Raw genomic sequence first — 44,572 nt, forward strand, 5'->3', positions numbered from 1 at the left:
AAAAAACAGGAAAGAAACGTCCGGGCCGTTCTTCGTGATCAGCAGGTTGGCGAGGATCGGCAACGTGTGGCGGCGCTCGACGATGCCGCTGACCGTTTGCAGCGGCCTGAGGAGGGTGTCTCGTTCGGTCTTGACCAGTTGCATAGAGTTCCTTCGTTGAGATGACGGCCTGCAGCGCGGCAGCCTCGCAGCGCCCCGCGGCCGGACGTATTGCCCGCCGACGCCGGGGCGGTCAAACCTGTATTGTGCCTCAAAACCGAACCGCCCCTCCTAAATTGGGGCGGACTCATGATTCTCAAGTGCGCGACGCGCTCAACCCTTCAGCGTCTGCTCCAGCACGTGCAGTTCGTGGTTCAGCTGCGCGTCCTTGCTGCGTTCGTCGGCGATCTTGCGCACCGCGTGCAGCACGGTCGTGTGATCGCGTCCGCCGAACAGCTCGCCGATCTCGGGCAGGCTCTTCTGCGTCAGTTCTTTCGCCAGATACATCGCGATCTGCCGCGGCCGCGCGATGTTCGCCGGACGCTTCTTCGAATACATGTCGGCGACCTTGATGTTGTAGAAGTCGGCGACGGTCTTCTGGATGTTCTCGACCGAAATCTGCCGGTTCTGCACGGTCAGCAGATCCTTCAGCGCTTCCTTGGTCAGCTCGATCGAGATCTCGCGGCCGTGGAATTTCGAGTACGCGAGGATCTTGCGCAGCGCGCCCTCGAGCTCGCGCACGTTCGAGCGCAGATGCTTCGCGACGAAGAACGCGACGTCCTCCGACAGGTTCACGCCTTCGGACTGCGCCTTGCGCATCAGGATCGCGACGCGCATCTCGAGCTCGGGCGGCTCGATCGCGACGGTCAGCCCGGAATCGAAGCGCGAGATCAGGCGATCGTCGATTCCCGAAATCTCCTTCGGATACGTATCGCTGGTGATGATGACCTGCGCCTTGTTCGCGACGAGCGCCTCGAACGCGTAGAAGAATTCCTCCTGCGTGCGCGACTTGCCCGAGAAGAACTGGATGTCGTCGATCAGCAGCAGGTCGAGCGAATGGTAGTAGCGCTTGAAATCGTCGAACGCCTTGCGCTGGTACGCCTTCACGACGTCCGACACGTATTGCTCCGCGTGGATGTAGCGGATTCGCGCGCCCGGCTTGTCGATCAGCAGCTGGTTGCCGATCGCGTGGATCAGGTGCGTCTTGCCGAGGCCGACGCCGCCGTACAGGAACAGCGGGTTGTACGAGATGCCGGGATTGTCCGCGACCTGGATCGCGGCCGCGCGCGCGAGCTGGTTCGCCTTGCCGGTCACGAAGTTGTCGAACGTGAGCACCGGGTTCAGCTTCGAGCGCTCGTACATCGAATCGGCCTCGCCGCCTGCCGCGGGCGCGGCGCCGGGGCCCGGGCGCCACGTGCGGCGGCCGGCCGCTGCCTCGTGGGCGGGCAGGCTCGGCAGGTCGATGTCGGCGTCGTCGTTGTTCAGATGATGCGCGGCGGCGGCCGACGGCGTCATCGGCACGTCGGCCGGCGCGGCGGGCGTGGCCGACTGGTTCGCGGTCAGGTTCGCCGCGATCGCGGCCACCGTCGCGGCCGGGCCGCTCGCGAGCGGCGCGCGTGGCGCAGCGGGCGCCGCGCCGGCCGCCGGGCTGCGCATGCCGGCCTTCGGATCGAGGACGAACTGGACTTCGATCGGCGCGTTCCAGAAATCGCGGGCCAGATCGGCGATCCGACCCGAAAACTGGCTCTTGACCCAGTCCAGCTTGAAGCGGTTCGGCGCAGCGATGGACAGCGTGTTCGCCGACGCATCGAAGGCCACCGGGGCCAAGGGTTTGATCCACGTCACGTACTGCTGGGGCGTCAATTCGCGCTCCAGCAGTGCGGAACAGTGTTGCCAGAAATCGTTCATCAAATGACTGTCGTTTTATGCGTGCACAGCGACTCGCCGGCGCCCTTGTCGCGGTCGCGCAACAAGGCCCGAAGCGGCGTGCGAGCGTGCTTCGGGCGCCTGCGTCACGGTCTGGGGCGAGGCAGGCGCGGGCCGAAGCGGCGTGCGGGATTCTTGGAGATAAGGCGAGATTCTAACGCCAAACGCGGTCACAGCGGGACTTATCCACAGGGTGCGATTGTGGGTCGCGGGGCCGGATCGGCGAGGGCCGGCACAGGCGCAAGCACCGTAAAGTATTGACCGTCAAGAGAAAAACGGTTTAAATAGCGGGTTCCGCGAAAACCAATCCTGTATTTCCGGCGATTGCGTTCGCCCGAAGGCGTCCGGTAAGGGCACGCGGTCCCCTGAATTTCGACATTCTCGAACAAGTGAGAGCATCATGAAACGTACTTACCAACCGTCCGTGACGCGCCGCAAGCGCACCCATGGCTTCCGTGTCCGCATGAAGACGGCAGGCGGCCGCAAGGTCATCAACGCTCGCCGCGCGAAGGGCCGCAAGCGCCTCGCCATCTAAGGCGGGTTGCGCGCTGTGTCCGCCGTCCGCAGCCCTGCGGAGGGTGCCGTCGAACCGGGTGCGAATCCGTTGCAGACGAAAGCCGCCTTCCCGAAAGCTGCGCGACTTCTGAAAACGGATGAATTTTCATCCGTTTTTCGTTTGCGCCCGTGGCGGCGCTCCGCGCATTTCGTGATCTACGGCAAGCCGACCGGCCAGCCCGCGCGACTGGGGCTCGTCGTCGGCAAGAAGTACGCGCCGCGTGCCGTGACGCGCAATCTCGTGAAGCGGCTCGCGCGCGAAGCGTTTCGCGTGCGCCGGGCCGAATTCGCGGGGTACGACCTGCTGCTGCGGCAGCACACGCGCTTCGACAAGAAAGCGCTGCCGAGCGCGGCTTCCGCTCCGCTCGCGGCGATGTGCGCGGCCGAAATCCGCGAGCTGCTCGACAGAGCGGCCCGGGAAATCGCCCGCCGCGCGTCGAAGCCCGCGTCCGAGTGACGCATCCGTGCCGAAGCGCGGCGTTCGCGCCCGCGCGGCCGGTTTTGACGCGGCGCCGAACGGCGTCGCCCCAGGTATGAAAACGGTATTGACCGCCTTGCTGCGCTTCTACAAGGTTGCCGTGAGTCCGCTGCTCGGCAACCGTTGCCGTTTTTATCCTTCCTGTTCGGATTACGCGCGCGAGGCAATCCAGTATCATGGCGCCGCGCGCGGCACGTATCTCGCCGTCAGGCGCGTGTGCCGATGCCATCCGTTTTCCGCGGGCGGCATCGACCTCGTCCCGCCGCCCAACTCCGACACTCGCGCGCGCGGCGACGCCGACGCGCAGTCCCATCGACTCTGAGACAACGCATGGATATCAAACGCACCGTCCTATGGGTGATCTTCTTCATGTCAGCTGTCATGCTGTACGACAACTGGCAGCGGTCCCATGGACGCCCGTCGATGTTCTTCCCGAGCGCCACGCAGACGGCCCCCGCGGCTGCCGGCGGCGCGTCCGGCACCGGCGCGACGACGACGGCCGGCAACGTGCCGGCGCCCGCTGCCGGCACCGCGCCCGCGACGACGGCGCCCGCCGCACAGGCGCAGCTCGTGAAGTTCTCGACCGACGTGTATGACGGCGAAATCGACACGCGCGGCGGCACGCTCGCGAAGCTCACGCTGAAGAAGCAGGGCGACGGCAAGCAGCCCGATCTGTACATCACGCTGTTCGACCACACGGCCGGCCACACGTACCTCGCGCGCACGGGCCTCGTCGGCGGCGATTTCCCGAATCACACCGACGTCTACACGCAGATCAATGCGGGTCCGACGTCGCTCGAGGGCGGCCAGAACGCACTGAAGCTGTCGTTCGAATCGCCGGTGAAGGGCGGTGTGAAGGTGATCAAGACCTACACGTTCACACGCGGCAGCTACGTGATCGGCGTCGACACCAAGATCGACAACGTCGGTACGGCGCCCGTGACGCCGAAGCTCTATATGGAGCTCGTCCGCGACAACACGCCGGTCGAAACGCCGATGTTCTCGCATACGTTCCTCGGGCCGGCGGTCTATACGGATGCGAAGCACTTTCAGAAGATCGACTTCAGCGATCTCGACAAGAACAAGGCGAACTTCGAGACTTCTGCCGACAATGGCTGGATCGCGATGGTGCAGCACTACTTCGCGTCGGCGTGGATTCCGCAGCAAGGCGCGAAGCGCGACATCTACGCGAAGAAGTTTGACGGGTCGCTCTATCGCATCGGCGTGGAGCAGCCGATCGCCACGATCGCGCCGGGCCAGTCGGCCGACGTGCAGGCGCGCCTGTTCGCCGGTCCGGAAGAAGAGCGCATGCTCGAAGGCATCGCGCCGGGCCTCGAACTCGTGAAGGACTACGGCTGGGTGACGATCATCGCGAAGCCGCTGTTCTGGCTGCTCGAGAAGATCCACAGCTACGTCGGCAACTGGGGCTGGGCGATCGTGCTGCTCACGCTGCTGATCAAGGCCGTGTTCTTCCCGCTGTCGGCCGCGAGCTACAAGTCGATGGCGCGCATGAAGGAAATCACGCCGCGGATGCAGGCGCTGCGCGAACGCTTCAAGAACGATCCGCAGAAGATGAACGCGGCGCTGATGGAGCTGTACAAGACCGAGAAGGTCAATCCGTTCGGCGGCTGTCTGCCGGTCGTGATCCAGATCCCGGTGTTCATCTCGCTGTACTGGGTGCTGCTCGCGTCGGTCGAAATGCGCGGCGCGCCGTGGATTCTCTGGATTCACGATCTGTCGCAGCGCGATCCGTACTTCATCCTGCCGGTGCTGATGGCCGTCTCGATGTACGTGCAGACGAGCCTGAACCCGACGCCGCCGGATCCGGTCCAGGCCAAGATGATGAAGTTCATGCCGATCGCGTTCTCGGTGATGTTCTTCTTCTTCCCGGCCGGCCTCGTGCTGTACTACGTCGTGAACAACGTGCTGTCGATCGCGCAGCAGTACTACATCACGCGCAAGCTCGGCGGCGTCAAGAAGAAGCCCGCATGACGCAACGGCGCGCGCGCGATCTGCCCGCGCGCCGCGCATGCGAAAAAGCCGCATGGTTCCGCCATGCGGCTTTTTGCTTTCAGGCGGCGCTTCGCGCGCCGGTCACGGTTTCTTCGCGTCGCCCTTCGGTTCGCCGTAGAACTGTTCGACGAGTTCCTGCACCAGATAACGCTGATGCGGCGACAGCGCTTCGATCTTCGATGCGAGCTCGATCGTCTCCGGTGTCGGCGGATAACGCTCGTCGCGCGGCAGCGGTTGCGGCGTCGTATGATCGGCCGCGCTCGGCGACGGGCCGTAGTGCAGCCAGTGCAACTCGACGCGCAACCACTCGGCGAGCGTTTCGAGTTTGTCGGGCGTCGGAATGGTGCGGCCCGTCAGCCATTTGTGCGCGGTCTGCGGCGAAACCGGATGCGTTCCGCGATGGCGTAGATTGAAGCGGTTCGCAAGCTCCGTCGCACCGGCGATCTTTTCCGGGCTGCGCCGCAAGGCGAATTTCAGGCGTTCCGAGAACGCCGCTTTTTCTTCGGGTGTCGGCATGGACGGGATTGTGCAATTCCGCCGACCCGTTTCAGACAACCGTACGGGATAAACATATCCTATGCAGACGAATCCCAACCTGTCGACCGGCGGGTGCGGAACGAAACGACCGGGCGCGAATGCGCGCCGGACGGCATACCGGTCCGAAGCGCGACGCGCGACAGTGTACGGGACTGGGACACGGCTTATCCCCGCCGGGATAAATTCGATACTGTCTGAAACGGACAGCGTGCGCCGGCCGTGCAGGTGCGGGCGCGCTACAATGCCGGCGTTCGTTTGCCCGATCTGTTGCGCGGGCGCACCACTGACTGCCTGATTACCGCCTCCGATCCCCATGCTCGCTACCGATTCCGATCCGATCGTCGCCATTGCCACCGCTGCCGGTCGGGGCGGCATCGGCGTCGTCCGCGTATCGTTCGGGCGCGGCGGCGAGGCGGCGGCGCTGCCGATGATCGACGCGCTATGCGGCCAGCGGCTCGCGCCGCGTCATGCGAGCTACGTGCCGTTCCTCGACGCGCAGGGCGCGCCGCTCGATCGCGGCATCGCGCTGTACTTTCCGGCGCCGCACTCATATACGGGCGAGCACGTGCTCGAACTGCAGGGGCACGGCGGCCCGATCGTGATGCAGCTGCTGCTGCAGCGCTGCCTCGACGTCGGTCGCGCGGTCGGGCTGCGGCTCGCGGAGCCCGGCGAATTCACGCGCCGCGCATTTCTGAACGACAAACTCGATCTCGCGCAGGCCGAAGCGGTCGCCGATCTGATCGAGGCGAGCACCGAGGCAGCCGCGCGCTCGGCCGGGCGCTCGCTCGACGGGGCGTTCTCGCGGCAGATTCATGCGCTCGTCGACGACGTGATCAATCTGCGGATGCTGGTCGAGGCGACGCTCGATTTTCCGGAAGAGGAAATCGACTTTCTCGAAGCGGCCGACGCGCGCGGCAAGCTCGCGAAGATCCGCGCGCAGCTCGCGCACGTGCTCGGCGATGCGCGGCAGGGCGCGCTGCTGCGCGAAGGGCTGTCGGTCGTGCTCGCGGGGCAGCCGAACGTCGGCAAGTCGTCGCTGCTGAACGCGCTGGCCGGCGCGGAGCTCGCGATCGTCACGCCGATCGCCGGCACGACGCGCGACAAGGTCGCGCAGACGATCCAGGTCGAAGGCATTCCGCTGCACATCATCGATACGGCCGGCCTGCGCGAGACCGAGGACGAAGTCGAGCGGATCGGGATCGCGCGCACGTGGAGCGAGATCGAGCGCGCGGACGTCGTGCTGCATCTGCTCGATTCGCGGACCGGAATGACCGCGGACGACGACGCGATCGCCGCGCGCTTCCCGGCCGGCGTGCCGGTCGTGCGCGTGCTGAACAAGACGGATCTGACCGGCGTGCCGGCATCGGTCGCGCATCCGGCCGCGGAAGGCGATCTGACCGAAGTGCATCTGTCCGCGAAGCGCGGCGACGGGATCGACCTGCTGCGTGCGGAGCTGCTGCGCATCGCCGGCTGGCAGGCCGGCGCGGAAGGTGTCTATCTCGCGCGCGAGCGGCATCTGATTGCGCTGCGCGCCGCGCAGGATCACCTCGCGCGCGCGGCCGAGCATGCGGAACAGCGTGCGCAGTCGCTCGACCTGTTCGCGGAGGAGCTTCGGCTCGCGCAGGAGCAGCTCAATGCGATTACGGGGGAATTTACTTCGGACGATCTGCTGGGCGTGATCTTCAGCAGGTTCTGTATCGGGAAGTGACGCGGCAATCGCCGCCGTCACTTCACTTTCAACGCCGCGCGCCGAGGCGCGGCAAGCGGGGCGTCATCGCGTTGCCGAAGCGCCCGCGTGCGCGGCATCGGCATCAGTCCCAATGCCGATGATGATGGTGATACCCGCCGTCGTAATAGCCGCCGTCCGGCACGACGATGCAGCCGCTCAGCAACGCGGCTACACCGGCAATCAGCAACAGAGTCTTTTTCATCGCGTTCACCCGCTGGATTCGATATGGAACCCAGCATAGCGAGCGCCCCGAACACCGGCTGTAAGGATTCGTTTCCCCGGCGTCCATTGCGTAACGGCGCATTATTCCGGTCAGAATGACCGTAACAAATCGCCGAAACCGCAGACGTTTCGGAGCGGTCGGGCCGAAAGGACGGGCGGGACGCGCGGCGCGACGGCGTGGGTGCGTGTCGACTCAGGTACCGATGCCGGGCCCGAAATTGCCGGCGACCCAGCGCGTGACGGCATCGACGTCCGGATAGTCCTGCTCCGGCAGGCCGTCGAGCATCGACAGCACTTCGTTGCTCGCGCCGGCGTCGCGCGCGGCGTCCACGATCGCGTCCTTGTTCGCCGGGTAGCGGACGGCGGCGAGCACGTCGGCGATTTGCAGATCGATCGCTTCGTTCGGAATGTCGTGGGCGGGAGTGGGCAGTTTGTCGTTCACGTCGGAGTCTCGCGGTCGGGACAGATGAGGCCGCCGCGCGGCAGCGCGGCCGCGCGCGTTGCCGGGCGGCGGGCGATTCAGTGGCCGCGACGCATGCGGCGCCACGGATGCTTCCAGTCGATATGCGGCGCGTGTTCGTCGCGCGGATGCTGGCGGCGATGTTCCTGCCAGAGTTCGTCGGAAAACAGCGCTGCCACGATGACGAGCGGCAGCACGAGAAAGATGCCGAGAATGACATGCTCGATCACGATAGCCTCCTTGCGGTGGCAGGAACCCTTGCTCCCATTCTAGGCTCTGAACTCCGCCGGCGTTCAACTTCTTACAACGCGCCGCGCATGCAGCCGCGACAGCGGGCGCAGGCGTTCGGCGCACACGCCGGCCTCAAAAAGGACGCGAACATGCAACTTCAGAACGAGACCCATACGCTGGCGCTGCGCCCGCTGGAGCGTCAGGACCTGCGCTTCGTTCACGAGCTGAACAACGACGCGAAGATCATGCGCTACTGGTTCGAGGAACCGTACGAAACGTTCGCCGAGCTGTCGCAGCTGTACGACCGCCACGTGCACGATCAGCGCGAACGCCGCTTCGTCGCGGTCGACACGCAGGGCGAACTGGTCGGTCTCGTCGAGCTGATCGAGCTCGACTACATCCATCGCCGCGGCGAGTTCCAGATCATCATCGCACCGCAATGTCAGGGGCGCGGTTATGCGGGGCAGGCAACGCGGCTCGCGATCGAGTACGCGTTCAAGGTGCTGAACCTGCGCAAGCTGTACCTGATCGTCGATACGTCGAATGCGGCGGCGATTCACATCTACGAAAAGTGCGGTTTCCAGCACGAGGCCGAATTGAAGGAAGAATTCTTCGGCAACGGGACGTATCACAACGCGTACCGGATGTGCATCTTCCAGCGCGACTATTTTGCCAAGCAGCAAGCGGCGTAATCGAACCGCGCCGAATGCCGGGCCGATCCGGATAAATACGGATCGGCTTATTTCTGGCATTTTTCTTGAATGATGTAATTCGGATAGCGCAGCGCAATAATCGGGCAGCGCGCCGCGCGACTTTATGTGCGTTGCATCAAAATGGTCGGGACATCGAAATGGATTATCCAAACCGTTCATGCAGTGCGCTGTAACGGCGTTGAAAGCCTTGTCCCGTAACGCTTTGCGAACTGTCGCCATCAATCCGGCCGCCCTGTAACCGAAACGCGCCGCGCATTTCACACGTCAAAAAACGCCCGCGCGCAGGGTGCGACAATTCGCCGCTATTGCGATCGCACAACAAATGTGCTTGCTATCGTTTGCCGGTCTTCTAAAGTGAAAAACGCGGGTTCACGATCACCTTTAAACGCATAGCTAACCCCAGCCTGGTGCCCGCAAGCCTGGAGACAAAACATGATGAAGCGTACCGGTGTCTTTCTTGCCCTCGTCGGCGCATGTGCGATGGTGTCGATTGCCCAGGCGGGCGGCGATGTAGCCGTTCAGCCGAAGCAGGAAATCCAGTTGACGAAGAATGCCTGGGGCTGCCTGTCGAAAGACAATCTGGATTCCGTACTGAGTCACGAGCGCGACGGCAAGGCGCAGGCGAAGCAGCAGTACTTCGACGACTTCCGTTGCCTGTCGGTACCGGAAGGCCAGCGTTTCCGCGTGGTGTCGGTCGAGCACGGCGACGTGCAGTTCGTCAGCGCGGACAACAGCGACCAGCAAGGTCTCTGGACGGACGCGCGCTTCATCAAGCAGTAACGCGCAGTCGCACGACGACGCGACGCGGCAGGCGCCGCGTGCGCCGGCTCGGCGAGCCGGCGGCGCGGATCGGACGCGGCCCGGCAATGCCGGGCCGTTGTGCTGTGAGCATGCGGCGACACGCGCGGCCGCACGCATTCGGTATCATCACGGCCCGACCGAACCGAATGCCCGCCCGGGCCCCATCCGCATGGCGCTGAAATCCACGATCTACAAAGCCGAACTGCAAATCGCCGACATGGATCGGCATTACTACGCCGATCATGCGTTGACGGTCGCGCGTCATCCGTCCGAGACCGACGAGCGGATGATGGTGCGGATTGCCGCATTCGCGCTGCTCGCGCACGAGCGTCTCGAGTTCGGCAAGGGATTGTCGGACACCGACGAGCCCGATCTGTGGCAGAAGGATCTGACCGGCGCGATCGACGCATGGATCGAGGTCGGCCAGCCCGACGAGCGGCGCATCTCGAAGGCAGCGGGCCGTGCCGCACAGGTCACGGTGATCGCGTACGGCGGGAAGACCTCGGATATCTGGTGGCAGGGTGTGCGCAGCAAGGTCGAACGACTGCGCAACGTGCAGGTGCTGTCGCTCGCGGACGGCGTCGCGGCCGCGCTCGGCCGCCTCGCCGAGCGCACGATGCGCCTGCAGTGCACGGTGCAGGACGGCGCCGCGTGGATCTCGAGCGCCGATCACGATCCGGTCGCGGTCGAATGGACGACGCTGAAGGCGCGCGCCGACGCGTGAGCGCGCCATCCGCAGGCCGCACGCTCAGCCGACGACCGCAGGCGGCCCCTTGAACTCCAGCATGTTCCCTTCGGGATCGAACAGGTAGATCGACGGCCCGTAGCCGCCGGCGCCGTAGCGCTCGATCGGCTCGCCGGGGCGCGCACCGAAAAGGGCGAAGTGCGCGATCAGCGCGTCGGGGTCGAACGGTTCGACGCGCAGGCACACGTGATCGACGTTGCGCCCGGCGCCGGGCGGCCCGCTGTCCGCGCGGTCGATCTTGCTGCCGACGGCGAGCAGGTCGATCAGCGCGTCGCCGGCGCGCAGTTGCACGAGGCCCAGATCGGGCTGCTCTTTCTCGACGTGACAGCCGACGGCATCGCAGTAAAAGCGCGTCATCGCGGCCATGTCGGTGACGCGCAGCACGACGTGGTCGATGCCGCGCAGGGTCGGTTTCATGGACGAACGCTCCTTCGCCAGGCAGGGTTCATCGAGTGTAGACCACGCACGCGCATCGGCCGGAACACGGCACAATCGACGGGCAAAAAAAAGCCCGTTCACGCGGAACGGGCTTAATCCATATCAGGAGGAGACATGGAGGAGACAGGAACCACTATACACATACGAATGGTGCGATGCAATATCGCGTGTGTAAAAAAACGTCAGGACGGCGTTTTGTCGCACCCGCAGTGCAGCAAAATTGTGACGTCGCGATGACAGGCGGCGTCGCTTGCGGCCCCGATTTGCGCTGCGGATGACAGCGCAAGATTCGGCGCGCGACCGGTCGTACCGGCGCCTAAAGTAGGCACCGTCTACACTCGAGAGTGCGAGGTTACGATGAAAACCGCCTATCCGACCGACGATGCCCGCTGGGGCGCCGTGACCGCCCGCGATCCGCACGCGGACGGCGCGTTTTTCTACGCAGTCCGCACGACGGGCGTGTTCTGCCGTCCGAGCTGCGCGTCGCGGCTGCCGCGCCGCGAGCACGTGGCGTTCTTCGACGATCCGGCCGCCGCCCGGGCGGCAGGCTTCCGGCCCTGCAAACGCTGCCAGCCGGAAGGGCTGCCGCGCGAGCTCGAGATCGTCAATCGCGCCTGCGCGGTGCTCGATGCCCACTCGGAGCGGCTGACGCTGCAGCAACTGAGCGACGCCGTGCATGTGAGCCCGTTTCATCTTCAGCGGCTGTTCAAGCGCGTGGTCGGCGTGTCGCCCCGGCAATACCAGGCCGCACAGCGCGGCGCCGCGCTGCGCCAGGCGTTGCAGCGCGGGCAGCCCGTCACGCGCGCCGCGGTCGACGCCGGTTTCAATTCGCCGTCGCGGCTCTACGCGTCGGTGCCGCGCGAGCTCGGGATGGCGCCGTCCGCGTTTCGCCGGCAAGGCGCGGGGCTGCGGATCGACTATGCGACCGCGCCGACGTCGCTCGGCACGGTGCTCGTCGCCGCGACCGACAAAGGCATTTGCCGGATCGCGTTCGGCGACGAACCGGCTGCGCTCGTGCACGAACTGAAGGCGAGCTTCGCGCGTGCCGAGCTCGTCGAATCGCCGGCGCGGCTCGCACCGTTCATTGCGCAGATCGGCGCCTATCTGGACGGCACGCGGCACACCTTCGACTTGCCGCTCGACATCGCGCCGACGGCGTTCCAGCAGCGCGTCTGGGAAGCGCTCACGCATATTCCGTACGGCGAGACGCGCAGCTATTCGGAGATCGCCGCGGCGCTCGGCGCACCGGGCGCGGTGCGCGCGGTGGCGTCCGCGTGCGCGTCGAATCCGGTCGCACTCGCGATTCCGTGTCATCGTGTCGTGCAAAAGGGCGGCGCGCTCGCCGGCTATCGGTGGGGCGTGCGCCGCAAGGCGACGCTGCTCGCATCCGAAGCGCGCCGCGCACGCGACGACGAACCGGCCACGGCCGCCATCGAGGAGGACAGCACAGCTTGAGCATCGAAATCGCAACGATCGCATCGATAGCGGACGGCGGCCACGTGCCGCCGTCCGCGCAACTGGAACTGCGCTTCAAGGCGCCGTACGACTGGCCGCGCGTGCTGCGCTTTTTCAGCGGCCGCGCGATCCCCGGCGTCGAGCAGGTCGCGCACGGCGTCTATCGACGCATCGTCGATCTGCACGGCGAACCGGGCCGCCTCACCGTGACGCGGCATCCGCGTCGGCATTGTCTGATCGCGACCGTCGAAGGCGCGGCGGCGCGCCACGTCGACGATGCATTCGCCGCACGTGTCGCGTCGATGTTCGATCTCGGCGCGGACCCGGCCGCGATCGGCAGCGGGCTCGCGCGCGACCCGTGGTTCGCGCCGCTCGTGGCGGCCGCGCCGGGGCTGCGCGTGCCGGGCGCGTGGTCGGGTTTCGAGCTGGCGGTGCGGGCGATCGTCGGCCAGCAGGTCAGCGTGAAGGCCGCGACGACGATCGTCGGGCGGCTCGTCGAACGTGCGGGCGAACGCGTACTGCACGACGATGCCGATGCGGCCGATGGCGCGCCCGCCTGGCGCTTTCCGACGCCGGACGCGCTCGCCGCGTGCGATCTCGCGAAGATCGGCATGCCGGGCAAGCGCGTGGCCGCGCTGACCGGGATGGCGCGCGCGGTCGCGGCCGGCGACGTGCCGGTCGACACCGCGCAGGCCGATCTCGCGACGCTGCGCGCCGCGTGGCTCGAACTGCCCGGCATCGGCCCGTGGACGGTCGAATACATCGCGATGCGCGCATGGCGCGATCCGGACGCATGGCCCGCGTCCGATCTGGTGCTGATGCAGTCGATCGCCGCGCGCGATCCGTCGCTCGACCGGCTCGCGCGCCAGAAGCAGCGCACCGAGGGCTGGCGGCCGTGGCGCGCGTACGCGGCGCTGCATCTGTGGAACGAGGTCGCGGACCGGATGGGCGCCGCGCGCGGCGGCTAGCCGCTGTTGCATCGAAACCGGCGCTGCGCAGGATGGCCGCGCGCCGCGTTCCGTCGGACGAATCCGCAACCGCCTGCGCAGGCGCCTCGCTGCGTGCTTCACAACGTCGACACAGCGTCGGCGCAACGTCGCACGCCGCGCGGCCCGACCGTCGATTTCGCGCCCGCACGCGTGCCGGCGCACCTCAAGCGCGGCTTTCGGCGAGATGTTAAAGTGCCCGCTACCAACGAAGCGACCAATAATCCAGCCGGCCGCGCGGCATCGTCCTGCGGCCGTCCCGCACTTGCGCATCCATGTCGAACACCATGACTCACCGCCAGTCCGAACTGCTGCTGAATCGCCTCGATGCGCTGAGCACGGGCCCGACGCGGCAGCATCTGCCCGACGGCCTGCGCGGCATCGAAAAGGAAAGCCTGCGCGTGACGCGCGACGGGATGATCGCGTTCACGCCGCATCCGCGCGCGCTCGGTTCGGCACTCACGCATCCGTCGTTGACGACCGATTATTCCGAAGCGCTGCTCGAGCTGATCACACCCGCGGAAGGAGACGCCGCGCTGACGCTCGAACGCCTCGACGAACTGCATCGCTACGTGTACGCGTCGCTCGGCGACGAGCTGTTGTGGAACAACTCGATGCCCGGCCTGCTGCCGGCCGACGACGAGATCCCGATCGCAAACTACGGCACGTCGAACATCGGTCGCCTGAAGACGGTGTATCGCCGCGGCCTCGCGTATCGCTACGGCCGCACGATGCAGTGCATCGCGGGCATCCACTACAACTACTCGCTGCACGAGGAAGTGTGGCGGCGGCTGCATGCGGACGAAGGATCGACCGCGACGCTCGTCGACTATCAGTCCGAGCGCTATCTCGCGCTGATCCGCAACTTCCGGCGCCGCAGCTGGCTGCTGATGTATCTGTTCGGCGCATCGCCCGCGCTCGACACGAGGTTCCTGCGCGGCAAGCCGAACACGCTCGAAGCGTTCGACGCCGATACGCTGTACCGCCCGTATGCGACGAGCCTGCGCATGAGCGATCTCGGCTACTCGAACACGACCGCACAGGCTGCGCTGCACGTCGACTACAACACGCTGCCCGGCTATCTCGACGCGCTGTCGAAGGCCGTGAGCGAGCCGTATCCGCCGTACGAGGCGATCGGCACGCATCGCGACGGCGAGTGGATCCAGATCAACACGAACGTGCTGCAGATCGAGAACGAGTTTTACTCGACGATCCGGCCGAAGCGCGTCACGTATTCGGGCGAGCGTCCGCTGCATGCGCTCGCGTCGCGCGGCGTGCAGTACATCGAAGTGCGCTGCCTCGACATCGATCCGTTCGAGCCGACCGGCATCGCGATCGACACCGCGCGCTTTCTCGACGCGTTCCTGCTCGCATGCGCGCTCGACGCGAGCCCCGCGCTCGACTGCGACGCGTACAAGGAAGCAAATGCGAACTTCGCGAGCGTGACGATGGAAGGGCGCAAGCCGGGACTGATGCTGACGCGCGACGGCGAGCCGATCGCGATGCGCGCGTGGGCCGATGCGCTGATGGCCGACATCGAAACGATCGGCCGCCGTCTCGACGAGATTCGCGGCGATGATGCGCATGCGCGCGCGATCGCCGCGCAGCGCGAGAAACTCGCCGATCCGGAACGCACGCCGTCGGCGCGCGTGCTGCGCACGATGCGCGAGAATGGGCAGTCGTTCCTCGCGTTCGCGCGCGCGCAGAGCGAAGCGCATGCCGCGTACTACCGTGCGCATCGGCCGTCGGCGGACGCGATGCGCGCGTCGACCGCACTGGCCGAGCAGTCGCTCGCCGAGCAGGCGGAGCTGGAAGCGAAGGAGGCCGGATCGTTCGACGCGTTCGTCGCGGCCTATCGCGCGTATACGCTGAACCGCTTCAGCGTCTGACCTGCGTCGCGGCGCACTGCGCCGCGCACGTCGGCGCCCGTCGGGCGATCTTGCTGCGAGCGCCTCAGCACGTGCGGCGCGCCATCAATGGTGCGCATACGTCTCGCGATCGGCCGCGCGCGGCAGCGCCGGCTTGCCCGATTCGACATTCGCACGGCCGGTGTCGCCGTATCCGGCGCGTTCGCGCGCAGCGGCCGCGCGCCGCATGATCGTCTGCATCTCGTCCGGAAAGTTCGGGCTGCTCGCGAGGCTCGCGCGATAGCCAACCGCCTGCAGTTCGGCGAGTTCCTGACGAACCTCGGCGCGCGTCAGCGGCCGCGATGCGGTCTGCCCGTGCGCGGCGCACGCCGAGCCGATCAGCAGCGCAGCGCATACGGCCTGTTTCAACGTGTTCATATCGTGTTTCGCTCCATGACATGCCGGCGCGGCGCCGTCGGCGGCGCGGCCGGATTCGATGCAGCGAGTCTAGGCTTCGGATGCCCAACGAAACATCCCGCTCGCAGACAGGCACCTTTGTTCGACACGCAACATTGCGGCGGCGCGGCGCGGCGCGGCGCGCGCGTAGCTGTCGTGCCTGTCAGCGCGCTGCCCGCTGCGCGTCGGCGAACGGCCGCGCGCAGCGGCCGGCCTCGGGCTTGCCCTCCCTTGTACAAGCGGCACGTGGCTCCTAACCTCTTTTAAGCGACCGATCGGTTGGCGACGCAGGCCCTTGCATGCGCAAGCGGCCGATCGGCTCGTCGTCCATCCAGAGGAGACACGATGAATCCCACAGTCGCTCTACCGCCCGGCATCGTCTTCGCGCAGCCGCTGACGCCCGTCGCCGGCTCGCTGCTGCTCTCGTTCCTCGTCGCCGTGATTCCGATCGCCGTCGCGCTGATCGCGCTCGGCGTGCTGCGCCGCCCTGCATGGCAGGCGTCGCTCGCCGGGCTCGTCGCAGGTCTCGCGGTCGCGATCGGTGCGTGGGGGATGCCGGCCGGTCTCGCGTTCAATGCGGTCGGCGCCGGGATGGCGCTCGCCGTCGTGCCCGTGATGTGGATCGTCTTCAACGCGCTGCTGCTGTACAACATCGCGGTGAAGTCGGGCCGCTTCGACCAGTTCCGGCAATGGATGCTCGACAATCTGCCCGACGACCGCCGCCTCGTGCTGCTGGTCGTCGCGTTCTCGTTCGGCTGTCTGCTCGAAGGGATCTCGGGGTTCGGCACGCCGGTCGCGATCACGAGCGCGCTGCTGATCGCGCTCGGCTTTCCCGCGCTCGAAGCGCTGACCTATACGCTGCTGTTCAATACCGCGCCGGTCGCGTTCGGCGCGCTCGGCGTGCCGATCACGGTGCTCGGCGCAGTTACGTCGCTGCCGCCGACGACGCTCGCCGCGATGGTCGGCCGCCAGCTGCCGTTCTTCGCGCTGCTGCTGCCGTTCTACGTGGTCGGCGCATACGGCGGCATGCGTTCGATCGCGCGGCTGTGGCCTGCGCTGCTCGTATCGGGCGGCAGCTTCGCGCTCGCGCAGTTCGTCACGTCGAACTATCTCGGCTATCAGCTGACGGACGTACTGTCGTCGCTCACGTCGCTGATCGTCACGATCGGCTTCCTGCAGATGTGGAAGCCGCGGCCCGATCCGCAGTTCTCGCTCGCGCGCGGCGCGGGCGCGGGCACGGCCACCGGCATGGTCACGGGCGGCAGCGGGATGCGCGCCGGATTCGGCGGCTGGCTGCCGTGGATCGTCGTGTCGGTCGTCGTGATCGTGTGGGTGCATGCGAACATCGCGGCGATCGGCGACGTGAAGATCAAGTGGCCGGGGCTGCACAATGCGGTGTTCGTGTCGCTGTACCAGAAGCCGTATGCGGCGATCTGGGACTTCCAGCCGCTCGGCACGGGCACCGCGATCCTCGTGTCGGCGATCATCACGGCTGCGCTCACGCGCACGAGCGTCGGCGCGTTCTTCGAGTGCGTGGTGAAAACGTGGCGGCAGACGTGGATCGCGATCGTCACGGTGATGATGATCGTCGGGCTCGCGTACCTGCTCAACTACTCGGGCATCAGCTATACGCTCGGTACCGGCGTCGCATCGACGGGCGCGCTGTTCCCGCTCGTATCGGCGTCGCTCGGCTGGATCGCGGTGTTCCTGTCGGGCAGCGATACGTCGGGCAATGCGCTGTTCGGCAATCTGCAGGTCGTCGCCGCGCGGCAGCTCGGCCTCGATCCCGTGCTGATGGCCGCGACCAACTCGTCGGGCGGCGTGATGGGCAAGATGATTTCACCGCAGAATATCGCGACGGGCGTGTCGACGACCGATCTGAAAGGGCGCGAAGGGATCGTCTTCGCGCGCACGTTCTGGCACAGCGTCGTGCTGACGCTGCTGCTCGGCGTGCTCGTGTTCCTGCAGCAGCACGTGCTCACCTGGATGATTCCGGCGCTGCCGAAGTGAGCGCTGCTCCGCCGCGGCGGTGCAAGCTTTTTGGAAACTGAAAACTGTTGACAATGTGTCGGGCTAAGGGTATACAGGGATCATTCGCCGATATGGCGCCCCTGTTTCCTGCCGCAGCCTTGCTGCCTGCCCGACCATGACTGCCCCGAACGCGCTGAACGCCATCGAACTCCTGCAAAGCCAGTCGCTCGCGATGATCGTCCAGGACATGCTCGAGCGCGCGATCGTATCCGGCGAGTACGCACCGGGCGAGAAGCTGAACGAAGTCGAGATCGCGACGAAGCTGAACGTCTCGCGCGGGCCGGTGCGCGAAGCGTTCCGTGCGCTCGAGCAGGCCGGGCTGCTGCGCAACGAGAAGAACCGCGGCGTGACCGTGCGCGTCGTGCCGCTGCGCGAGGCCGAGGAAATCTACGAAGTGCGCGCAATGCTCGACGAATCGGTCGCGCGCGCGCTCGCGAAGCGCATGTCGCCCGACACGCTGAAGATCCTGAAGGGCATCGTCAAGTCGATGAAGGAGGCCGCGAAGACGCACGACGTCACGCGCTACACCGAGCTCAACGTGCAGTTCCACGATGCGATGGTGGTCGGCGTCGGCAATACGCATCTCACCGATACGTATCGCCGGCTCGTCCGCCAGCTCGGCCTGCTGCGCCAGGCGGCGATCGAGGCGGAAGAGGATGCGATCGCGGTGTCGGCGGCCGAGCACGACAAGATCGTGCAGGCGCTCGCCGACGGCGACGAGGACAAGGCCGTCGCGCTCGTGCGCGAGCACGTCGCGCACGGTCTGGCGCGGATGCGGCGCACGCACGAGCAGGGTTTGCCGGCGGCCGGCAAGGCGGCGCGCGAGAAGGCGCGCGCGTAGCGCGCGGCACGCGCGGCCGTGCACCGCGCCGCGTACGCAGGTCACGCGGCATGAAAAAGGGACGCTTGTCAGGCGTCCCTTTTTTCATCTGCTGCTGCTGCGCGCGACGCGCGAATCATCCCTTGTCGGCCTTGCCGGCCGCGCTCGCGAACTTCGCGAGCCACGTGTCGACCGCCGCCGGCCGTCGGTTTTCGTCTTCCGCGCGTTCCTTGCGGCGGATCGCATTGCGCACGACATGCGCGCCCACATAGCGCAGCGGCTCCGGCGGGAAGCGGCCGAGCGGCCCTTGCACGAGCGGGCTGCGCGTCCATGCGTTGTCGGTGTCGAGCACGAGCGACGACAGGATCTGCCCACCCATGTACGTCGGCCCGACGCCGTTGCCCGAATAGCCGAAGCCGTAGTACACGTTCGGCGCGCCGTCGAGCCGGCCGAAGAACGGAAAGCCCGTCACCGAGCGGTCGGACGGCCCGTTCCAGCTCGCGGTGATCGGCACGCCGGCGAGCGACGGAAAGAACGCGTGCAGGCTTCGCGTGAGTTCGGTCTCGTACGGCGAGTGGCGATCGAAGACGGGCGCGATCCGGCTGCGCCACGAGAACGTATTGCCGCCCTTGCCGAGCATCAGCCGGCCGTCGACCGTCGTCCGGTAGTAGTAGACGAAGATTCGCGAGTCGAGCACCGACACGCCATCGACGAGCCCCGTCCGTTCGAGCAGCTCCGGGCACCGGTCGGTGATCACCATGTCGCTCGAGACGACCGCGATCGTCCGTTCGAACTGCGGGAAACGGCTCGCCATCCACGCGTTGATCGCGAGCACGAGTTTCTTCGCGGTCACGCTGCCGCACGGCGTGCGCACGACCACCGGCTGGCCCGGCGTAAACGCGAGCATCGGCGTGCGTTCGTAGAGGCGGATGCCCATCGCGAGCGCGACGCGGCGCAGGCCGCGCACGAGCTTGCCCGGATGGACGGTCGCCGCGATCGGCGAGTACACGCCGTCGAGATTGCGCGCGGACCCGGAGCGGCGCGCGACCTCGGCCGGCGGCAGCGGCTCGTAGCTGTGGATGCCGCACGCGGCCAGCGCATCGAGCACCGGCGCGAGCGTGCCGATCTGCGCAGACGAGGTCGCGGTGTAGAGCGTGCCGTCGCGCCGCAGTTCCGCGTCGATCGCGTGCTCGCGACAGAAGTCCGCGATGTGCTGCACGGCCGCTTCCGACGCCTTCACGAGCCGGATCGCCTCGGCCTCGCCGAACAGTCGCCGCAGCGTCAGGAATTTCGCGGACCATGTCAGCAGGCATCCGCCGTTGCGGCCGCTCGCGCCGGCGCCGCACAGATCGCTCTCGACGATCGCGATGTCGAGCGCCGGATTCTGTCGCTTCGTCTGGATCGCGGTCCAGAGTCCGGTGAAGCCGCCGCCGACGATGCAGACGTCCGCCTGCGTCGCGCCCTGCAGCGCGGGCGCGAGATCGCCGTCGTTGAACAGCGCTTGTTCGATCCAGAAAGGTCGCATCGAAGGTTCAGTCGATTGAGTGAAGGGCCGCGCGCGTGCGCGGCCCGAACGGCGCCGATGTGGCGCGCATCACGCGGCGGCTTCGGCGGACATGCGCTGCACGCCCATCGCCTTCAGCGTGTCGGCGATCGCGGCGACGGCGCCCGGAATGCCCGCTTCGCCGAAGTGGCCGATGCAGCCGACGCGGAACGTCTCGACCTGCGTGAGCTTGCCCGGATACAGAATGTAGCCGCGCTTTTTGACCTCTTGATAAAAGGTCTTGAAGTCGTAGTTCTGATCGTCCGGTGCATGGAACGTGACGATGATCGGCGCCTGGATCGCCGGATCGAGGAACGGGCGGAAGCCGAGCGCGCGCATCCCGTCGATCAGCGCACGATAATTGCGTTGATAGCGGCCGCCGCGTGCAGCGAGCCCGCCTTCGTCGAGGTATTGCGCGAGCGCCGCATCGAGTGCAGCGACGACGTGCGTCGGCGGCGTGAAGCGCCACTGCGTCGTGCGCTGCATGTAGACCCACTGGTCGTACAGATCCATCGCGAGCGAACGGCAGTTGCCCTCGCAACGTTCGAGCGTGCTGCGCTTCACGATCACGAAGCCGATACCCGGCACGCCTTCGAGACACTTGCCCGATGCCGCAATCACCGCGTCGAACGGCGTCGTGCGCGCATCGATCTCGATCGCGCCGAACGAGCTCATCGCGTCGACGATCAGCCCGCGGCCATGCTTCGCGACGACCTGCGCGACCTCGTGCAGCGGATTCATCACGCCGGTGCCCGTCTCGCAGTGCACGAGCGCGACGTGCGTGATGCCGGGATCGGCGGCGAGTGCGCGATCGATGTCGGCCGGATCGACGCGGCGGTCTTCGCTGTAGTCGATCGTCGTCAACCGGCGGCCGAGCACGCGGCAGATCTTCGCGATGCGCTGGCAGTACGCGCCGTTGTTGGGCACGAGCACGTGGCCGTCGCGCGGCACGAGCGTGCCGATCGCCGCTTCGACCGAGAACGTGCCGCTGCCTTGGAGCGGCACGCATTCGTGCGTGTCTTCGCCGTGCACGATCTGCACGAGACGCGTGCGCAGCCGCGCCGTGATCGCGTTGAAGTCGCTGTCCCACGAACCCCAGTCGCGCAGCATTGCGTCGCGCGTGCGCGCGGAGGTCGTCAGGGGGCCGGGCGTGAGCAGGATGGGCTGATCGGCGAGCGTCATGGTGTCTCCTTGAGGAAGTCGGGCATCGAATCGGTGCATCGTGAAATCAGTGGCGATACGGCGTGCGCCAAGCCTGCGTGCGACGCAGCAGCACGTGCGACACGCAGGCGAACAGCAGGCACGCGCACGACGACGTCGCGAGCACGAGCGTCGCCATCGCGGCGGCCGGGCCCATCTGTCCCGCGTCGTCGAGGTTCAGGATCGCGACCGACGCGGGCTGCGTGTCCGGCGAGTAGAGGAACGCGACGGCCGATACGGTCGTCATCCCGTTCACGAACAGATAGCGCGCGATCAGCAGGATCGCGGGCAGGCACACCGGCACCGTCACGCGCACGAAGGTCTTGTAGAACGGCACCTTCAGCGATGCCGACACGGCCTCGAACTCGCCGTCGATCTGCCGCAGCGCGGTGACGGCGGTGAGGTGGCTCGACGCGTAGTAGTGGACGACGGTGACGATCGCAAGCAGCCACAGCGTGCCGTACAGCCCGCTCAGCGGATTGCCGGGCGCATTGAACAGGAAGATGTAGCTGATCCCGAGCACGAGCCCCGGCACGCCCATCGGCAGGATCGCGCACAGGCTGATGAAGCCGCGCAGCCAGCGCGCACCGCGCGTCTTCTCGATCAGATAGGCGCCGCCGAACACGACGATCGTGCCGCCGATCGCGACGGTCGCAGCCATCTTCAGGCTGTTCTTGTACGCGTCGAAGATGCCGGCCGCGATGAGTCCCATCCGATAGTGTTGCAGCCCGACGCTCATCTGGTACGGCCAGAACTTCACGAACGACGCGAACACCGCGATGCCGACGACCGCGAGGAAAAACGCGCAGACGATCGCGCAGTACGCGAACATCGCGAGATCGAAGCCGCGCGACGGTTTCGGCTGATACGGCGTCGAGCGTGCGCCGAGCTGCGACTGCTGGCGGCGGCGGATGAAGTAGTCGACGCCGAACGCGACGAGCGCCGGGCACAGCAGCATCAGGCTCACGACCGCGCTGCGGTTGAAGTCCTGCAGCCCGATGATGAGCTTGTAGATGTCGGTCGACAGCACGTTGTACGATCCGCCGATCACGACCGGCACGCCGAAGTCGTTGATGCACATCGTGAACGACACCATCGTCGCGCTGATGAGCCCGTATTTCGCGCCGGGCAGCGTGATCGTGAAGAACTTGCGCGTGCGGCTCGTGCCCATCGCGGCGGCCGCTTCGTACAGGCGCCCGTCCGCGAGCGACAGCGCGGTGACGAGGATCATCAGCACGTGCGGAAACGACGCGTAGACCATGCTGACGACGATTCCCGGCAGCCCGTAGATCGAGTGACCGTGCAGCAGCGGCTTGAGCAGCCCCGCGTTGCCGAACCAGTAGATGAACGACACGGCCGACAGCAATGTCGGCGCGAGCAGCGGCAGCAGCGCGATCGTGCGCGCGGCGTTCTTGAACGGCATGCACGAACGCGTGAGCGCATAGGCGAACGTGAACGCCATCGGCACGACGATCGCGGTGACGAGCGCGCCGACCGTCAACGAATGCAGCATCGAGCGCAGCACGGCGCTGTCCTCGAGATACGTGACGAAGTTGTGCAGGCCGACGAAATGGCCGTCCGCGTCGACGAAGCATTTGTGCACGACGAGCGCGAGCGGCAGCAGCAGGAACAGCGACAGCAGCGCGGCCATCGCGACGAGCGCGAGCTGCGCGACGCGATCGTGCCAGTGCGTGATCTGCCGCATGTCGGCGGGGGCGGTAGCGCCGCGGCGGCGCTCGGCGAGGACGGCGCTCATTGCAGTCGCTCCTGGGCAACGGGAAACACACGGACATGCTCGCGATCGAGCGCGAGATCGACGCGCGCGCCGGCGCACACGCCGGTGCGGTCGACGTCGCGATACGACAGATCGGCGACGATCTCCTGGCCGTCGAGCCCGTCGATCCGGAAGCTCACGCGGCAGAACGCGCCGAGGAACTCGAGTTTCTCGACGCGGCCCGCGAGCACGTTGTCGGCCGCTTCGCCGGCGACGCGGATGCGCAGGTCTTCGGGCCTCACGTACACCGAGACGGCCGCGCCCTGCGCCGGCCGTGCGGCGCCGTGCCGGCAGTCGATGCCGACGCCGCCCGCGCGCAGCGTGCCGTCGTGCGCGACCTCGGCCGGAATCGTATTCACGCGGCCGATGAAATCGGCGACGAACGGCGACGCGGGCTGCCGGTAGATCTCGAGCGGCGTGCCGATCTGCTCGATCACGCCCTGGTTCATCACGACGATGCGATCGGCCATCGACAGCGCTTCTTCCTGATCGTGCGTGACCATGATCGTCGTCACGCCGAGCCGCTGCTGCAGCGCGCGAATCTCCTGACGCAGCCGCACACGCACGCGTGCGTCGAGCGCCGAGAGCGGCTCGTCGAGCAGCAGCAGGCCCGGCGACGTCGCGAGCGCGCGTGCGAGCGCGATGCGCTGCTGCTGGCCGCCCGACAGCTGGCCCGGATGCTTGCGATGACTGTCGGGCAGGCCGACGAGCGCGAGCAGCATATGCACGCGCTCGTGGATCGCGTCACGCTTCATCTTGCGATTGACGAGCCCGTACGCGACGTTGTCGTAGACGGTGAGGTTCGGAAACAGCGCATACGACTGGAAGACGATCCCGTAGTCGCGCAGCTGCGGCGGCAGCCGCGAGATGTCGCGGCCGTCCTGCATGATGTGACCGGCGTTCTGCGTCTCGAGCCCCGCGATGATGCGCAGCAGCGTCGTCTTTCCGCAGCCGGACGGCCCGAGGAAGCAGATCATCTCGCCCTTCATCACGCTGAGGTTGATGTCGGACAGGACCTGCGTGTCGTTGTACCGCTTCTCGATGCGTTCTACGCTCAGATAAGGTGCCATGCGCGCCTCCACGCTGCGGCCTGCAGGCCGCGTTCGACGAGGAAAGGGACGCGGGGCGGCGCGCGGCGCGGCCCCGCTGCGGGTCGCGGCGTTACTGCTGCGCTTTTGCTCCGTAGCGCTTCTGCCACGTGTCGAGAATCGACGTGCGGTTCTTCGCGGACCAGACGAAGTCGTTCTTCACGAGCAGATCCGCATAGTTGTCCGGAATGCCGGCAAGCTTGCGCGCGACGCCCGGATACGCGACGATCGCCCACCAGCGCGCGGTGATTTCGTTCGCCTGTTTGCTCGCCATGAAATCGGCGAGCTTCTTCGCGGCGTCGGGCTGCTTCGTCGTCTTCATGATCGCGGTGCCTTCCATGTCCCAGCCGAGCCCTTCCTTCGGGAACACGAGGTCGATCGGCGCGCCCTGCGCCTGCAGTTCGTGGCCGCGAAACTCGAACGAGATGCCGACCGGGAATTCGCCGGTGCCCGCGAGCGTGCAGGGCTTCGAGCCCGAGTGCACGTACTGCGCGACGTTCTTGTCGAGCGCGTCCATGAATTTCCAGCCGCGGTCTTCGCCGAACGTCTGCAGCCACGCAGTCACGTCGAGATAGCCGGTGCCCGACGACACGGGGCTCGGCATCACGATCGCACCCTTGTAGACGGGCTTCGTCAGGTCTTCCCACGACGTCGGTTTCGGAATGCCCTTCGCCTGCCCGACCACGCGGTTGTAGCAGATCGTCGCGCCCCAGACGTCCATCCCGACCCAGTGCGGCGGATTGTTCGCGTCGCTGTATTTGCGCGTGAGCTGCTCGAAGCCCTTCGGCGCGTACGGCATCAGCATGCCTTGCAGATCCAGCAGCGTGAGGCTCGACGCGGCGAGCCCGAGCACGACGTCGGCGCGCGGATTGTTCTTTTCCGCGAGCAGCTTCGCGGTGACCGAGCCGGTCGAGTCGCGCACCCAGCGGATCTCGATGTCGGGGTTCGCTTTCTCGAACGCATCCTTGTACGGCTTCATCGCCTCGTCTTCGAGCGCGGTATAGACGAGCAGCGACGTTTTCGCGTGCGCCGCCTGAGCCGCGCCGAGCGCGATCGCCGCGACCAGGGCGCAGCGCGCCGCGCCCGCCGCCCATGCCTTCACACGCTTGCATACCGGCACTTCGTTCATCTCAGACCCCTTGACTGTGACGCCGCGGCACGCGGCGGTTAAGTGAAGACCTGCCCTCTCTTTGTTGTCGGTACTCTGCCTGCTGTTCTTTGCATGTTGTTGACAATCTACAAATCGTCGATTTTAATGTCAAGCATGGAAAACACCTCCTCGGCGCGGCGCGGGCGCCGGCAGCTCAATCGTTGTTCGAACCGAAAGGACTCAATGTCATGACTGAAACGCCTGTTTCCGTGGAAGTGAACGGCCGCCGCTACAAGTGGATGAGTCGCCCGGTCGTGGTCGTGTGCGTCGACGGCTGCGCGTACGAATATCTGGAGCGGGCCGCCGAGGCCGGTGTCGCGCCGTATCTGCGCACGCTGCTGAAGCCCGGCACGGCGCTGAAGGGCGAATGCGTGGTGCCGAGCTTCACGAACCCGAACAATCTGTCGATCGTGACAGGCGTGCCGCCCGCCGTGCATGGGATAAGCGGCAACTATTTCTACGATCGCGACACCGGCGCCGAGGTGCTGATGAACGACCCGAAGTACCTGGTCGCGCCGACCGTCCTCGCGACGTTCGCGGAGCAGGGCGCGCGCGTCGCGGTCGTCACGGCGAAGGACAAGCTGCGCAGGCTGCTCGGCAAGGGGCTGAAGGGCATCTGCTTTTCGTCGGAGAAGGCCGACGAGGCGAACCTCGACGAAAACGGCATCGACAACGTGCTCGAACTCGTCGGGCGGCCGGTGCCGAGCGTGTATAGCGCGGAGCTGTCGGAGTTCGTGTTCGCGGCCGGCGTGCGGCTACTCGAGACGCGGTCGATCGACCTGATGTATCTGTCGACGACCGACTACGTGCAGCACAAGTGTGCGCCCGGCACGCCCGGCGCGAACGCGTTCTATCAGATGATGGATGCGTATCTGAAGCGGCTCGACGAACTCGGCGCGATCGTCGCGATCACGGCCGATCACGGCATGAACGCGAAGCACGACGGCGAGACGGGCGAGCCGAACGTGATCTATCTGCAGGAGCTGTTCGACGAATGGCTCGGCCACGATGCGGCACGCGTGATTCTGCCGATCACCGATCCGTACGTCGTGCACCACGGCGCGCTCGGCTCGTTCGCGACCGTCTACGTGCCGGCGTCGGCCGATATCGATGCGCTGCGCGCGCGGCTCGCGGCCGTCGACGGTATCGAGCTGGTGCTGAGCGGCGCCGAAGGCTGCGCGCGTTTCGAGCTGCCGCCCGACCGGATGGGCGACCTGATCGTGATCTCGAAGCAGGACGTCGTGCTCGGCACGCGCCGCATCAAGCACGACCTGTCGGGCCTCGACGTGCCGTTGCGCTCGCACGGCGGGCTCTCCGAGCAGATCGTGCCGCTGATCTTCAGCCAGCCGGTGAGTGCCGACGTCGCGGGCCGCGCGCGGCTGCGCAACTTCGACATCATCGACATCGCGCTCAACCATCTGCGCTAAGCCCGCATCCGGAAGGAGACACCCATGAATGCCATTGCAGCATCGACGGCAGCCTGCGACGTTCGTCATGAAGCGCTCCGGATCGATGGCGAGCGCATCCGTCGCGACGCGACGATCGACGTGCGCAACCCCTACGACGGCACGCTCGTCGGCACGGTGCCGAAGGCCACGCTCGACGACGTGCGGCGCGCGTTCGCGGTGGCGCGCGCGTATCGACCGACGCTCACGCGCCACGAACGCGCGGCGATCCTGCGCCGCGCAGCCGACATCGTGCGTGCGCGCACGGTGGAGATCGCCGCGCTCATCACGGCGGAAGCGGGCTTGTGCATCAAGGATTCGACCTACGAAGCGGGGCGCGTGGCCGACGTGCTGACGTTCGGCGCCGGCGAAGTACTGAAAGACGACGGGCAGATCTTCTCGTGCGATCTGACGCCGCACGGCAAGAAGCGCCGCGTGTACACGCAGCGCGAGCCGCTGCTCGGCGCGATCTCGGCGATCACGCCGTTCAACCATCCGATGAACCAGGTCGCGCACAAGGTCGTGCCGTCGATTGCGACCAACAACCGGATCGTCGTGAAGCCGTCGGAGAAGGTGCCGCTGTCGTGCTACCTGTTTGCGGACATCCTCTATGAAGCGGGCCTGCCGCCGCAGATGCTGCAGGTGATCACCGGCGACCCTAACGAGATCGCGGACGAGCTCGTGACCAATCCGGCGATCGACCTGATCACGTTCACGGGCGGCGTGTCGATCGGCAAGTCGATCGCATCGCGCATGGGCTACCGGCGCGCCGTGCTCGAGCTCGGCGGCAACGATCCGATCATCGTGATGGAAGACGCCGATCTCGACGAAGCGAGCACGCTCGCGGTGTCGGGCTCGTACAAGAACTCCGGCCAGCGCTGCACCGCGATCAAGCGGATGCTCGTGCACGAGGCGGTGGCCGATCGCTTCACCGAGCTCGTCGTCGAGAAAACGCGCGCGTGGTCGTACGGCAATCCGGCCGATCCGTCGAACGACATGGGCACGGTGATCGACGAGGCGGCCGCGATGTTCTGCGAGTCGCGCGTGAACGATGCGATCGCGCGCGGCGCGCGGCTGCTGGTCGGCAATGTACGCGACGGCGCGCTGTATTCGCCGACGGTCGTCGATCGTGTGACGCCCGACATGCCGCTCGTGAAGTACGAAACGTTCGGGCCGGTCTCGCCGATCATGCGCTTTCGCGACATCGACGAGGCGATCCGGATGTCGAACAGCACCGACTATGCGTTGTCGTCGTCGATCTGCACGAACCGCTTCGACTACATCACGCGTTTCATCACCGAACTCGAAGTGGGCAGCGTGAACGTGCGCGAGGTGCCGGGCTACCGGCTCGAACTGACGCCGTTCGGCGGCGTGAAGGATTCGGGGCTCGGCTACAAGGAGGGCGTGCAGGAGGCGATGAAGAGCTTTACGAATACGAAGACGTATTCGCTGCCGTGGTAGGGCAGGCGCGATGCGCACGGGCTGTTGCCGCATATCGGGCGACGGCGCGCGCGATCGCACGAAGAAGTCAGTGCGCGCGCTCGTACGGCGGCTGACCGGGCCATAGCGTCGCGGCGACGAACAGGCCGGCCGCGAGGAACGGCGCGCCGATCGCGAACAGGATCGCGGTGATACCCCAGCGATCCCAGAAGCGGTCGACGATCGCGCGTTCCGGCATCACGGGGTCGTACAGCACGGTGACGGCTTCGCCCGCCTGCAGCCGCGAATGCGCGACGGGCGTGCGCTGCCGGAACGTGATCCGCCGGCCGCCGTCGGCCGTGAACGCGACGAGCGCCGCACAGCGCGACGAGGCCGATGCGCCGTGCGCTGCGTGCGTGTTGTCCGCGAACGCGATGACGCGCCCCGTCGCATACGCGTAATGGCGCACGGTCTGCCACTGACGCAGGCCGGTCGCGCCCGCGCCGGCGAGGAAGCCGGTGCCGATCGCGATCGGAATCAGGACGACCGCGACGTCCCAGCGCTGCAGCGCGCGTTGGCGCGCAGCGGCGCCCGGCATCGTGTCGCGTGCCGCGTGGCGGCGCGCGTTGACGTACAGCAGGCTGCCGATCGCAAACGACGCGACCGCGAGCAGCGCCGCGGCGCAGGCCGGAAACCAGCGCTGCGCGAAGTCGTCGATCGTGGCGGGGCGGTTCGGATGGGCGGGATCGAGCAGCACGTCGACGTGCTCGCCGATGTCGTAGGCGGGGACGATCGATGCGGTGCTGCCGGCGATCTCGCGACGCTCGCCGTTGTCCGCGACGTACGCGACGATCGGCCGATACGCGCGCATCGCGTCGCTGTCCTGGACGATGCGCACGACCGTGCCCGGCATGCGGATCAGATGGCCGGTCGCGTGGCCGGCCGTGACGGCAAGGATGGCTGCCACAACGAGCAGCGCGATGCCGAGTGCGAGCGCGATCCGCGCGTTAAGCGGCATGACCGCATCCGGTTCGCGCAATGCAGGGCGGAGGGCGGTGCGGGCGACCGGGTCGCGCGCGCCGACGGACAGGCCGATCTCGGCGCCACCGTACCGCCCGAATGGTCGCGTCCCGCTCACATGTTCCCATGTCTGACGTCCCATGTTCTCTCAGTGCCGACGCGGGAACGGCAAGGCCCGCGCCGATCGTGTGATTATTTGTCGGAGGATTCTAGCGGAAACGGCGTGGAAAATGCGTTCGGTGGCTTACCGACGTGCCGTATTGAGGCGGCGATGCAAAAAAAGGGGGGCAACGGAGGGATGCCGATCGTCGGCGTGCTGCGGGGTACGGGAGGTGGGACAGCGCGTTACTGCGGACCGGACGAGCCGCGGGTCAGCCGCAGCAACGCGCCTTCGGAGGGACAGCGATGCGGCGTCAAAGCCAGTGATAGTCGCCGCCCTCGCGCTTGCCATGCAAGGTCATGCCGTAGCGCGCCAGTTCCGCCTCGCGCCACGCATTCAGCATCCGGTTGCGCTTGAGCTTGTTCATCTTGCGCGTCAGCCAACTCTGATTCAGCAGCCGATAGTTCTTTCGGTTGGCGAGACCTTGCTTGCTCGACAGTCCGCGCTCCTGCTTCATCGCGGTCTGCGTGATCGAGCCGTAGTGGTGCAGCCACGCCGCACCGGTGATCGCGGTGCGAATGCCGACCTTGTCGAGCTCGCTGAAGAACAGCGTGTCCTCATAGCCGAGCAGCTTCGGTACGGGCTGGAAGTAGCCGACCTCATGCCATACGCTTCGATGCACGGCGAGACAGACGGCATGGCGAGTGCCGACGCGAAGGGTGTCGCGCATGCGATCGCTCCACACGAGCGACTGATCGTCGAAATCGTAGTCGAGCGGCCCTTCGACCAAGGCCGGCGACGCGACCTTCAGGTTGTGTTTCTCGGCCGCATGGATCAGGCGTTCGATCCACTCCGCGGATACCAGCACGTCATTGTTCATGACGACGGTCCACTCGGCCTGTTGATGCAGTGCGCCCTGGTTCCATGCGATTCCGCATCCGAGATTTTCGGCATTGTGGATGACGCCGCCGAGCGGAAGGCTCTTCAGATACTCGAGCGTATCGTCGCTCGACGCATTATCGACGGCCACGACGCGATCGAGCGGCGTGCCATGTTTCAGCATGCTGTCGATGCACTTCTTCGTATATTCGACCTGGTTGTAGCAGGCGAACGTAATCGAGTATTTATTCTTTTCCATAGCGAATGATCGAGGCACCGCACAACGCTGCGATGAAAATCGCACTGAAGCTGGCCGTAAATTTGAGGTTGAACACCTCGGTCGTCATGCCGCTCACAATCTGGCAGATCATGAACACGAGGCCCATCGTGCCATTGGCGACGCGATCGCGGTCGGGCGAGCGAATGGCCCGCACGAAAATGACCATCGGTACGATGAACAAGGCGAGCGTCGACAGGATTCCCCAGATGCCCGAGCGTACCGCATTCGTCATCAGCTCGTTGTGAAAGCCCGCATGCAGGGCGAAGCTGCGCGCATACGGAGAAGCGAATGCCGCGAGTTCGGGCGCCTTCAACGCCGACTCGAAACCCGTGTCTCCGAGTCCGCCGAGCGGATGCGTCGCGGCGAGATAGGTGCCGATGCGCAGGAAGGTGATGCGCAGCCCCGCGGACGTGTCGGGCGCAATGCCCGAAAAGTGATAGCTCGCGTAGTCTTGCTGCGCAGCGTCGATGCGGTCGCGGACCGTCTGCGAGAACTCATAGCTGGAAACCAGTAGCACGGCCACGACGCCGAGTGCCAACGCGACGTTGCGTGCGCGCAGTTGGCGACGCCGCGGCAGCGCGAGATAGGCGATCACGATCGGCATCGCCAGCCAGCCGGTGCGGCTGCCGGAGCGAATCGACAGATAGAACCCGAGCGCCGCAGCCGCGCACTTGAACGCGATCAGCGGCGGGCGGTCCTTGCCGAACAGGTTGATCGACGCGAGGCTCATCAGTCCGAGCGTCATCATGTATTGACCGAACGTCAGCGGATCCGCGAAGTACGTCGCCATTCGGTCGCCGTCCCAGAAATGGGGGCCTTCGAAGAAGTGGAGCTGCACGAACGTAATGACGAGCCCAATCGGAATCGTGTACTGCAGCCACCGGCCGACGCTGAACCGATAGTGCACGACCAGCAGCAGAATCGGGATCGCGGCGGCGAACCGGGACGGGCTGTCGAACATCGGTGCGGCGAATTTGCCGCGGAAAGCCGAGCTGATCAGGATCGATGCGACCGGAAGCAGCAGCACGATCGCCATGCGCATCGTGGCCGGCCGTTCCGCGACTGCGACGAAGGGCGAAGCGCGTCGCTGCGCCAAGGCGACGGCGGCACAGAGCGCCGCGACAAACAGGACCGCGCTGCTCCAGCCACGAATGGTGACGAGGAACAGCGGGGCGGCTGCAATCACGATGTAGGCTGCGACGGCTGCGAGCGGCGGGCGTTCATCACGACTGGGTAGCCGGGCGGGGGACGACAAGCAATCACGCCTCAACACGGGCTCCGGAAGAAATCTGAAATTGAGATTGGCTTGGTGACCGCCCCGTCGACGTAGGCAAGCGCGATCCTTGCCGGCAAGCGGCGAACCGCGCCGTTGGCTGCATGCGCCACCTCGATGGCGTTGCCTATCGCAGGCGATGGCGGGCGCGATGCGGCGCGGATACGGCAAATGGTCGATTGGATTGACTGCGCCATCCGGCGACATGGCGTGCGAGACGTTACTTTAGAAGCTGCCGCCGGTCAAGAATGCGGGTTCGGTGTCGCGAGCCCCTATAATGGAGCGTTCGCGGCGGGCGCCATGGCGCACGTGCATCGACATTCGTCCCGGGGAAAGGCCGTCGATGCCGTTCCGTCGCGAGAAACGGCGCGATATGTCGGCAACGGTGCGGGCACGGCCGACGAAAATGACAACGATACCAACCATGTTTCGATTGATCGACCATTGTGTCGCACGCTCTACGTCGATTCCTTACGAATCGGTGCCTCATGATCCGGCGCGCTATCTCGCGCAGGCCTCGAAGCTGACCGTCGCGAAAAAATATCTTCACCGCCGATGGTCGCTCGCGCTGGGCGGGCAGACGGCGCTTTATCGCGACACGTTGCCGAACGATGCGCGGATTTTGTGGCTGTACACCGGCAAGGCGAATTTCGGCGACGCGACCATGGACATGGCCGGCCGAAGCCTGCTGCGCGGCACGGGCGTGAAAGTGGATCTGCTGACGCTGCCGAAACTGCGCCCGCTGTTCGAGGAAGACGATGTTTTCGCCAATGTGTTCGACCGCGTCGAAGACGCACTGGCGCGCGACTACGATGCAGTGCTGCTGAACGAATTCAATCTGCCGTCGATCCGATTGAAGCGCAAGCATTTCAGGCACCTGCCGTTCGCCTGCCTGTTCGGCTACTTCTACGGTCCGGATCGCAATCAGACGCAGTTCAGCTTTGCTGCGATCAACGACGTATTCGGACTCGGTCTGACGCCCGCGCGGCTGCACGCGCTCGCGCAGCCCTACCTCGGTTGCAGCGCTCCGACGGAACGCAGCGTCGACGCGCTCGTGCCCGAAACGCCGTATCTGTGCATCGCGGTCGGCGGCATCGAGCCAAGACGCACCTACGACCGCTGGCCCGAGTTGTTGTGCGCACTGGATGCGGCGGACGATCTCGACGTGCCGCCGTCCGTCTTGCTGCTCGGCTCGGACAACGGGCGCGATGCCGCGGACGCGATCGGTCGACACACCTATGCGCGCTTTACCGTGCGCTCTCTGGTGGGGAAGCTGAGCCTGCTGCAATCGCGCGCCGTCATCGCGCGCAGCGCAGGATTCGTGGGGTGCGATGGCGGGCTGATGCATGTCGCACACACCACCGATGCCGGCTCGGTCACGCTGTTTGCGCACGCGGAGCCCATGCACTTGCGACTCACGCCGCGCTGCAAGTCGATCGGTATCCAGAGCAGCGGTGCGGTCAGCGATATCGATGTCGACACCGTTGTGTCAGCGTTGCGGACGAAGCTGGGAACGGTGGCGGACTACGCCGTGTGACATCGTTGCGGAAGCAAGGGATTCGGGGAAGTCTCGAGCGCTGAGGTTGCGCCGCGATTCGAACTTGCCCGACGCGGCCATCGCGGCGTGCGGTGCTGCACAGACGAAAAAGGCCGGTCAGCTTGCGCTGACCGGCCTTCGAAATTCCTGGTGGGGCGTGAGTGACTCGAACACTCGACCTACGGATTAAGAGGGCGTGGACGAATAGCCATAAAAGCACCTTACATTCATAATAAATATCAATAAATACAAGGCATTAGACGATATTTCGTGCGTCGTGCCGGTCCGTTCGTAGTGCCTAAAAAGCGAGCAAACGCGGGGTTTTACGGGCTTTTTCGGGATGGATGGGGAGCCAAGGGGGAGCCAAAAGTCGGTATGATTCACCCGCACCCATGCCCTCCTGGAACGACCCATGACCGCCCAAAACGACGCCAGCAACCCGGCGCCCAGCATCGAAAAAATCCCGTTCAACGACAAGACGCTCCTCCAGATCGCCCGCCTGCCGTTCGAGCAACGCCCGGTCGGCGTGTCACCCACCGGCACCGTACTCACCGCGTCGGTACCGGCCGGGATGACGGACTACTTTGTGCGCGACGCGAACATGAAAGGCTTTTCGCTGCGCGTCACGGCAAAGAGCCGTGTGTTTTACGCGGAGCGCAAACTTGCCGGCAAGCCCTGCCGGTTCCCGTGCGGGGACTTTCCCGCCACGGGGCTGAAAGTGGCACAGAAGAAAGCCGCCGAGGCGTTGGCGAAGATCGCCGAAGGCATCGACCCGAACCACGTGGTCAAGGACAACCGCAAGGCTACAGCGGCCCGATACGATCGGGACAAACTCACGTTCGAGTTCGTCGTCAAGCGCGACGCCGAGCGCCAGGCCGCAACCGATGCGCCGGGCACCTTGCGCGACCGGCGGGACGTGGCGCAATGGGTCGGTCGGACGAGCATCTGGCACATGCCCGTGCACGACGTGACCGCGGCCGACCTCAAAGCCATGATGGATCAGTTGACGACGACCATCAGCGGTACCACCGCTCTGAAATGCTGGCGCTACACGCGGGCCGCGTGGTCGCGCATGTCGTCGGTGGAAGAGCCGCCGCTGAACCCGTTCGACGAGTACCTGAAAACGCACAAACTGCCGGCGGGCAAGCGCCGAACGACGGCGCTCGACACCGAGGAGACGCAAAGCCAAGACTGGCTGCGCACGATCGCCAAAATGCGGACGACGCCGACCGGCCGGCGTCCGTGGACCAAGCGCGTCATGGCGGATTACATCCTGCTTTCGCTGGCGTGGGGCGCACGTCGGTCGGAGTCCGCCGCGCTCCGGTGGAGCGACGTGGATTTCGACCGTAAGTTCGTGCAGTTCCGGGACACGAAAAACGGCTCGACGCACGCGTTCCCGCTCACCGACACGTGCGCACAACTGCTGCGCGACTTGAAAGCACACAACGAAACGCCCCGGGGGCGGGACGTTCGGCGCGCGGCCAAGGGCGAAACGATCGAGTTCCCGGAATGGGTGTTCCCATCCGAACGCCGTGGCCTGCACCTCGTCGAGCCGCAAGGCGCGCTCGACATCGGGGAAGACGGTTCGGGCCTAAAAATCCGAATGCACGACCTGCGGCGATCCTTCGCGGGAAGCGTGGCCGAAACGGTCATGATCAACGGGACGCAGAACTTCGGCCTGGTGAAAATCGCGCTCAACCACGCCGACCAGAAGGCGGACATCACGCAGACGTACATCGGCATCAAGAGCAAGTTGAACATGCTCCGCCCGATCTACCTCGCGCACGAGCGCCGGGTGTTTGAGGCGGCCGGCCTGATGGAACCTGCCCAGCCGAGCGACGCCGACGCCCTGCTCGACGCGCTGAAAGCCCAGGCCGCGAACAACCCGGCCGTGCTCGACCAGTTGCGCACGTTGCTGCAGGCCGCCGGGTGAGCAAACAATAGCCTTGTAGAGTATAGGGGCTTTCCCGTCTCGTTCCGACGCTGCCCCGCCCTTCCCCGCAAATCCCCGCGCGTTTTCAACGAATGGGGCCATATCAATAAAAAAGGCGTTGTACGGCCAGTACCCAGGCGGTACATTCCATTCACCGCGACGCCCACCAGCGACGACGCGGGGCTGGCAGCGGCAACGCCAGCGCGCCGTGAGGCGCACCCACGCGACTCGGATTTGGGCGAACGCAAGCCCAGCAGCCGGCGGCCTGTGCACGGGCCGGCGGTCGTAACAGCAGCACCTCCAGTTGGTCGGGAGGCAGAAGTACCACCTAACCCGTGGTGTCCCTTTGCCTTTCACGCGACCAACTCTCTGGAGAGTGCTATGCAATACCGCAACCCCCACGACGCAGCCAACGAAAAAACCCGCAAGGCGTTGCTGGACGAGTGTTTTCCGCTGCCCATCGTCTACACGCTGATCAACAACAGCCCGACGGTCGAGGCCATCCTCTGGATCGCCCTCCCGCACCCGTTGCGCGCGTTGCTCGTTCAAGCCCTCATGACGTTCAACGAAAGCCTGCCCGTGGCGCGCGAGGGTACGGTCGCCTACGGCCTGCTGACGCTCGCAACGCCGAACCTTGACGAGGCCGAACGGCGCGCCCTGTACCTGCACCGCTCCAAGCGTTGCGCCAAGAACCGCCGCGACCTGGTGGCAATGCTGGTTCGCACCGAGCAACGCGCGCAGAAGGCCATCGACTTCGCCATCGCCGCATGGACGGCGGTCTGCCCGTCCTCGATCGATGAAACGCCGGCGTACACCGGCTTTCAGTTCATGCTGGTGGCGGCTGCTATGAAAGGGCGTGACGATTTCGACCTGTTCCCGATGTTGAGCACGATCCTGGACAGCATGGGCTTGCCCGACGACAGCATCCAGGGCGAGACGATCGACGCCAAGGCCGTGGCCTTTGGCAATCAGATCGGGATCAACTATCACGTTGACAGCCCGTTCTACGCCGCGTCGGCCGGCGCCACCTTGCACTGATACGTTTGTATGTTTGTTTGATACCACCCATCACACCATTCAGGAGTGCTACACATGAGCATCGACCACCACACCGAACAAGCCCTCAACGCCCTGGTCGCGCTGGGCCGCAAGGCCGCGATCCGCGCGCTCAAGGCCGAGCGCGAGCATAACGACGCGCAAGACGAATGGCTCAACGACTGGATCGACGAGCACGCCGACGACCCAGACGACGAGGACGAGCGCGACGAACTCTGGTTCGACGCGCAGCAGGCCGCCGACTACGAGCCCTTTCTCGCAAGTCTGCGCGCAGAACTCGCCGAGGACTACGACATCACGCCCGAGGCGTTGCTGAACGCGCTCGAACTGATGAACAACAGCCACGGTGCGGGCCTGCTGCACGAACGGCTCGACGCAACGTACCCGCCGGAGACCGTGGACGCTGCAGCCCTGCACGACGCCATCGAAACGCTCGCCGCGCTCGACTCCGCGGCGTTGTTCAACGCCATGCACGCGGGCGACTTCTACAACGATCAAGACCACATCGACGCCGAGGACCTGGTGCGCTTCGCCGACCATTTCCACATCAGCCCCGAGGCGATGGTCGCGGCGGGCCTCGTCACGGCAGCGTGCGCGTTCGGCAAGGTGATGGAGCGCCACCGCGAGCGCAACGCCGAAGGTTCGACGGCCAGCGCCACCACGAACTGATCCAGCCACCATCTACTAGGTACTAGGAGAACCACACCATGACCACCAGCCGCACCAAAAACACCACCCGCCCCGCGTTCGCATGGTTGCCCGCAGAGGCGCGCGCCGCGCTCGTGGCCGAGGTCGAACGGACGTTCGACGAGGCCAAGGCCACCGTCGCGGCCTACACCAACCAGCCCGACCTCGACGACGAGCCGCAGCAGCCTGCGATCGACGACGACTGCATGACCGACCGCGACTTTCGGGACTGCTACGGCTACCCGGCGTCGTGGGACGACGAGGTGCCGAAGCCGCGCTCGAACCCTGATGCGGCCGGCTTGATCGAGGGGATGCTGCGCGACGCGGCGTGCTCGTCGGACGAACTCGACGGCGGGCTGTTCGACCACATGCGGGCCGACGGCATCGACTGATCGGATCGGCCCTGGGGCGCGTGAAGCGCCCCGTTCGCCAAACGAGCAGGAGAAGCGAAGACGGCTTGACGGCGTTACGCACCCGCGCAGCACTGGCGGTGAGGGAGGCGGGCGCGGTGGCGATGCACCCTGACCTCCGCACGCGGGCGATGGTGCCGGGGCGATCACCGAAGGAGGCGGCACGAAGCGGGGTGCCCGGAGCCGCCAGGCTACCAGAAGCGTGCACGGATCCGGCACGCCTCAACGATCTCCGCAGGGTCCGAGGATCGCCCGTGCGAGGGCGTTCCCCACCCCTAGGTGGGATAAGATCCCTGACGACCGTGTTCGACTTCATCGACAACGACAAACCATGAGCAAATACGCACCACTCGGGGAGCACCTTCGTCAGGCGACCAGCAGCGAACTCACGCTGACCTTCGACCAGATCGAGGCGATTATCCGCGACGACCTGCCACCGTCAGCCCTGAACCACGACGAGTGGTGGCAAAACTCGACGCCTGGCACTGACACCCATGTGCAGGCGCTGGCGTGGATGAGTAACGGCTGGCGCAAGACACGGGTGGATCGCACCGCGCGTTACGTGACGTTCAGCCGCGCGGGAACCAACCCGGACGTCGAGGCGTTGGAGAACCTGGCACCGCGCCGCAAGGAGGTGATCTACGACATCCTGGTGCGCGCCGACATTTCGGTCGCGGGCTGGCACCGCAGGAAGGACGGCAGCGAGGTCGAGGACTACCGTTCGAACCCCCAGTTTTGCTACAACTGGTCCTTCGGCTCCCTCGCGGAAGGCTACGTGCTCTGCCTGTGGCACGGAACGCTGCAGGCGGAAAACGGCATCCCCTTTTTCGCAGAATCAGTGCTGGACACAGCGAACGAGTTGAAACGCATCGCCGACGATCCCTCGGAGAGCACGTCGGCACGATCGAGAGCCGTTGACCAGTCGGTCCGAGCTCTGAACCTCGACGCGGCGATCCGCGAGTCGTACGAGCGACGAATAGCCGTGCGCGTTATCGTGTGTGACGGCGACCGTCGGTCCCGCGACAAACTCGCCGAAAAGGCGTCGGCGGTCAGCCGGCGCATCCTCGATAGCGAACCCTGGTACGTTCACCGGCACGACCACGTGACGGGCGAGTGCAAGATCGTGCGCGGCGTGAAACCGGACCTCGACACAGAAGCCGTGCGCAGCGGGGATGGGGAGACAGAGGAAACCGAGGAGGAGACCCAGCAGCGCGCCATCAAGACCCGGCGTGGCCAGAAGGAGTTTCGCGACCGTCTGCTTGCGGCGTATCGCCGACGATGCGCGGTGACCGGGTCCATGGTCGATGCGGTGGTTGAGGCGGCGCACATCGTGCCCCACGCGGAAAAGACGGACTACCTGACGTGCAACGGCATCCTGCTGCGCGCGGACATCCACACCCTGTTCGACGAGCACCTGCTGACGATCGACACGCGCTACCGGGTCAAGCTCTCCAAACGGATCCAGCATTCCGAGTACAAGGAGTTCGACGGCAAGCCCCTGAAAGTCCTGCCGGAACGGTCCGAGGACCAACCGTCCGTCGCCGCGCTCGAGCAGCGCATGCGCTCGTTCGACGACGCGGAGGCGAAGCGCTGAGCGCAAGATGCACCTGCCTCGCACCCATGTCGATTAGCGGACACTGCGCAACATGCGTCAGAGTACCGAGCGCCTGGCAGCGTTGCCGGCGACCAAGGCAAAACTGTTCTGATACGGGTGATCGACATGTTTGGGTGCGAAAGCGCACATTCCTACCTCGGGCAAGCGTTTCACGGCGGGGCGGCGGTAGAATGCTTGCCAGAAAAGTGGTCGTAACTCAACAGGACGGGGGATGGCGCATGGTGGCGAAACAGTATGCAGTTGAAGTCCAGTCGGACTTCCTGGAGAAAATCACGCGCGCCAAACCCGTCCCGGCTCTGTCGGAACTGATTTGGAATGGTTTTGACGCGGACGCCAAAACGGTTGAGGTGTCGTTCAAGTACAACGACCTGGAATCCCTTGACGCGATTGTTGTAACGGACGACGGTGATGGTCTTCCTCGCTCCGATGCGGAGGCCTGTTTTACGTCACTCGGTGGATCCTGGAAGAAGTCCAAATCGCAGACGGCACTGGGGCGATTCCTGCACGGACAAGAAGGGCGAGGGCGGTTCAAGGCGTTTGCCTTGGGGCGAGTCGCGGAATGGACGGTCGTCTATAAGCGAGATAACAAGCTTTGGACGTATTCCATTCACATGTCCGCAACCGACATCCGTCACGTTAGCATCAGCGACGAGGCCGAGGTTAGCGGTCCCGCGAGCACCGGCATCACGCTTACGATCTGTGAACCTATCAAGGATTTTCGGACGTTCACGACCGAGGATGGGCGACAGGAGTTGACCGAAATCTTCGCCCTGTACTTGGCCGATTACAAAGATGCGAAGATTGTACTCGACGGTGCTCCGATCGATCCAGGTTCTGCCATTGTCGGCCGCAAGTTTGTCAACCTTACCGACATGGTGATCGATAACAAGCACCACAGAGTGCGCTTGGAAGTTGTCGAGTGGAAAGCGGCCGGCAATCGAGCGCTGTATCTCTGTAACGAGCAGCGCTTTCCGTTGTTGCAGGTCGATCGTCGTTTCCATATCCCTGGGCGGTTTCAGTTCTCAGGGTACATCGCATCGCCTTATCTCGACCTGGCACAGAAGGAAGGTACGGTTGACTTGGCAGAAATGCAGCCCGGTGTCGTGGCAGCAATCAGCGAGGCTCAACAGGCAATCAAGGATCATTTCCGAGCACGAGCAGCAGAAGAAGCGCGCACGGTCGTTGAAGAATGGAAGGATCAAGCGGTTTACCCGTTCAGCGGCGAGCCTATAACTCCGGTCGAGAAGGTCGAGCGCCAAGTTTTCGACATCGTAGCGGTCAATGTCGCTCGCCATCTGCCGGATTTCGATACCAGCCAACCGAAAAATCGTAAGTTCCAACTCCGCATGTTGCGACAGGCGATCGAGCACAGCCCTGAGGACTTGCAGGTGATCCTCGAGGAGGTGTTGCTCTTGCCCAGGAGACAGCGAGAAGAACTGGCGCAGTTGCTGCAGGACACGTCGCTGTCGGCGATCATCAGTGCGGCGAAAGTTGTTTCAGACCGGTTGAAGTTTCTGACTGGCCTGGAAGCCGTGCTCTTCGATCCCGAACCCAAGAGGCGATTGAAGGAGCGGTCGCAGTTGCATCAAATCATCGCGCAAAACTGCTGGTTGTTCGGCGAGGAGTTCGGTCTATCGGTCAACGACCAGTCTCTGACGACGGCCTTGATCGAGCATAAGCGTGAACTGGGCACTGATGTTGTAATCGACGAGCCTGTCAAACACATCTATCAGACACGAGGCATTGTGGACCTCATGTTGTCGCGGGCAACGAAGCGCCATGTCGCCAACCAGTTGACGCACTTGGTGGTCGAACTCAAAGCACCGAAGGTAAAGATCGGTCCCGATGAGGTCACGCAAATCCAAGGTTATGCGTTCAGCGTCATGAAGGATCCGCGATTCTCGAAGGTTGGCGTGACGTGGGATTTCTGGATCATCAGTGATGAACTGACGCCTTACGTCGAGGAGTTGGTCGGGGAAGAGGGGCTTCTGCACTCAAAGTCGAACGTCAACATCTACGCAAAAACGTGGGCACAGGTCCTTGATGAAAATCGGGCGCGGTTGAAGTTCTTCCAAGATAGCCTGGAAGTACAGGTGGATAAACCATCATCGCTGAAATACCTCCAAGAACGCTATGCCGCATACCTCGAAGGTGTGTTCGAGGTGAACGACGCGGACACAGACGCCGATGAGGAGGCGGAAACAGAGATCGACGCAGAGGGCGCGGCACCGGCCTGATGCCGTCGCTACGAGCGATCATCTGCTAACCAACTTGCCTGTCTCCCGGTCGTAGACCTTATTCAGGATCGTACCGTCCAGGATGCTTTGCACCGCCTCGTCGATGATCGGTAGCGGCACCAGGAACCACTCGCGAGGTCTGACCGGCTTGCCGAAGCGATCGGGGATTTCCAGGTCGAGTTGGGCATTCGCAAAAATCTTGTGGATCAGGTATTCCACCTTGGTCCGATCGACGCCCGCCAGTTTGTACGTGGTCACGACTTCCACTTTACCGAGCAAGTACGTCGCATCGTTCTCGGCGTCCGCGATTCTCGTTTCGACCTTGCCGCCCGTCACGCCGATCTTGTGAATGACCTGGCGGTACGGGGCGATGCGCGGATCGTCGGACAGCGAGCGCAGCACGTAGATGGTGCCGCTCTGCACGTCGTCGTCTTGCCATTCGCCGCTGAAAAGCGAACCCGCGTCCTTCTTGCGTAGACGACGCGGTGTGTCGTCCCGGTAAAGCGCCTTCTGGAACGAACGCTGCAACAGATCGCTTTCGGTCTCGTTGTCGTAGATGACACGAAGCCGTGCGTCCGGTCGGTCGGTGACGGACGTTTTGATTTCGTCGCCCATGTCGGCGATGTAGGCAATCTGTCCGTTCACGATGTAGAAATCGCCTTGCTGGATGCTTTCCAGTTTGATTTCAGCATCGTGAGCAAACGGCAGCGCCTCCCAAGTGCCGTCCTTCAGCCCGGCCTTGGCCTCGTCAAACAGAGGCTTGAACGTGTCGAAATCGACGCACGGCGTGCGGTCGGCGATTTGCTCGGCCGCTGCCTTTTCCGCAGCCGATCGGACGTGCCGAAGCACCCGGATGTCGTCGTCACCTTGGGCCTCGACCCCGAGTTCAGCGAGCAGATCGTCGTCGTCCAGTTGATCCGGGTTCACCACGGCCTCGGCCGCTGGCTCGGCAAGCAGACCTTCGGTGTCCAGGGGCGCAAGCAACGCCAGCGCGGCCGTGTTGCGGCGCAGTTGGTCCAAGCGAACGGCGTACAGCCGCTCGAAGATGTCCAAGCCTTCGCCGTGGCGAGGCGCGTGACCGTGCTGCTCGACGAAGCGCTGGATTTCCTCGAAGCCGGCGATGATGCGTTCTTCCTGGGGAGTGCGACCGCCCGTTACCTCGACCTCGACCGAGATGCCCAACTGTTCAAGCAGATCGTCGTCGGACACGTCGTCCGGTACTGGGCTCTTTTTACGCGTTGCCATTGCCTTCCTTCCTCTTCTCGGCGGCCTTGAAGCGGGCGAGGACGGCGATGCCCTCGGCCATCTGTCTCTCCCAGGGATCGGCGGCGTTGATGTCGGGCAGGCGACCACGATCGTGCTTGAACACCAACGCGCGCTTCGCCAGTTCGCGCGCTTCCTCGATCGGAATGTTGATCTTGCGCGCCGCGATCACGGCCTGCACCTGTTTAAGCGTTTTTTCATCCATCGCCTTTGCGAGAATCGCGTAGGCGGTATCGAACGGGTTGATCCGGTCGATCAGGTCGATGTCCAGTTCCTTGACGCTCATCGCAAACTGCTTCACGCCTTCAATGAGTGCAAGGTTCGCTTTCGGTGTGCCGTCGCCGGTCCCGCCGGTTGCCTCATCATCGGCCAGCATTTCGATCTGCTTGGCCTTTTGTGTGAAGGCCAGCGCAGCGACCGCATACTGGCGCACGGCTTCTTGGTCGTCCTCTTCCAGGTGCGGGTATTTCTCGCGTACGATCTTTCCCATTTGGAGGATCGTCAGTTCCTCGGGAATCGTATTGTCGTGGTCGAACAAGCCGCGCTCCAGTGTCTTGCTGTTCTGCACGAACGAGGCGAGCACTTCGTTGATGTCCTCGCGGCAGATGCGAGCCGCTTCCTCGGACTTTGGTTCCACCAGCCCCTTGACCTCGACGTGAACGCGCCCGTCGTCGTGGTTCACGCCGATGTTGAGTTGGCCGTCTTTGTAGCCGTCGGGGCCGTAGTCGAAACCGTCCTTTTTGCCCACGTCCTTCGGCGTGAACTCGAAGCGTGGAGCCAATACTTGCTCCATGAGCAGGCTTGCGGCGATCGCCTTCAAGGTGTCGTTGATCGCATCGGCCACCATGTCCTCGGACGCGTCCGGTTCTGCGATCAGGTTCGTGAAGCGCGCGCTTTCCTTGCCCGGAGCGTCGCGAGTGGCACGACCGATGATCTGAACGATTTCGGTGAGGCTGTTGCGGTACCCAATGGTCAACGCGTGCTCGCACCAAATCCAGTCGAACCCTTCCTTCGCCATGCCCAGCGCGATGATGATGTCCACATGATCGCGGTTGTTTTTCTGCGTCGGGTCTTTCAGCGCCGACAGAACAGCGGAGCGGCCGTCGCCGTCGTCCACCAGGTCAGCCACCTTGATCACGCGCCCCCCGGGCAGTTCGACAAGGTGAAAGCCGGTTTGGGGATCGGTACCTTTCCAGGTGCCGAGGCTGTCCATGATCCCCTCAACCTCTTTGTGCTTTTGCTTCAGGCTCTCGCGCGAGTTGACGTTCGGGATGTGCACGATCGTCTTCAACGACGGATCGAGCACCCGCACGACCGCATCGAGGTACGGGCCGGTGTAAAAGTAGTAGCCGATGTCGAGCGATTTCAGATACTCGTAGCCGTTCAACTGCTCGTAGTAGGTGTACGTCACCGTTTCGAAACGCGCTTCGTCGTCCGGTGCCAGCACGGCTTCGGCATCGCCACGGAAGTAGGAGCCGGTCATCGCGACCATGTGCACCTTGTTCCGCTGAATCAACTCGGTCAACTGTCGGCCCAGGATGTTGTCCTGGTCGCTGCTGACGTGGTGGAACTCGTCCACCGCGATCAACCGATCGTCGAACGCGGCCGGGCCAAGCTCTTGGTAGGCAAAGCGGAACGTGGCATGCGTGCAGACCAGCACTTTGTCGTCGCTCGCTAGGAACTCACCGACGGCCTTAACCTTGGACGGGGCCACCTTCACGTCATCCGCGCCCGGCGCGTTGCACAAGTTCCATTGCGGCTTCACAACCCAATCGGCGAAGAAGCCGTACTTGGACAGCGGCTCGTCGGCAAAACTGCCGCCAATCGAGCGCTCGGGCACCACGATCAGGGCTTGTTTGATGCCCTGGTTCATCAGTTTGTCGAGTGCGATGAACATCAACGCTCGCGACTTGCCGGAAGCCGGCGGCGACTTGATCAGCAGGTACTGTTCGCCCCGCTTGGCGTAGGCGCGCTCCTGCATCGGACGCATGCCCAATGCGTTCGATTTGCTGGATGCCCCTGTCCGATCCGTCTTGATTGAGACGGTTGGGATGGAATAACGCTTGGTCTCTTCGTTGCTCATTACGCGGTTTTCCGTGCTCGAATGGTTTTCTTGGCCGGCTTCGCTTCTGACGCCGCCATCTTTGCGTACAGGTCGAACAATTTTTCCAGTCGCTCGGTATCATTGCGTGCGGATTTCGGCGATGGTGATCAATCGTTTCGGCGAACGTGATCAGTCTG

At 65.0% G+C, this 44,572-nt stretch carries 38 protein-coding genes and 1 pseudogene; 22 read left to right on the forward strand and 17 right to left on the reverse strand.

Annotated features, from left to right (window positions below; genetic code table 11):
• Positions 1 to 144, reverse strand: a pseudogene (locus ACSHSS_RS22015) (DNA polymerase III subunit beta); the annotation flags it as partial.
• A gap of 168 nt (positions 145 to 312) precedes the next feature.
• On the reverse strand, positions 313 to 1,887 hold the full coding sequence (gene dnaA, locus ACSHSS_RS22020) for a chromosomal replication initiator protein DnaA (protein ID WP_212160551.1): 1,575 nt from the start codon (positions 1,885 to 1,887) through the stop codon (positions 313 to 315).
• A gap of 418 nt (positions 1,888 to 2,305) precedes the next feature.
• Between dnaA and rpmH the strand changes: the two genes are divergently transcribed.
• The 4 genes from rpmH to yidC all read left to right on the forward strand — a co-directional run bounded on the left by rpmH (position 2,306) and on the right by yidC (position 4,930).
• Positions 2,306 to 2,440: a 50S ribosomal protein L34 gene (gene rpmH, locus ACSHSS_RS22025; protein ID WP_004198824.1), complete on the forward strand. Its 135-nt coding sequence runs from the start codon at positions 2,306 to 2,308 to the stop codon at positions 2,438 to 2,440.
• Between the two features lie 15 nt (positions 2,441 to 2,455).
• On the forward strand, positions 2,456 to 2,917 hold the full coding sequence (gene rnpA, locus ACSHSS_RS22030; protein WP_012214387.1) for a ribonuclease P protein component: 462 nt from the start codon (positions 2,456 to 2,458) through the stop codon (positions 2,915 to 2,917).
• Positions 2,918 to 2,993: 76 nt separating this feature from the next.
• A complete protein-coding gene (yidD, locus tag ACSHSS_RS22035) occupies positions 2,994 to 3,260 on the forward strand; it encodes a membrane protein insertion efficiency factor YidD (RefSeq protein ID WP_006401754.1) in 267 nt (88 codons plus the stop codon).
• Positions 3,261 to 3,268: 8 nt separating this feature from the next.
• Positions 3,269 to 4,930 carry a membrane protein insertase YidC gene (gene yidC / locus ACSHSS_RS22040; RefSeq protein WP_060111388.1) on the forward strand — a complete coding sequence of 554 codons (1,662 nt, stop codon included), beginning with the start codon at positions 3,269 to 3,271 and terminating at the stop codon, positions 4,928 to 4,930.
• Between the two features lie 102 nt (positions 4,931 to 5,032).
• Here the strand turns inward: yidC and ACSHSS_RS22045 are convergent, their stop codons facing one another.
• Positions 5,033 to 5,467, reverse strand: a complete 435-nt coding sequence (locus tag ACSHSS_RS22045) for a transcriptional regulator (RefSeq protein WP_212160689.1) — start codon at positions 5,465 to 5,467, stop codon at positions 5,033 to 5,035.
• 334 nt (positions 5,468 to 5,801) lie between these two features.
• Here ACSHSS_RS22045 and mnmE point away from each other — a divergent pair, with 334 nt between their 5' ends.
• The gene (gene mnmE / locus ACSHSS_RS22050; RefSeq protein WP_060098382.1) at positions 5,802 to 7,196 is read left to right on the forward strand and encodes a tRNA uridine-5-carboxymethylaminomethyl(34) synthesis GTPase MnmE; all 1,395 of its coding nucleotides are present in this window, start codon (positions 5,802 to 5,804) and stop codon (positions 7,194 to 7,196) included.
• Between the two features lie 436 nt (positions 7,197 to 7,632).
• Here mnmE and ACSHSS_RS22055 read toward each other — a convergent pair whose 3' ends face one another.
• Together ACSHSS_RS22055 and ACSHSS_RS22060 are read right to left on the reverse strand one after the other, a co-directional pair.
• Positions 7,633 to 7,881 (reverse strand): DUF2795 domain-containing protein, encoded by a 249-nt coding sequence (locus ACSHSS_RS22055; RefSeq protein WP_006407251.1) that lies wholly within the window; start codon positions 7,879 to 7,881, stop codon positions 7,633 to 7,635.
• 77 nt (positions 7,882 to 7,958) lie between these two features.
• Complete coding sequence (locus ACSHSS_RS22060; protein WP_006401761.1) at positions 7,959 to 8,129, reverse strand: hypothetical protein; 171 nt, start codon at positions 8,127 to 8,129, stop codon at positions 7,959 to 7,961.
• Positions 8,130 to 8,279: 150 nt separating this feature from the next.
• On the opposite strand from ACSHSS_RS22060, the gene speG reads away from it, so the two are divergent.
• From speG to ACSHSS_RS22075, 3 genes are all read left to right on the forward strand, one after another.
• Positions 8,280 to 8,822 carry a spermidine N1-acetyltransferase gene (gene speG / locus ACSHSS_RS22065; RefSeq protein WP_012214382.1) on the forward strand — a complete coding sequence of 181 codons (543 nt, stop codon included), beginning with the start codon at positions 8,280 to 8,282 and terminating at the stop codon, positions 8,820 to 8,822.
• A gap of 453 nt (positions 8,823 to 9,275) precedes the next feature.
• Positions 9,276 to 9,623, forward strand: a complete 348-nt coding sequence (gene sap1, locus ACSHSS_RS22070; RefSeq protein WP_006401763.1) for a surface attachment protein Sap1 — start codon at positions 9,276 to 9,278, stop codon at positions 9,621 to 9,623.
• Between the two features lie 190 nt (positions 9,624 to 9,813).
• On the forward strand, positions 9,814 to 10,368 hold the full coding sequence (locus tag ACSHSS_RS22075; protein WP_006401764.1) for a YaeQ family protein: 555 nt from the start codon (positions 9,814 to 9,816) through the stop codon (positions 10,366 to 10,368).
• Positions 10,369 to 10,392: 24 nt separating this feature from the next.
• On the opposite strand, the gene ACSHSS_RS22080 is transcribed toward ACSHSS_RS22075, so the two are convergent.
• Positions 10,393 to 10,806 (reverse strand): VOC family protein, encoded by a 414-nt coding sequence (locus ACSHSS_RS22080; RefSeq protein ID WP_212160553.1) that lies wholly within the window; start codon positions 10,804 to 10,806, stop codon positions 10,393 to 10,395.
• A 378-nt stretch (positions 10,807 to 11,184) separates the two neighbouring features.
• Between ACSHSS_RS22080 and ada the strand changes: the two genes are divergently transcribed.
• From ada to gshA, 3 genes are all read left to right on the forward strand, one after another.
• Complete coding sequence (gene ada, locus ACSHSS_RS22085; protein ID WP_054317179.1) at positions 11,185 to 12,282, forward strand: bifunctional DNA-binding transcriptional regulator/O6-methylguanine-DNA methyltransferase Ada; 1,098 nt, start codon at positions 11,185 to 11,187, stop codon at positions 12,280 to 12,282.
• The gene (locus ACSHSS_RS22090) at positions 12,279 to 13,250 is read left to right on the forward strand and encodes a DNA-3-methyladenine glycosylase family protein (protein ID WP_212160555.1); all 972 of its coding nucleotides are present in this window, start codon (positions 12,279 to 12,281) and stop codon (positions 13,248 to 13,250) included. Before ada ends, ACSHSS_RS22090 begins: the two co-directional genes overlap by 4 nt.
• A 293-nt stretch (positions 13,251 to 13,543) precedes the next feature.
• Positions 13,544 to 15,157: a glutamate--cysteine ligase gene (gene gshA / locus ACSHSS_RS22095; protein WP_035952904.1), complete on the forward strand. Its 1,614-nt coding sequence runs from the start codon at positions 13,544 to 13,546 to the stop codon at positions 15,155 to 15,157.
• A gap of 84 nt (positions 15,158 to 15,241) precedes the next feature.
• On the opposite strand, the gene ACSHSS_RS22100 is transcribed toward gshA, so the two are convergent.
• Positions 15,242 to 15,553: a DUF4148 domain-containing protein gene (locus tag ACSHSS_RS22100; protein WP_212160557.1), complete on the reverse strand. Its 312-nt coding sequence runs from the start codon at positions 15,551 to 15,553 to the stop codon at positions 15,242 to 15,244.
• 363 nt (positions 15,554 to 15,916) lie between these two features.
• Here ACSHSS_RS22100 and ACSHSS_RS22105 point away from each other — a divergent pair, with 363 nt between their 5' ends.
• Both ACSHSS_RS22105 and ACSHSS_RS22110 read left to right on the forward strand, forming a co-directional pair.
• A complete protein-coding gene (locus ACSHSS_RS22105; protein WP_212160558.1) occupies positions 15,917 to 17,581 on the forward strand; it encodes an L-lactate permease in 1,665 nt (554 codons plus the stop codon).
• 136 nt (positions 17,582 to 17,717) lie between these two features.
• A complete protein-coding gene (locus ACSHSS_RS22110; protein ID WP_006401773.1) occupies positions 17,718 to 18,443 on the forward strand; it encodes a phosphonate utilization associated transcriptional regulator in 726 nt (241 codons plus the stop codon).
• 115 nt (positions 18,444 to 18,558) lie between these two features.
• On the opposite strand, the gene ACSHSS_RS22115 is transcribed toward ACSHSS_RS22110, so the two are convergent.
• The 5 genes from ACSHSS_RS22115 to ACSHSS_RS22135 all read right to left on the reverse strand — a co-directional run bounded on the left by ACSHSS_RS22115 (position 18,559) and on the right by ACSHSS_RS22135 (position 25,156).
• Positions 18,559 to 19,947 carry an FAD-dependent oxidoreductase gene (locus ACSHSS_RS22115; protein ID WP_212160561.1) on the reverse strand — a complete coding sequence of 463 codons (1,389 nt, stop codon included), beginning with the start codon at positions 19,945 to 19,947 and terminating at the stop codon, positions 18,559 to 18,561.
• Positions 19,948 to 20,016: 69 nt separating this feature from the next.
• Positions 20,017 to 21,147, reverse strand: coding sequence for a 2-aminoethylphosphonate--pyruvate transaminase (locus ACSHSS_RS22120; RefSeq protein WP_212160566.1), 1,131 nt, complete (start codon positions 21,145 to 21,147; stop codon positions 20,017 to 20,019).
• A 46-nt stretch (positions 21,148 to 21,193) separates the two neighbouring features.
• Positions 21,194 to 22,921 carry a putative 2-aminoethylphosphonate ABC transporter permease subunit gene (locus tag ACSHSS_RS22125; protein WP_105839457.1) on the reverse strand — a complete coding sequence of 576 codons (1,728 nt, stop codon included), beginning with the start codon at positions 22,919 to 22,921 and terminating at the stop codon, positions 21,194 to 21,196.
• Positions 22,918 to 24,009: a putative 2-aminoethylphosphonate ABC transporter ATP-binding protein gene (locus ACSHSS_RS22130; RefSeq protein ID WP_212160570.1), complete on the reverse strand. Its 1,092-nt coding sequence runs from the start codon at positions 24,007 to 24,009 to the stop codon at positions 22,918 to 22,920. Before ACSHSS_RS22130 ends, ACSHSS_RS22125 begins: the two co-directional genes overlap by 4 nt.
• 91 nt (positions 24,010 to 24,100) lie before the next feature.
• Positions 24,101 to 25,156, reverse strand: a complete 1,056-nt coding sequence (locus ACSHSS_RS22135; protein ID WP_006407232.1) for a putative 2-aminoethylphosphonate ABC transporter substrate-binding protein — start codon at positions 25,154 to 25,156, stop codon at positions 24,101 to 24,103.
• 209 nt (positions 25,157 to 25,365) lie between these two features.
• Between ACSHSS_RS22135 and phnA the strand changes: the two genes are divergently transcribed.
• Both phnA and phnY read left to right on the forward strand, forming a co-directional pair.
• A complete protein-coding gene (gene phnA / locus ACSHSS_RS22140) occupies positions 25,366 to 26,604 on the forward strand; it encodes a phosphonoacetate hydrolase (RefSeq protein WP_212160572.1) in 1,239 nt (412 codons plus the stop codon).
• 24 nt (positions 26,605 to 26,628) lie between these two features.
• Positions 26,629 to 28,083, forward strand: a complete 1,455-nt coding sequence (gene phnY, locus ACSHSS_RS22145) for a phosphonoacetaldehyde dehydrogenase (protein WP_035952894.1) — start codon at positions 26,629 to 26,631, stop codon at positions 28,081 to 28,083.
• 67 nt (positions 28,084 to 28,150) lie between these two features.
• On the opposite strand, the gene ACSHSS_RS22150 is transcribed toward phnY, so the two are convergent.
• From ACSHSS_RS22150 to ACSHSS_RS22160, 3 genes are all read right to left on the reverse strand, one after another.
• A complete protein-coding gene (locus tag ACSHSS_RS22150) occupies positions 28,151 to 29,059 on the reverse strand; it encodes a DUF3592 domain-containing protein (RefSeq protein WP_039220812.1) in 909 nt (302 codons plus the stop codon).
• 415 nt (positions 29,060 to 29,474) lie between these two features.
• Positions 29,475 to 30,299, reverse strand: coding sequence for a glycosyltransferase family 2 protein (locus ACSHSS_RS22155; protein ID WP_006401782.1), 825 nt, complete (start codon positions 30,297 to 30,299; stop codon positions 29,475 to 29,477).
• Positions 30,286 to 31,800 carry an O-antigen ligase family protein gene (locus tag ACSHSS_RS22160; RefSeq protein ID WP_241171941.1) on the reverse strand — a complete coding sequence of 505 codons (1,515 nt, stop codon included), beginning with the start codon at positions 31,798 to 31,800 and terminating at the stop codon, positions 30,286 to 30,288. Before ACSHSS_RS22160 ends, ACSHSS_RS22155 begins: the two co-directional genes overlap by 14 nt.
• A 217-nt stretch (positions 31,801 to 32,017) precedes the next feature.
• On the opposite strand from ACSHSS_RS22160, the gene ACSHSS_RS22165 reads away from it, so the two are divergent.
• The 7 genes from ACSHSS_RS22165 (at position 32,018) to ACSHSS_RS22195 (ending at position 41,068) form a co-directional block, all read left to right on the forward strand.
• On the forward strand, positions 32,018 to 33,130 hold the full coding sequence (locus ACSHSS_RS22165) for a glycosyltransferase family 9 protein (RefSeq protein WP_249170464.1): 1,113 nt from the start codon (positions 32,018 to 32,020) through the stop codon (positions 33,128 to 33,130).
• A gap of 412 nt (positions 33,131 to 33,542) precedes the next feature.
• Positions 33,543 to 35,063 (forward strand): tyrosine-type recombinase/integrase, encoded by a 1,521-nt coding sequence (locus ACSHSS_RS22170; protein WP_257765309.1) that lies wholly within the window; start codon positions 33,543 to 33,545, stop codon positions 35,061 to 35,063.
• A gap of 381 nt (positions 35,064 to 35,444) precedes the next feature.
• Entirely contained in the window at positions 35,445 to 36,101 is a 657-nt protein-coding gene (locus ACSHSS_RS22175) for a hypothetical protein (protein WP_060091755.1), read from the forward strand.
• 54 nt (positions 36,102 to 36,155) lie between these two features.
• Positions 36,156 to 36,788 carry a hypothetical protein gene (locus ACSHSS_RS22180; protein WP_257765308.1) on the forward strand — a complete coding sequence of 211 codons (633 nt, stop codon included), beginning with the start codon at positions 36,156 to 36,158 and terminating at the stop codon, positions 36,786 to 36,788.
• A 38-nt stretch (positions 36,789 to 36,826) separates the two neighbouring features.
• Positions 36,827 to 37,198, forward strand: a complete 372-nt coding sequence (locus ACSHSS_RS22185) for a hypothetical protein (RefSeq protein ID WP_257765307.1) — start codon at positions 36,827 to 36,829, stop codon at positions 37,196 to 37,198.
• A 349-nt stretch (positions 37,199 to 37,547) separates the two neighbouring features.
• Complete coding sequence (locus tag ACSHSS_RS22190) at positions 37,548 to 38,810, forward strand: HNH endonuclease (RefSeq protein WP_257765306.1); 1,263 nt, start codon at positions 37,548 to 37,550, stop codon at positions 38,808 to 38,810.
• Positions 38,811 to 39,049: 239 nt separating this feature from the next.
• Complete coding sequence (locus ACSHSS_RS22195) at positions 39,050 to 41,068, forward strand: ATP-binding protein (protein ID WP_257765305.1); 2,019 nt, start codon at positions 39,050 to 39,052, stop codon at positions 41,066 to 41,068.
• 18 nt (positions 41,069 to 41,086) lie between these two features.
• Here ACSHSS_RS22195 and ACSHSS_RS22200 read toward each other — a convergent pair whose 3' ends face one another.
• Both ACSHSS_RS22200 and ACSHSS_RS22205 read right to left on the reverse strand, forming a co-directional pair.
• Entirely contained in the window at positions 41,087 to 42,313 is a 1,227-nt protein-coding gene (locus tag ACSHSS_RS22200; protein WP_257765304.1) for a GIY-YIG nuclease family protein, read from the reverse strand.
• Positions 42,300 to 44,414, reverse strand: a complete 2,115-nt coding sequence (locus tag ACSHSS_RS22205) for a DEAD/DEAH box helicase (RefSeq protein ID WP_257765303.1) — start codon at positions 44,412 to 44,414, stop codon at positions 42,300 to 42,302. The genes ACSHSS_RS22200 and ACSHSS_RS22205 overlap by 14 nt, the downstream gene beginning before the upstream one ends.
• Positions 44,415 to 44,572: the final 158 nt, after the last annotated feature.

The organism is Burkholderia sp. BC1 (genome assembly GCF_052683555.1).

Excerpts from the sequence above, each read along its gene's own strand:
- dnaA (WP_212160551.1), bottom strand. The coding sequence starts at position 1,887 with ATGAACGATTTCTGGCAACACTGTTCCGCACTGCTGGAGCGCGAATTG.
- rpmH (WP_004198824.1), top strand. The coding sequence starts at position 2,306 with ATGAAACGTACTTACCAACCGTCCGTGACGCGCCGCAAGCGCACCCAT.
- yidD (WP_006401754.1), top strand. The coding sequence starts at position 2,994 with ATGAAAACGGTATTGACCGCCTTGCTGCGCTTCTACAAGGTTGCCGTG.
- yidC (WP_060111388.1), top strand. The coding sequence starts at position 3,269 with ATGGATATCAAACGCACCGTCCTATGGGTGATCTTCTTCATGTCAGCT.
- ACSHSS_RS22045 (WP_212160689.1), bottom strand. The coding sequence starts at position 5,467 with ATGCCGACACCCGAAGAAAAAGCGGCGTTCTCGGAACGCCTGAAATTC.
- mnmE (WP_060098382.1), top strand. The coding sequence starts at position 5,802 with ATGCTCGCTACCGATTCCGATCCGATCGTCGCCATTGCCACCGCTGCC.
- speG (WP_012214382.1), top strand. The coding sequence starts at position 8,280 with ATGCAACTTCAGAACGAGACCCATACGCTGGCGCTGCGCCCGCTGGAG.
- sap1 (WP_006401763.1), top strand. The coding sequence starts at position 9,276 with ATGATGAAGCGTACCGGTGTCTTTCTTGCCCTCGTCGGCGCATGTGCG.
- ACSHSS_RS22075 (WP_006401764.1), top strand. The coding sequence starts at position 9,814 with ATGGCGCTGAAATCCACGATCTACAAAGCCGAACTGCAAATCGCCGAC.
- ACSHSS_RS22080 (WP_212160553.1), bottom strand. The coding sequence starts at position 10,806 with ATGAAACCGACCCTGCGCGGCATCGACCACGTCGTGCTGCGCGTCACC.
- ada (WP_054317179.1), top strand. The coding sequence starts at position 11,185 with ATGAAAACCGCCTATCCGACCGACGATGCCCGCTGGGGCGCCGTGACC.
- gshA (WP_035952904.1), top strand. The coding sequence starts at position 13,544 with ATGTCGAACACCATGACTCACCGCCAGTCCGAACTGCTGCTGAATCGC.
- ACSHSS_RS22100 (WP_212160557.1), bottom strand. The coding sequence starts at position 15,553 with ATGAACACGTTGAAACAGGCCGTATGCGCTGCGCTGCTGATCGGCTCG.
- ACSHSS_RS22105 (WP_212160558.1), top strand. The coding sequence starts at position 15,917 with ATGAATCCCACAGTCGCTCTACCGCCCGGCATCGTCTTCGCGCAGCCG.
- ACSHSS_RS22110 (WP_006401773.1), top strand. The coding sequence starts at position 17,718 with ATGACTGCCCCGAACGCGCTGAACGCCATCGAACTCCTGCAAAGCCAG.
- ACSHSS_RS22115 (WP_212160561.1), bottom strand. The coding sequence starts at position 19,947 with ATGCGACCTTTCTGGATCGAACAAGCGCTGTTCAACGACGGCGATCTC.
- ACSHSS_RS22120 (WP_212160566.1), bottom strand. The coding sequence starts at position 21,147 with ATGACGCTCGCCGATCAGCCCATCCTGCTCACGCCCGGCCCCCTGACG.
- ACSHSS_RS22125 (WP_105839457.1), bottom strand. The coding sequence starts at position 22,921 with ATGAGCGCCGTCCTCGCCGAGCGCCGCCGCGGCGCTACCGCCCCCGCC.
- ACSHSS_RS22130 (WP_212160570.1), bottom strand. The coding sequence starts at position 24,009 with ATGGCACCTTATCTGAGCGTAGAACGCATCGAGAAGCGGTACAACGAC.
- ACSHSS_RS22135 (WP_006407232.1), bottom strand. The coding sequence starts at position 25,156 with ATGAACGAAGTGCCGGTATGCAAGCGTGTGAAGGCATGGGCGGCGGGC.
- phnA (WP_212160572.1), top strand. The coding sequence starts at position 25,366 with ATGACTGAAACGCCTGTTTCCGTGGAAGTGAACGGCCGCCGCTACAAG.
- phnY (WP_035952894.1), top strand. The coding sequence starts at position 26,629 with ATGAATGCCATTGCAGCATCGACGGCAGCCTGCGACGTTCGTCATGAA.
- ACSHSS_RS22150 (WP_039220812.1), bottom strand. The coding sequence starts at position 29,059 with ATGCCGCTTAACGCGCGGATCGCGCTCGCACTCGGCATCGCGCTGCTC.
- ACSHSS_RS22155 (WP_006401782.1), bottom strand. The coding sequence starts at position 30,299 with ATGGAAAAGAATAAATACTCGATTACGTTCGCCTGCTACAACCAGGTC.
- ACSHSS_RS22160 (WP_241171941.1), bottom strand. The coding sequence starts at position 31,800 with ATGTCGCCGGATGGCGCAGTCAATCCAATCGACCATTTGCCGTATCCG.
- ACSHSS_RS22165 (WP_249170464.1), top strand. The coding sequence starts at position 32,018 with ATGTTTCGATTGATCGACCATTGTGTCGCACGCTCTACGTCGATTCCT.
- ACSHSS_RS22170 (WP_257765309.1), top strand. The coding sequence starts at position 33,543 with ATGACCGCCCAAAACGACGCCAGCAACCCGGCGCCCAGCATCGAAAAA.
- ACSHSS_RS22175 (WP_060091755.1), top strand. The coding sequence starts at position 35,445 with ATGCAATACCGCAACCCCCACGACGCAGCCAACGAAAAAACCCGCAAG.
- ACSHSS_RS22180 (WP_257765308.1), top strand. The coding sequence starts at position 36,156 with ATGAGCATCGACCACCACACCGAACAAGCCCTCAACGCCCTGGTCGCG.
- ACSHSS_RS22185 (WP_257765307.1), top strand. The coding sequence starts at position 36,827 with ATGACCACCAGCCGCACCAAAAACACCACCCGCCCCGCGTTCGCATGG.
- ACSHSS_RS22190 (WP_257765306.1), top strand. The coding sequence starts at position 37,548 with ATGAGCAAATACGCACCACTCGGGGAGCACCTTCGTCAGGCGACCAGC.
- ACSHSS_RS22195 (WP_257765305.1), top strand. The coding sequence starts at position 39,050 with ATGGTGGCGAAACAGTATGCAGTTGAAGTCCAGTCGGACTTCCTGGAG.
- ACSHSS_RS22200 (WP_257765304.1), bottom strand. The coding sequence starts at position 42,313 with ATGGCAACGCGTAAAAAGAGCCCAGTACCGGACGACGTGTCCGACGAC.
- ACSHSS_RS22205 (WP_257765303.1), bottom strand. The coding sequence starts at position 44,414 with ATGAGCAACGAAGAGACCAAGCGTTATTCCATCCCAACCGTCTCAATC.